This is a genomic window from Vibrio mangrovi (genome assembly GCF_024346955.1).
GTDB classification, from domain to species: domain Bacteria; phylum Pseudomonadota; class Gammaproteobacteria; order Enterobacterales; family Vibrionaceae; genus Vibrio; species Vibrio mangrovi.
In genome coordinates, this window is record NZ_AP024883.1 from 2,076,173 (window position 1) to 2,133,843 (window position 57,671).

Below are 57,671 nucleotides of genomic sequence, written 5' to 3' on the forward strand. Positions count from 1 at the left end.
TTTCCTGTTCCACTGTCATATTGTAGGTTGATTCCATCAAATCAGCCGTTTTCAGCAAGACTGCCAGACTACGCTGATGCCCGATGGAATAAGCGTAATAGAACAATCGGGCATCTTCGGCAAAGCGCCGGGCAATCTCATCCATGTCATCCGTCTGAAATACAATAATGCCACCACCATGAGCCATCTGTTGACCCGCAAGCTGATACTGGGGGTGAGAAGCCAGTCCCGGATAATTCACCTGCTTTACCCGGGGATGCTTTTCAAGCCATCGGGCAATCTGGAGTGCCGACTCACTCATGGTTTTCATCCGTGGATATAACGTCTCGATCCCACGCATGATCAGCCATGCATTATGGGCGTTGATCGTTGCGCCGAGATAAACCCCTGCCCTTGAACGAATCTGAGCTATCAGCGCTTTTCTGCCGACAACACACCCACCCAGAGCATCCCCGTGACCATTCATGAATTTGGTCAGGGAATGAACCACAATATCAACACCCAGAGTTACCGGTCGGGTAATCACCGGCGTTGCAAATGTTGAATCAACCGAAAGAAGTATATTGTGTTGTCTGGCTAAATCAGCCAGTTGTTTCAGGTCGGTCAGACGTAATAGCGGATTACAGGGACTCTCAGCATGAATAAGTCTGGTATTGGGACGAATCGCCTTCGCGACAGCTTCCAGATCCGTCAGATTCACCGTACTCACTTCAATCCCGTAATCCGGCAATATCTCTCTTGCCATTTCATAAACCGCTGCGTAACAGACATCACTGATGATCAAATGATCGCCGACTCGCAAGAATGAGAAAAATACTGCCGACAATGCCGCCATTCCTGTTGTCGTCGCATAAGCATCATCGGTACATTCCAGTGCAGCGATTCGCTGTTCCAGTTGCCGGACTGTCGGGTTAGTCCAGCCGGCATAGAGAAACGGTGCTTCCGTCAGATCATCGATCCCATGTGCTGAAAATGAACCATCCTCCGGGATAAAACAGTGATTCACAGACATCGCAATAGGCGGTGTCATTGCTTGTGTTTCCCGGTCAGGTACAAATCCGGCAGAAAGCGCCAGCGTTTCAGGACTGTATTGCGAAGGCTGAGTAGACATAAACGATAAACTTCCATTAGTTTCAGGATGGGTGCGCCAGAATAGTATCTGGTAAAAAATGGGCAGTTAAACGGCAGAATTACCTATTCTCGACGTGTTTTTCTGCATTATTTATGACAATATGCAGAAAATCCGCGTTCAAGAACACTTAATCACATGCCACTCGACCTATTTGATAAAAAGATACTTGATATCATGCAACGAAACTGTCGGCTCCAGACAGAAAAAATTGCCGAACAGATTGGGCTATCCGCCTCAGCAGTGCAGCGGCGTATCAAGAAGTTACGTCAGGAAGGTGTCATTCAACAGGAAGTAGCCATCATTGATCCGCAATATCTGATGAATCATATGAGTTTTATAGCGGGTTTGGAGATTGAGCGGGATAACTACCAGACTTTATCCCACTTCAAAAGCTGGGCCGAACACAAAGAAAATATCCAGCAAATCTATTATGTCACCGGCCAGTTTGATCTGATGGTACTGGTGACTGCCGCAAGTGCACTGGAATATGATGCCTTTATTGAAAAGCTAATGCAGGCAAACCCCAGAATCCGGCGTGTCACGACTCATGTCGTTCTGGATAGTCCCAAACGTACTTTCTATACACCAATACCAGATGAGCTCTAGACTGGATAAGATGGATAGAAAAAAGCCGGGAGAATACATTCCCCCCGGCGGCTGTCCGACACGCTTTAGTGCTCAGCTTTAAATTGATTTGTTAGCGGATCATACTGATAGCCCAGATGACCTAACTTATCGACAACCACCTGAGAATCAAGTTCATAAGTGACAGTCAATTCCTCAAAACTTTCACATTCCAGCCGCAATTTCTCATTGACAATACCAAGCAGAATAGAACTGTCTAAACGACCAACGTTTGAAAAATCCATAACCACACTCCTTTGGGTTGTTCCAAATCCCGTAAGACACAGAGACTGATCGCCTCTGAATAATCTCAAATATAAGTGTAGTTCTAAATTTGACTAACTAAAATAAAGCTGATGGAATCCGCTCACTGAGGTTAATAGCACCAGACAGGAAATTGCCAGTTGAATTCTATCAACACTCTTCGTCGTCAGCAGATGCCATGACCAGATAATCACTGCGGTCACCAGCAGAGAGAAACAGACCAGAATCAACTGGAGTGTATCTTGTAACTGAGAAGATGCCATACCAGAAGTAAACGGAACGATACAGAGAGTCAGCAGCATTGCTGCCAGAATCCCTGCGACCGGCAGCAGTCGGTGAAAAGCTTGCAAACGGGTTCTGGCAACCGTTAGCAATAAATGTGCAGCCATTGTACCCAGCAACAGGCATGACAGTACCATCATCACGGCCGCAATCCAGTTCGGTGCAGTCAGCACATCATGTAATAAAGTTATCCCAGCCAGCACATTCGCCAGATAAAGAATCTTGAGAGGTCCTTCTTGCCGGGTCTTTCCGGTTTTGACCTGAGAGTAAAAATATCCCGTCAGGGCAACTACCAGCAGGACATACAGATGCTGGGTAGCAACCAACAGCCATAACACCAGCAAAACCGGGAGAAGACGGTGAATTCTTCCTCGCTGTCCGGGACAAATCTCTCCTTTTGCTAATACCAGCGTAAGTATCAATTGAGCACCGGCAGCCATCGGGACCAGTACGGAAATAAGTGCATTCAGCATAACAACATCTGACGATAGAATGGGATAGCGGGATCATACCAAAAACCCCCACAGAAGAAAGCCGGATTATGCAGATTTACCAGTCTGAACCATCTGGCCGGTATCATCAGAGATAAAATCAATATCCCTGTTTATTTTGTGGACGGATGATGCTGGCGACGCCCTTCACTTGCCGCTATAATGCCCGCCGCACATTCATGAGGTCAAAATATGCACAGCAACATCACGCCGATTCATCACTATGAGAAATACTGGGCCGAGTGCTTCGGCAATGCGCCATTTCTGCCGACCAGCAGAAAAGAAATGGACCAGTTAGGCTGGGATAGCTGTGATGTCATCATCGTCACCGGTGATGCCTATGTTGACCATCCAAGCTTTGGTATGGCGATTATTGGCCGCCTTCTGGAATCCCAGGGATTCCGGGTCGGCATCATTCCGCAGCCGGACTGGCATAATAAGCAAGACTTTATGGCTCTGGGCCGTCCGAACCTGTTTTTCGGGATCACTGCCGGAAACATGGATTCGATGATCAATCGCTACACTGCGGATAAAAAGCTTCGCCACGATGATGCCTATACACCCGGCAATGAAGGCGGCAAGCGTCCTGACCGGGCGACACTGGTCTATTCTCAGCGCTGTCGCGAAGCATATAAGGATACGCCCATTGTTTTAGGCGGTATTGAAGCCAGCCTGCGGCGGGTTGCCCATTATGACTACTGGTCTGATAAAATCCGCCGTTCGGTTCTGTTCGATGCGAAAGCCGATATCCTGCTCTTCGGTAATGCAGAGCGGGCGCTAATCGAAGTAGCCCACCGGCTCGCCAAAGGAGAATCAATCCAGTCAATGACCCGAATTCGCGGCACCGCCGTGATCTGCTCAGAAGCACCGGAAAATTACCGAATTATTGATTCTTCCCGGATAGAAAAACCAGGAAAACCGTTTGTACCGACCAATCCTTATCAGGCTGAGCCTGCCTGCGAATCCAACGCAGAAAATGAGTCGGCAGCACAACCGATTACTGTTCGCCCTTCCCGGCATGATGCGGAAACAACGGCGGTACGTCTGCCATCTTATGAGAAACTGGTCAATGACCGTATTCTCTACGCACACGCCAGCCGTGTTCTCCATCTGGAGACTAACCCGTATTCCGGCAGAGCATTAATTCAAAAACATGGCGACCGGGAGCTATGGGTTAATCAGGCTCCAATTCCGCTTTCCACAGAAGAGATGGACTTCGTGTTTGGCCTGCCTTATGCCCGAGTTCCTCATCCACGTTACGGAAAAGCTAAAATTCCGGCTTATGATATGATCAAAACCTCGGTCAATATCATGCGTGGATGCTTCGGTGGCTGCTCCTTCTGCTCCATCACAGAACATGAAGGCAGAATTATTCAGAATCGCTCGAAAGAATCCATTCTGGATGAACTTCAGGAGATTCGGGACAAAGTTCCCGGCTTCACCGGTACTATCTCAGACTTAGGCGGACCGACAGCCAACATGTACCGTCTGGGCTGTTCCGATCCGAAAGCTGAGGCCAATTGCCGCCGCCCTTCCTGTGTCTTTCCGGGAATCTGCCATAAATTAAATACGGATCATAAACATACGATTGATCTATACCGGGCAGCCCGTCAGGTCGAAGGTGTCAAAAAAGTACTGATTGCTTCCGGCGTCCGTTACGACCTGGCCATTGAATCACCGGAATATGTCAAAGAGCTGGTCACCCACCATGTGGGTGGCTATCTGAAAATTGCACCGGAACATACAGAAAAAGGCCCATTGGATCTAATGATGAAACCCGGCATGGGAACTTACGAACAATTCAAATCTATGTTCGAAAAATACAGTGCTGAAGCCGGAAAAAAACAATACCTGATTCCCTACTTTATTTCGGCCCACCCCGGAACTGAAGATGAGGACATGCTCAATCTCGCGTTATGGCTGAAGAAAAACAATTTTGAATGCGATCAGGTACAGAATTTCTATCCTTCTCCTATGTGTAATGCAACCGCGATGTACCATGCTGAGACCAATCCACTGAAGCGGGTCAAATATAAGAAACGGGAAGTCGTTCCGGTCGCAAAAGGCGAGCGTCAACGCCGTTTGCACAAAGCGTTACTACGTTATCACGACCCGAAAAACTGGCCTTTGCTACGACAGGCACTCACCGAAATGGGGAAAAAACATCTGATTGGTGACGGACCTCATTGTCTGATTCCGGCAGAAGATCAACAAAAACAGACACCGGCACAACGGAGAAAATCCGGCAGACATGGTGCCAACCGCTTTGCCACGAAACACTCCAAATCCCAGCCGGGATTTGCCCCGCTACGGGAAGGTAACGGAAATAATCATCATGGAAAGCCCTCCCGGCCCCCCAAATCACAACAACGGGGGAAAAATGCCGGAAAATCGAAGCCCGTAGCATAATTCCATAAAAAAACGCAGCCAGTCCGCTGCGTTTTTTAACAATGATTCAGGCCTTGATTTATGCGTATTCAGCTTCAAATTCTTGCATAAATGCAACGAGAGCCTGAACACCTTCAAGTGACATCGCATTATAAATCGATGCCCGCATACCACCGACAGCGCGGTGGCCTTTCAGTGCAACCAAACCTCTTTCTTTTGCCAGCTCAAGAAACTTCGCGTCAAGTTCCGGTTTTGCCAGCTGGAACGGAACATTCATCCGGGAACGGTTATCCGGGTGAATCGTATTCCGATAGAATGGTGACTGATCAATATAACCATAAAGCGCATCGGCTTTCTCACGGTTGATCTGTTCAATTGCTTTCACGCCGCCCTGACTCTTCAACCATTTGAAGACCAGACCAGAGAGATACCAGGCATAGGTTGGTGGCGTATTGAACATCGAATCTTTTTCCGCCAGCACTTTATAGTTCAGCACACTTGGCAGAGCATTCTGAGCCAGTTCCAGCAAATCATCGCGCACAATCACAATTGTAATACCTGCCGGACCAATATTCTTCTGTGCTCCGGCATAAATCACACCATACTTACTGACATCTATTTCCCGGGACAGAATGTTAGAAGACATATCCGCAACAATAGGTTTATCCGTCACAGGTAAATCGTTGATTTCAATTCCGTCAATTGTTTCATTTGGGCAGAAATGGACATATGCCGAATCTGCATCGACTTGCCATTCGCTGGCAGGCTTCACCGCTGTCTGCCCATCAATGTTGGTTTTTGCATCAAAGACATCAATTTCACAGTATTTTTCTGCTTCATCAATAGCACTTTCTGCCCAGTATCCAGCGTCAATATAGGTCGCTTTAGTCGCCTGTCCCAATAAATTCAGCGGAACCGCGGCAAACTGAGCTCTGGCGCCTCCCTGACAGAACAGTACTTTATAATTATCAGGAATATTCAACAGATCCCGAAGATCCTGCTCCGCCTCCTGGGCGACCTGAATAAACTCTTTACTGCGATGGCTGATTTCCATCACGGATGTGCCCAGTTGATTCCAGTTGATAAACTCGGCTTGCGCCTTTTCCATCACGGCTTTCGGTAAAGCTGCAGGGCCTGCACTGAAGTTATACACGGTGTCAGACTTTAACTCCATGGGTTCGTTGCTCCTACGGTCAATCATACGGTTATTATAGTGACTTTGATTAATATCACTTTTTATGCGACAAAAAAAGCAGAAAAGAGGCGAATTGCCTCTTTTCGGATATTAGAACTTCAATCACCCTGAATAAGGGGATTGAAAGACACAAAACGTTTACATTTTCATCATCAACGACATCAGTAAAACCGTCAGCGGCACTTCTTTCCCGCTATCAAAAACAAGGTTACCATCTTTTACCACGGCATCCATCTGATAAACATCTCCGCTTTCCTTCATCATCTCCATCGCAACCAATTCGTCAACTCCCTGACGAAGTACCGGAAATGCTTCTGCAACTGTCCGGGGAACATGGCTCTCAACATGGCCCGTCAGTTTTTTGACAATAGCAAACGGATCCTGTGCCATCCCTTCAGTTGCTTCCGGTAATTTCAGGTCCACTTTTGATTCAATCTGTCCCTGAGGCAAACCGATATCCAGCTGTTCCAGAGACATTGAAAATCCTTTTGATACCAGTTGATCCAACGCTTTCTGTAAATCCTGGGTATCTTCCTGACTCATCTCCGTATAATGTTCCACGACCCGGGCTATCTCAGCCAGACTATCGGCATCAAGCTGCCCCATGGAGAAAATCACATTCAGGTGCTCAATCACACCATCCTGAGCTGAAATGTTAGCAATATTGAACTGTTGACGGGTGTCATACCGTTCACGGTTAGCATCCAGAGATGATGTATTCTGATAACCTACTTTCTCTAAAGTAAACTGCTCCAAATCAGCAGAATCAGACATCTCCGCTTTCTCAACCTGCAAAGTCTGGGAACCGACCCAGAATCCCTTCTCTTTCTTTCCCTGTCCGTTACCACGAATATTGTCCAGCTTCACCTGAAAATCTGTGTCACTAAACTGGACCGATGGCATATCAAGCTGATAATCAACTTCTCCCAATGTCGTCACAGAACCGGAAAGTGATGCCGGAGTTAAAGACAACGACCACGCATTTCCCTGATAATGAATGACCTGACTATCCATCTCAAACTGAGTATTTCCATTGAGTTGTGTCCGGGTTGTGATTTGCACCGGAATATCCTGATGATCTTTGAGCCGGGTCATCGCATCAATCGAAAAAAGACCATGTTTCACCTCAGTGCTAAAAACCCATGAGGTCGGGAAACCATCATCCTGCATCTGTTCTTTTAACCCCGGATCAATCACCTGAATTTCTGTTTCAACATGAGATGAAAAATACCCGCGATCGTAAGTCAGAATTTTTCCGCTAACTAACCGATTATTAATCGTTGCTATATTGTCATTAAATACACTTTGCGCAATCTGTCCGACAACCAGCGGCCAGGAAGCGACCAGACAAACCGCACCACCAACCGCAGCTATTTTTTTAAGTTGATTCATAACAAAGGATCTCTTTTGTTTATTGTCTTATTCTACTGTGTATATCTAAGTAACCATTGTATATCTAAGTAACCATCAAACCAGATGGGCAGAAGGTCACTTGGGTATATCATTAAATTTCACCGGCAAACCGTTCATTATAGAACTTAGCTCTCATCCTGATTTGTAAAACCTTGGTAAAGTTTAAGAAAAACATCCCTGCCAGTGAGAGCATTGTGAACGACTATGCGATTATCTGTTTAGATAACAATCCGATTAGTGTGGAACAGTATCAAAGTGAGCTGACACCTTTTACCGGTCTGTTTGATCTCTACTGTGTAGATTCTATCAGTGACGCTCAGTATACACTGGATTTTATTCACGAACGTTCACAAATTGTCGCTTTAGTGATTGCCTGCCATCATGATGCACTCAACGGCGCAGACTTTCTAATCCAGCTGGATAAACTTCCCCATACAAAGAATGCCCGAAAAGTACTCATCAGTGCGGGAAAAGATATTCAGGCGATTCTTTCAGCCGTTAACGAAGGCAGACTGGACCACGCTCTCACCAAACCCCTTCCCAACCGGATGCTGTATAAAACGGCCTACAAAGAGCTGACTCATTTTATTCTCAATGCAGAATCTGACAACTTACTGGACTACAGTCAAGTTCTTGATCAGAAACAACTACTGCGGGCTCATGTAGATAATTCGATGAGAAACTTCCGGCAGGGTTTCATCAATGATTACCACCAGATGAGCGATACCGAACTGGCTGAAAACGTCATAATTTCGCTGTATTCATTCTTTGAGAAAAAAGATGAAACACGCGCCTGCCGAACCTATTCCCCCAATCATCTGCTGACAAGAGAAGGGGAAGAAAATCAGTTTTTGTGGTTTATCACCAAAGGTGAAGTTGCCCTGTTTAAACAAGATGAATTAGGACATGAGCGTGAAGTTGTCCGCCATCAGAAAGGCAATCTGGTTGGCGGCATGTCCTTCGTTACCGGCGAACCTTCTTTTTCTACAGCAATTACGCTGACGAAAACCCACGTAATCAAGCTTGACAGAGATGTTTTTGCTAAAGTCATGCATTCCAATAGCCAGTTACTACCACTGTTTACTAACCTGCTTTTACGTCACTTTAACCGACGCCTGCAACGCAGTATTACCACAAAGCTGGAGTTACAGAAAACACTCGAATCTCTGGAAACAACTCAGCAACAATTAGTGGAGCGGGAAAAACTTGCCGTTCTCGGTCAATTGGTAGCAGGTGTAGCTCATGAACTGAATAATCCTGTTGCAGCTATTCTCCGGGGAGCAGAAACGCTGGCAGAGCAGATACAATGGATTTTCAACACACATACAACTGCTTTTACCGAGCAGGCGGCCACACTGCTGCACCACTCGATGACTGTCTCACCTATTTCTACCTCAGAAGAAAGACAGCGGATTAAGGAACTGGAAACAAAATTACCAGACCGGAGTCTGGCGAAAAAACTGGTCAAATTAAACCTGGACAATGATGACGATCTGATAGAACAACTGAATACGGATAAGACACAGGCAACAGCTTATGTCCATCAACTGGAGCATTACATGAGGACCGGAACCTCTTTGCGTTCTGTTCTTATCTGTGCTCAGCGGATTGCCGATATGGTCAAGGGGTTGAAAAGTTATGCCCGGACCGACGATGAACGGTATCTCACGGTCAATATTCATGAAGGTCTCGAAGATACACTGGTTATTTTTGAAAACCGGCTCAAAAGGCACCACCTGATTAAAGAATATGCGGACACATCTTTGGTCTACGGCCAGCCGACAGCCCTGCAACAAGTCTGGGTTAATCTGCTTTCAAATGCGATTGATGCCCTTCCCGAACAAAATGGGCAAATTGAGATACAAACCCGTATCACAGAACATGAGCAACGCCCTTATCTCTGCGTCACCGTCGCAGATAACGGCATCGGAATTCCGGATGAGCTGAAAGAGAAAATTTTTGAACTAAACTTTACCACCAAAAAGGAAGGAAACTTCGGTTTGGGGATCGGACTTTCAGTCTGTCAGCAGATTATTCAACAACATCAGGGCTGGATCGAGCTCGACTCCCGGGTTGGTGAAGGAACTGCGATTCATGTTTATCTGCCTCTGGAGAATTCAGAGTCAGATAAACACACGCAATCATGAATAAGGAGCACACATTATGAATCAACGCTATTTGATCCTCTGTGTTGACGACGAGCGGGAGATTCTGGACAGCGTGGCACAGGATCTGGATTGCTTTGAAGAATATTTTGTCGTTGAGGCTGCTCAGTCGGTCCCGGAAGCACGAGAAGTCATTGCCGACTGTCAGCAACAGGAAATACCGCTGGCTCTGATTTTGTGTGATCACATTATGCCGGAACAAACCGGGATTCAATTTCTGATAGAACTTAATACTGATCCTCAGACGGAGGCTGCCAGAAAAATTCTGCTGACGGGTCAGGCAGGGCTCGACGATACTGTTGAAGCAATTAATCATGCATGCCTGGATTTTTACATCAGTAAACCCTGGCAGGGAGATGAACTTCGCCAGGTCGTCAAACACCAACTCACCCAGTATATGATTCAAAATGAATCAGATCTTTCTCCCTGGGTCAAAGTACTGGATGCTGCCGAGATATTATCGGCACTCTCACAACGACGAAGTGAATTTGGTGAATAACCAAAGTCAGAAGCATCATTTGTACAAAAAATTCTCGCCTATGCCATAAAGATGTTTAATTTGTCATTTATGGCATTGTATTTGCAATTTATTTACTCACACGACAAAAGCATGACACTCTTACGGTAGCATTATGCCTCCTATTCGGTTTATGATGCGATAAAGGGTTGATTGAAAGCAGAAATACTGTCATTTTTACAGGGATCATGAATAAGATAGGTTTAGTTATGCGTAAAATTATTAGTGCAACAGTGTTGTTACTAGCATCTGGATACACATTTGCAGCGGTAGATCCAAACAGCCCATCAGTGATGAGCAATTTCAGTTATGACTACTACGAAGCCCGAATCGGTATCAGTCCAAACACCTATGGTGCCGGTCTCAGCATGTCTGTTCACCCTAATGCACATGTAATTGGGCGAGTGGATTCAAAGCTTGAAGGCGATTACGACTTATCTGGCGGCTTAGGCTTCCATGCCCCCATCAATAACTGGGCCGATTTTACCGGTGAGATGTTGGTTCGTATGGTCGATTACGATGATTCCCGAGGCAGCGATACTGGCATGGAACTGAACCTGGGAGTTCGCCAATGGCTTGGTCCACAACTCGAAGTGGGTGGTAAAATCGGTTATCTGACTATTGACAGTAATGATGACTGGCTGGGTTCAGCATATGCCCGTTTCCATTCAACAGAGCTGTTCTCTGTTGCTGCTGAAGCCCGTTTCAACGACACATATGATGATCAAATCATGCTGAGTGCCCGATTCAAATACTAATGTACCGGCATAGTTGATAGTGACACTAACACAGCCAAGTTAAATGACTTGGCTGTTGTTCGTTATCCCTCCTCTTCTTCTGCAAGCGAGCAGCACTCATTCAATACCTGTTGCTTACGTTTCTCCGGAATTAATTTCCAGTGAACTTCTTCAATTGCCCCAACAAATTTCCATAGCAGCTTAACATCGGCTGTCGCACCGTATAATTGCCTGACTTTCAGAAATGCTCTCGTAGCTCCCAGTTTAAAGAATGCGGCCACATCGGGGATTCCCGATTTCTTCAACATTCGTTCTATGGTCAGATGCAAATTGGGCAGATCTCTCAATCGTCGATTCGACAATGAATATTTCTGCCTTTTCTGACAGATAGCCAACGCTTTAGCACGACTGATGATATCTCCGAGATACGGATACCCGGATCGAAACAATTCAGTAATATCGTAATAATTTACTTTAGAAATACTTTGTTTTTTAACAAAGACATACTTTGAGCAATTCAACGATACTAGCTTCTCGTCCAGTACACCCCCGCCCCGGATATAAATATGATTCGCACAGACCAAAGCAAACATGGCATCCTGACAAAATAATCCTACATCCCCAAATATTGACTTAGTGTCAAAATTTTCTCTTTCCATTAAGTAATCAAAAAATTTTGTTGCTATCATTTACCTAGCCTCAGTAATCATTATGTGTACATTTCAGGCTGACTTGTTGTTAGCGATAACTTGGGAATTCATTGTGGGAACGTCCGGGATATCGCCTTTATTGTCGGCTAAAAAGATATAACGAATTGATTTCTAAAATCTCGGCATGCGGTGTGAAATGAGTCCCATCAAATCTATACCAACCATATGGGGATAATAAATATGCGTGTGTATTCTCAATTTGAGCGTATCGCCAATAATTTCTCGCGATCACCGATATTTCATTGCGGGGCTATCAGTGCGACTGGTAAAATAATGTAAATAACAACGAATCTGATGAATATGAATCACGTCTCTTTTTTTTGGCTTCCGAGCGATCAGCAAGCCTTGTTTCAGGCAATAGAAACCGAATTCGCCCAAATGGTTGAATTGTCTATACAAAATGGGAAAATTGAACTCCCGCCGATCCCTCAGGTCGTGTTGGAAATTCAGAAGCTCTGTCTGGATGAAAGCACGACGGTAACGGATGTGGCAGAGTGTTTAATCAATGACCCCGGCCTGACGGCCGTCGTCTTACGAATTGCTAATTCTGTCATTTTCAACTCAAGAAATATCGCCTACAGTGATATCAATACGGCAGTGGCCAGACTTGGAATTTTCCGGGTCAGGGATATCGTTACGGCACAAGCAGTTAAGCAACTGAAATATTCAGTCAACCTTCGCGATGACTGCAATCAAATTCTGCGGCAAAGTGCGAACAATTCGAGAAAGCTCTGCGCAACCATGGTCTTGGTGACCAATACATTTAAAGAACTGGATCCTCAGGAGTATGCCTATCTGGAACCAGATAAGGCATTGTTGGTCGGTCTGTTGGCAGATATCGGGTTATTCTGTCTGCTCAATGAATATCATATCTATCTTGAGCAGGGTAACTATCTCGACCACGATCTGGCCATGCGCATTTTCGAATCACGCTGTGACCGAACCAGTTATCATGTGCTGAAGACCTGGGGTTTCGACCAAGACTTTCTTTCTGTTGCAACAAACAAAGAAATTCCGAACAAGTCTGGGGACGTTTCCTACCTCGACATCGCAAAAATTGCATATCACCTGCTGCTCTTCCGTCAGCAAGATGCCAGCATTGAAGACCATGAAGTGGAGATCAATGCGACCGGTGCCGAAGTTTTATATGAATTGAGTAACTTATCTGATTCGGACTTTAACACCAAAATCCGTTCAATTATCCATTCATCAGGATTTTGAGCACATTCATTCTTTCTGCACATAAACAGCCGTCACTTTCCCGGGGGCTGTTTACGGCTGATTCCGGCTGGTCTGCGAATTAATTCGGGACATTCGTTCCGTTTTCGTTTAGATTGTCCCGCCAGAATAGGCAATGACACGATATGACAGCTTTATGGTTTTAAAAAGCAAAACAGCGGAAGCCAATTTTGACAGCCTGCTTCGAATTTTCACTGTGCCGGAAGGTCCGGGTTCTACACTGACGAAAATTGAAGAAGAGATTTCGCAAAACCTCAATCAGTTTCTACGGGAACATATTGTTTCCGAAGAAAAACCGCTAAAAGCAATTGAGCAAGACTTCCTGTCATCCCAAATTCCGGAACTCCCGGAGTTTGTTTCTGATCATACCCAGCATTTACTGGATAAGGTTGTTGCCCAGTCTGTCCATACATCAGCCCCCAGTTTTATCGGTCATATGACTTCGGCATTACCCTACTTTCTGATGCCTCTGTCAAAAATCATGATTGCCCTGAACCAGAATCTGGTCAAAATTGAAACGTCCAAAGCTTTTACACCACTGGAACGTCAGGTTGTCGGTATGTTACACCGGTTAATCTATTCCGGAACCGATGATTTCTATTCTCAGTGGATGCACAGTGCGAATCATTCGTTAGGCGCATTCTGCTCCGGTGGAACTATTGCGAATATTACCGCATTATGGGTTGCCCGAAATAATGCCCTGAAGGCTCAGGGAACATTTCAGGGAGTCGAAAAAGAAGGCCTGTTCCGGGCCATGAAATATTATGGTTATGAAGGACTGGCAATTCTGGTTTCAGAAAGAGGTCACTATTCTCTGAAAAAAGCCGCGGATTTACTGGGAATAGGTCAGGAAGGACTGGTTGCCGTCCCGACAGATGAACACCATAAGGTCAAACCAGAAGCCCTGAAAAAAACGATTCAACGTTTGAAGCAACAACGAATTCTGCCATTTGCCGTTGTTGGCGTCGCCGGTACTACCGAAACCGGAAATATTGATCCTCTTGCCGAGATTGCCGACATCTGTCAACAGGAGAACTGCCACTTTCATGTAGATGCAGCCTGGGGCGGAGCAACACTGATGTCGAATCAGTACCGTCATCTGCTGCACGGTATCGAAAAAGCAGACTCGGTGACAATCGATGCCCATAAGCAGCTCTATCTTCCGATGGGTGCTGGAATGGTCCTGTTTAAATCGCCCACATCGACGCATGCGATCGAACATCATGCCCAATATATCTTGCGTGAGGGCTCCAAAGATCTGGGCAGCAGGACACTGGAAGGTTCCCGTTCGGGAATGGCAATGCTGGTTTATGCTTGTATGCATATCATTAGTCGTGCCGGATATGAGCTGTTAGTGAATGAAAGTATTCAGAAAGCAGCCTATTTTGCAGACCTCATCCAACAGCAAAGTGACTTTGAACTGGTTTCCGAACCTGAGCTATGTTTGCTCACTTATCGTTACGTCCCTGAGCAGACACGCCTTGCTCTACAACAGAGCTCCGGTGATACGCTGGCCCGGCTCAACCAACAGTTGAATGAACTGACAAAATTCATTCAGAAAAAACAAAGAGAATCAGGAAAATCATTCGTTTCCAGAACCCGGCTGAACCCAGACCGGTGGCAACATCTGGATACAGTCGTTTTCCGGGTTGTTCTGGCCAATCCTCTGACAACGAAGGATATCTTACATGCCGTACTGGAAGAACAGCGGCATATTGCAACATTAGCCCCGCTGCTACTCAGTCAGATACAACATACTACCGAGAGTATTCTGTCTGTAGGCAACAGTCACGAACCATCCATAACACCGTAAATAGATCACATGAAATGAAATTTTATTTCCACCTGGTGTAAGAAATGAATCATTTTGCATGGGTGAAATACTATTTTTTCCGATTTACCGGTAAAATTAAGGAATGGTATGAAATTTAGTTTGAGGCCTGTCATATTCTTATCATCCGATAACCTGAAATGTTACAGGATTATCGGTGCATACGTTTATACTCTTTTCTCATGCCCGCTTCGTGATGAATGTTAAATTCTTTGAACATCATGATTCGATATCGCCGGTGGTCAGGTCGAATCCCTGATATGTTCTCTTTTTCCGTGTGAACACTATGAATACATTAGAAAAAATTCAAAAAAATCTGGAAAATTTTAGCAAGTCTGAACGAAAGGTTGCAGAAGTAATTATGGCGTCGCCACAAACTGCAATCCATTCCAGTATCGCAACACTTGCCAAAATGGCTGATGTGAGTGAGCCCACGGTGAACCGTTTCTGTCGCCGTTTAGATACCAAAGGCTTTCCTGACTTCAAGCTTCATCTGGCCCAAAGTCTGGCAAATGGTACACCTTATGTGAACCGTAACGTCGAAGAAGACGATGGCCCTGATGCATACACACATAAAATTTTCGAATCGACAATGGCTTGTCTTGATGTTGCTAAAAACAGCATTGATTCAGCTCAGATCAATCGTGCGGTTGATCTACTGACTCAGGCCAAGAGAATCTCGTTTTTTGGTTTAGGAGCATCCTCTGCCGTAGCTCGTGACGCACAGAATAAATTTATCCGTTTCAATATTCCGATTTCCTGTTTTGAAGATATTGTCATGCAGCGAATGAGCTGTATCAACTGTACCGATAATGATGTTGTTGTGCTAATTTCTCACACCGGCCGGACCAAAAGTCAGGTTGAAATCGCCCATCTGGCAAAACAAAACGGTGCGACCGTCATTTCGATCACCGCAAAAGACTCACCTTTGGATAAAGCCAGTTCCCTATCGATCTGTCTTGATGTACCGGAAGATACCGATGTCTATATGCCAATGGCGAGTCGGGTGGTACAGATGACCGTGATTGATGTACTTGCAACCGGCTTTACATTACGTCGCGGTTCCGGCTTCCGGGAAAATCTCAAACGGGTTAAAGATGCATTGAAAGACTCCCGCTACGATAAACTCTCTCAGTTCTGAGATTTTGATAAAATGACACATTGATGTGTTTCCAAACGAAACGGGCCGGTGATGGGCCCGTTTCGTTTTGACTGTTCATCGTTAAAACGATAGATTTAATCTATTAAAACAAGAGGCAGATGTAACTTTATTTCCTAGGTGACTTCAGGCATAGTTACGCCAACAACACATGAAGGAGAAAGTTATGTTTGTAGTGATTTTTGGTCGTCCTGGCTGCCCATTCTGTGTCCGGGCAAAAGAACATGCAGAAACATTAAAAGAAAAACGCGACGATTTTAATTTCCGCTACGTTGATATCCAGGCAGAAGGCATCAGCAAAGCCGACCTGGAAAAAACCGTAGGAAAACCAGTCGAAACTGTTCCTCAAATCTTCATCGACCAAAACCATATTGGCGGCTGCACAGAATTTGAAGCTTATGCCAAAGAAAATCTGGGTCTTTTCGACGAATAATCCCCGTCATGAATATCACTAACCTGCCAATAATCTGGCAGGTTTTGTTTTTCTGACTATTTATAGTGTTTCCTCTCTACTGAATCGCCCTCTCCAAGAAGAAAATTCTTTCCCATATAAAAAACCACCAAAAATTCACTTATTTTTTCTTGCAATTCAGATACAATTCACTTGCTTATCTTCCTTTCCACCCCACTGAGTTGAGTTGTGAATATAAACGTTGTATTGCTGTTAAAAGAAAACCCTATTCTACTTATTTTTGTTGTTCTGGCGTGTGGTCTGGCTCTGGGGAAAATTCGCTTCGGTAGCCTGCAAGTCGGCAATTCTATCGGTGTCCTGATGACCTCACTGCTCATGGGACATCTTGGCTTCTCACTGAATTCAGAGGCACTGACCATTGGTTTTATGCTCTTTATTTATTGTGTCGGAATTGAAGCCGGTCCGAACTTCTTTGGTATATTTTTCCGGGATGGTAAACACTACCTTATTCTGAGCCTCACTGTACTGATAATTGCCAATCTGATTACCTATTTCGGCGGGCAGATACTGCATCTGGATTATGGATTGTCTGCCGGGATGATGGCCGGAGCGCTCACATCCACACCGATACTTGTAGGGGCACAGGATGCGCTCAACTCCGGGCTGGCAGAAATCCCACACAACATGGACATGTCCCGGGTTCTGGAAAATGTCTCTGTCGGCTATGCCATGGCCTATCTTATCGGCTTAATCAGTATGATCATGTTCGCAAAACTCCTGCCCCGACTACAAAAACAGAATTTATCAGATTCAGCCCAGCAGATTGCCCGTGAACGGGGTCTGGGCCACAACGGGCAACGTAAGGTTTACTTACCGATCATCCGGGCATACCGGGTTGGAAAAGAGTTAACCAACTGGATTGACGGACGTAATCTTCGGGAATTGGGGATCTACCGTCAGACGGGATGCTACATCGAACGTATCCGACGCAACGGCATTTTAGCGCACCCTGATGGAGATGCCATTTTGCAGGAAGGCGATGAAATTGCGCTGGTTGGTTTTCCTGACAGTCATGCCAGGCTGGATCCCAGCTTCAGAAATGGTAAAGAAGTCTTTGACCGGAATCTGCTCGACTTACGTATTTCGGAAGAAGAGATTGTCGTCAAAAGCGACAGTATGGTCGGTAAACGGCTGTCAGATCTTAACCTTTCTGAGTATGGATGCTTTCTGAACCGGGTTGTCCGGGCACAAATTGAAATGCCGATGGACTCAGATATTGTTCTGACTAAAGGCGATCTCCTTCAGGTGAGTGGAGAAAAGAGCCGGGTTCAGGGGCTGGCCGATAAAATCGGCTTTATCTCGATACACAGTCAAATGGCTGACCTGCTGGCTTTCTGTGCTTTCTTCATTTTCGGAATTACGCTGGGCTTAATTACCATGACCTTCGGTCAGGTTTCTTTTGGCCTGGGAAATGCCGTCGGGCTCTTACTATCCGGCATTACTTTAGGATTTTTACGGGCCAATCACCCAACTTTTGGTTATGTCCCGCAAGGTGCATTAAATATGACTAAAGATCTGGGATTGATGATTTTCATGGTCGGTATCGGCTTAAGTGCCGGGGGAAGCATGTTTGAACATTTATCTGAAGTCGGAATTCAGGTGATTGGTCTGGCCTTTCTGGTCAGTGTTGTCCCGGTCGTGTTTGCCTATCTGATCGGTGCTTATATTTTAAAAATGAACCGGGCATTACTTTTCGGTGCGATCATCGGAGCAAGAACCTGTGCCCCGGCTATGGACATTGTCAATGAATATGCGAAATCAACAATTCCCGCGCTAGGTTATGCCGGTACTTATACCATTGCCAACATCCTGATGACACTGACCGGCACCATCATTATTCTACTCAGTTAACGGCTAACTGATGATATAAAAAAAGCGCCCTTACGGCGCTTTTTTTATATTCTACTGGCTTAAAGATCGACAACATCAAAATCAACTGCCGGGTTTACATCAGCATCATAATCAACACTATCAACCCCAAAACCGAACAATTTCAGAAACTCATCTTTATAGGCTTCATAATCGGTCAGTTCTTTCAGATTCTCAGTTGTAATCTGTGGCCACAAGTCACGACAGTGCTGTTGAATGTCTTCTCTCAGCTCCCAGTCATCAAGACGCAGACGGTTCTTCTCGTCAACTTCAGGTGCATTGCCATCAGCCCGGTACAGACGCTCACTGAACAAGCGATAGATTTGCTCCATACACCCTTCATGAACGCCTTCTTCACGCATCTTTTTAAAGACCATTGAAATATAAAGCGGCATCACCGGAATCGCAGAACTTGCCTGTGTTACAACTGATTTCAGGACCGCAACATTGGCCGAACCCTGTTTTGAACCTAACTTCTCATTCAGTGCTGTTGCTGCACGATCCAAATCCATTTTTGCCCGGCCTAGAGCACCATCCCAATAAATAGGCCAGGTCAGCTCAGTACCGATATAACTGTAAGCAACTGTTTTGCAACCTTCTGCAAGAACGCCCGCTTCATCCAGCGCATTCATCCAGAGTTCCCAGTCCTGTCCGCCCATGACCGTAACAGTATCTTCAATTTCCTGTTCTGTCGCGGGTTCAAGGCTGGCTTCAATGATGACATCCCGGTTGGTATCAACCGCTGTTGAGGTGTAAGTCTCCCCAATCGGCTTCAGAGATGAACGGATCAATTCGCCGCTATCCGGCATTTTTCTCACTGGCGACGCCAGAGAGTAAACCACCAGATCAACCTGACCGAGATCTTGCTGAATCAATTCAACCGCTTTCTGTTTTGCTTCGTGTGAAAAAGCATCACCGTTAATGCTTTTCGCATACAGACCGGCTTCGTGAGCACATTTGTCAAAAGCAGCAGCATTATAAAATCCTGCCGTTCCCGGCTTTTTCTCTGTTCCCGGTTTTTCAAAGAAAACACCGATTGTTGCCGCACCACCGCCAAAAGCCGCAGCAATGCGTGAGGAAAGCCCATAGCCACTGGAAGAACCGACAACCAGTACACGCTTAGGTGCATTTTCAATGCTTCCCTGTGATTTTGTATAAGCGATTTGCTCTCTGACATTCGCTTCACATCCAACAGGATGTGTTGTCGTACAGATAAATCCACGAATTTTAGGTTTGATGATCATATTCAACTTCCTTTAAAAAACCCCGTTAGGATAAAAGTTTCGCCTGAAAATCTCACCTTATTTCTTAATATTTACCCCTAAAATACGAGTGGTTGGATCTCTTTTCATCAATTTCATCCGGCCAGACCAGCAGCCCTGACTGAAATCGTCCCGGATTTGCTCAGGCATATTTCCATCATTGAGGAATATCAGCACAAAAAATCAGAAAAAAATTGAACCATCTTTTATTTCGTCAGTCTGATTTAACAAGATTGACAGAGATGTTGGATTTCTTTTCTGTTGATACTGCTTTTTCTTGTTAACTCCTATTTAGTGCCCAGTACGTGTTGTACTGGGTTTTTTCTTGGCTGATAATCTTGTCATAGTTGATCAACCCAAGCTATTCTTGCCTGCATGAATGTTTTTACTCATAGTCCGGTAACCGAGCACACTTTTCGTGGAAAAGATTTCTATCTTAAACGGGATGATTTGCTGCATCCTCAGTTTTCAGGAAATAAAGCCCGGAAACTGATGCCACTGCTTGATGCCCCTCTTCCCCAAATCAAAACCCTGATTAGCTATGGTTCACCGCAGGCGAATTCTCTTTATTCTTTTGCCGCACTGGCACAGTTAAGAGGCTGGCAGTTTGAGTTTTATGTCGATCATATCCCTCACTGGCTGGCTACACACCCTATCGGTAATTACAAAGCTGCGCTGGCATTGGGAGCTAAAATCTATCCCACCGGGCAAATACCGGCCTCTGAAATGCATCCTTGTGAATATATCCGACAGGTTCGTTGCCCGGATGAAACCTGTCTGGTGATTCCCGAAGGAGGACGCTGTGATATCGCACAGCCGGGCGTTGCTGCACTCGGCGATGAAATTATTGACTGGATTGGCAGAAACCATATTACTCATCCGGTAATAGCTCTTCCTTCAGGAACAGGGACAACTGCTCTTTATCTGCATCAACACCTGACATCACATCATATTCAGGTACTTACCTGTGCCTGTGTCGGCGGCGAATCCTATTTACAGCAACAGTGGGATACGCTGGGTGCAACTTCATACCCGACCGTGCTGTCTTTACCGCACAAACATAACTTTGGCAAACTGTACCGGGAAGACTACGCAATCTGGCTGCATCTCTGCCGTGAAACCAGAGTCGAGTTTGATTTACTGTATGATCCGATGATGTGGCGTTGCTTAGAACTCTGGCTACCCAACCATCCCGACACGCCCCTGATATATATTCATCAGGGTGGCCTGCTAGGAAATACAAGTATGCAGGCCAGATATCAGCGTAAATATCCTGAACTCCCCAAAAACAGATACCACGGGTAATATTCACAACTTGTAAGATAAGCTGACACAGACATAACCTTTCAGTTAATTCCTCCTCTGAGGGAACGAACTTCCCGCTAAAGACAACCTATATGTTAGGGCACGTTGACCTTTCATGATGTTTTTTACAGCAATTTGTCGTGTATTTAGCCAAGACAGGTCAACACCCCCTGGACAAGTACAGTAAATGAGGTGAATTATGGACATGGCAATTGAACAAATATCTTCCCGGGTGATCAAAAAACTGCGTCAAAACGGATGTGAGGTTGTCATGGCAACCAAAACGCCCCGACGTGTCATGATTAATATTGAACAACCTACGACGGAGATGATGTACCGGGCAATGGAAATCCGGCAACAACAACATGGAACACGCTCCACGATATACACGTTGCCCATAGATGGATGCATGGTGCACTGGAAACATCCGTACGCCAGCTAATGCCGACACAACCAGCTTCTGTTTCCATCATGTCATATCGCTGTGACAGCTCGTTCACCCCCGAATAAGCTCACCGAAACGAGTCTGTCACATGAATCCCATCTGATACTCATTCCTATAGAACAGCCAGAACCAAACAAATTAAAAATAAAATTTATTTATTTTTCAAATAACTGCATTAAATTTATTCACTTTTTCATCACACCTTACCCTAAAATGGTATTTACATATAGTAAGTAATGCTTATTATATGCAGAACTTATTGTAATAGTGATGAACACTTCGGAACTACGATGAATCAATCGATCGGTTATTTACTGTGGGATGTCACACGGCTGATGCGGCAACAGTTTCAGAACGATCCGCGCCTGTCATGCATCACCCTGTCTCAGGCAAAAGCGTTAACTCAGATCTACTACCACGAAGGAATCAAGCAGGTTGAACTGGCAGAAATGCTGGAAATTAAACCGATGACTCTGGTCAGAGTGATCGACTCTCTGGTGGAAGAAGAACTGATTGAGCGGCGCCCGGATCCGAATGACCGCAGAGCTCACAGGATTTATCTGCAACCCAAGGCTGAAGAGCAACTGAAACTGGTCCGGCTTATCAGTCAGGATGTCTGGAGCAGTGCTCTGGCCGGATTACCCGATGAAGACATCGAACAATTTATCCGCACACTGAAGCATATTCATCACAATGTGTCACACACCTGATTTGGAGAAGGGCTGATATGAGTGAAGTAAAGAAAGAACCAAATCAAGTACGTTCCTCAAAAACATCTGCACGTAAAATCAAACGTATCCTGCTACTATTTGTCGTTCCGCTATTGGTCATAGCGGCAAGTCTGTTGATCTACCTGCATGGCGGACGTTATGTCGAAACGGACAACGCATACGTCAAAGCAGATAAGACTTTGATTGCGCCGGTTGTTTCCGGCCGGATTATTGATGTTGCTGTTGAAGAGAATCAGCATGTATCAGAAGGTGATTTATTGCTGAAAATTGATCCGAAACCTTTTGCCATTGCCGTCGAACAGGCTCAGGCCAACTTAAATGATGTCAAAACGAGCCTGACGACATTAAAAGCAGAATATCAGAGTAAGCAGGCTAACATCGCAGTCGCTCACAGCCAGTTCGAGTACCTGAAAAAAGAACAGAAGCGTCAATACGATCTTCTGAAGCAAAATTACATCTCACAGTCGGAATACGATGCAGCCCAACAGAAAACCGAAGTCCAGAAACTGGAAATCAATGCATTAAACAAAGAGTTACATCAGATTGCCGAAACACTTGGCGGACGGGTTGATCTTCCTGTGGAACAGCACCCTAAATACCAAAGTGCACTGGCTGCTCTGGATAAAGCAGAAAACGACCTGCAACATGTTAATGTATATGCACCAAGTAGTGGCATCGTTACTAAAGTCGCAGAGAAAGGACAGTATCTTGCTCCCGGAGCTTCAGCAATGTTATTGGTCTCGGATGATAATCTCTGGATCGAAGCGAATTTTACTGAGACCGAAGCCAGCTACATGAAACCAGGCCAAAGTGCAACGATTACCGTTGACTATGTACCGGGATACACCTGGCAGGGAACTATCGAAAGCCTCAGCCCGGCAACCGGTGCAGAGTTTTCTGTCATTCCGGCTCAGAATGCAACCGGAAACTGGGTCAAAATCACCCAACGTCTTCCGGTACGTATTCAATTGAAAAAGGTAGCAAATGCGCCACAGCTGAGAGCTGGTTTAAGTGCAATCGTTACGGTAGATACCAACCACCATCGTCAGCTTCCAATGTAAATGGCAGGTAGCGTGATGACAACACAGACTTATGATGTGACAGATGATACGTCCAAACGTGGACTCATCACCCTCTCGGTCATGCTGGCAACGATTATGCAGGCACTGGATACCACCATTGCCAATGTTGCTCTTCCACATATGCAGGGAGCGATGAGTGCGACTCAGGATCAGATATCCTGGGTTCTGACCTCTTACATTGTTGCCTCTGCCATTGCCATGCCTCTTACCGGCTTTGTATCGTCCCGTATCGGCAGAAAGCAGCTGTTCTTATATTCCGTGGTCGGTTTTACGGTGACATCCGCTTTATGCGGGGCCGCACAGTCACTGGAGCAAATGATCATCTTTCGTTTGCTACAGGGTATCTTTGGTGCCAGTCTGGTTCCCTTATCTCAGTCCGTCCTGCTGGATACTTATCCACCGAAACAGCACGGTTCAGCGATGGCAATGTGGGGAATCGGCGTGATGGTCGGGCCTATTCTCGGCCCTTCCCTCGGGGGCTGGCTGACCGAATACTACAACTGGCGCTGGGTATTCTACATCAATGTTCCCTTCGGGGTACTTGCCTGGCTGGGAATAGCCTCTTCTGTAAAGGAGACCAGACTCGACCCTTCCCGACGTTTTGATATCTTCGGTTTTTCTCTGCTTGGAATCTGTATCGGTTGTCTGCAACTGTTTTTAGACCGTGGCGAATCACAAAACTGGTTTGCCAGCATGGAGATCATCATCGAAGCATCTTTATCGGCACTGACACTCTACATGTTCATTGTCCATATGTTTACGTCAAAGATGCCTTTCCTGGACCCGCATATGTTTCGGGATCGCAACTTTGTCGTCGGGCTGCTTTTTGCGTTTATGATGGGCGTCATTCTGCTTGCTACTCTGGCTTTGCTGCCTCCGTATCTGCAAAATCTGATGGGTTATCCGGTACTGGATGTCGGTCTGCTTCTGAGTCCACGGGGATTCGGTACCATGGTTGGCATGATGATCGTCGGAAAGCTATCCGGTAAAGTTGATTTGCGCTATCTGATCGGTATCGGTCTGGTTCTGATGACTTTTGCACTATGGGAGATGACACAATTTTCAGTCGATATTACCAACTGGAATATTATTCAGACCGGCATTGTGCAGGGATTCGGGTTAGGACTGGTATTTGTCCCATTATCGACACTGACATTCTCGACACTGTCCCCACATTACCGGAATGAAGGAACTTCACTATATAACCTCATCCGTAGTATTGGCAGTAGTATCGGTATTTCGATGGTGGTCACTTATCTGGCGCACCGGGTACAGATCAACCATGCGGCGTTCTCAACCTTCATTACACCATTTAACCGGGCACTGCAGGATGCCATCAGTCAGGGAACCTATAACATTCAGTCCACGACCGGATTGGTGACACTCAACCGGGAAGTAACCATACAGGCTTCCATGCTGGGATACCTGCAGGATTTCCGTTTCATGATGTTCGTCTGTATCGCGATGTTTCCGCTCCTGTTACTACTACGGAAGCCGGAATACTAATAAATACTCCTCCGGAGGTTAACCAATAGCCAGTTTGGTTTCCGGGTAACGTAAGCGGTGTGTTCTGGGACTGGCAAGAAAATACGCCATTGTCAATGGTCCCAGCCGTCCGATAAACATCATCAGCATAATAATCACTTCACCGGATTCCGATAATGACGCGGTCAGCCCCCGGGAAAGTCCAACCGTTCCCAGCGCAGAAACCGCTTCAAAAATAATATCAACCATCGGTGCATTTTCACTGAGTAGTAAGCCGAAAATTGCAATCCAGGTAACGCCGATAGAAATGACCGTAAGTGCCAGCGCTTTATTGATCGTTTCTTTCGGAATTTCCCGTTGAAACACATGAATGGCAGCATCACGCCGCAGATACCCATAGGTTGCCAGAATCAGCACAATAAATGTCACCACTTTGATACCACTGGCTGTACTCATCGAACCACCGCCAATAAACATCAGAACCAGCATCACGGAAGTCGTAGCATCTTTGAGCTGATCAATCGCCAGTGTATTAAAGCCGGCCGTTCTCGGAGTGACAGCCTGAAACCATGACGCCAGCCACTTCCCTTCCTGACTCAGCGGTGCCAGCGTATTCGGATTATCGTATTCAATACAATAAATCAGGATAACTGCAACGGCATTAATGAGAATCGTACCGGAAATCATGAGCTTGCTATAGGGTGTCAACAGAGACCAGCGCCGGTGGCGCAGTAAATCCCGCCAGACAGAAAAACCCAGTCCTCCGGTAATAAACAACCCGGTAATCGTCAGATTCACCACCGGATCCGCAACGTAAGGCATCAGATTACGACTATCAAGAGCAAATCCTGCATTGTTGAACGCACTGATGGTATAGAAGAAACCATGAAACAAACTGGTTTGCCAGCCCAGTTCCGGCCACCAGTAGAGGGACAGAATAATCATACCGATCGATTCAACGAGCAGTGAAAAATACAAAACCGATTTTGCTGTGGAAGCCAGTGTTGAAGCATCAGTCTGATTGAATGCTTCTCTGATGACGGTCCGCTGTAGGAAATTGATTTTACCGCCCAATGCAATCAACGTCACCACAGCGAACGTCATCAGGCCCAGTCCACCAAACTGGATAAGTAATGCAATGATGACCTGCCCAAAGCGTGTAAACTCTGTTCCGGTATCTACAACCGATAATCCAGTGACCGTCACTGCCGATGTAGCAGTAAACAGACTATGAGCCCAGCTTATCGGAGCTTCAGTCGCCAGAGGCAATTTTAGCAAACAGGTGCCTAACAAAATCAGCAAAAGAAAACTGGCACACAGGACAACCGGTGGTGCTGCCGCAATCTTCCGGGCTGCTTGGGGTTTTCGTGTGACAGGTGAAGTCGAAGGATGCCACAAAGCCATCTCACACCAGCCTTGGTGCTATCAGTTTTAAAGCTTCTCTGGAGCCACAAAGCAAAAATGTATCGTGTTCCTGCAATACAAAATCATGGGATAACTGAGTGAAAGTCTGTCGCCCGCGTTTTACCAGAATTGCATCGACAACACCTTGAGTATCATGAAGTAATGCCGAAACCGGCTGATTATGTAACGCAGATTTCACCTGAATATCCACTACATATAAACCATGCCCGATCGACAAATAGTTATGCACCATCGGATAATTCAGTGCTTGTGCTATCCGGATACCCATTTCCTCTTCCGGATGAATAATCCGTGTAACACCCAGTTTTGATACGATTGTATGATGTGCTTTGGAACTTGCTTTCACCCAAATCTCTTTCACTCCGAGATTTTTCAATGCCAGAATGCATAGCAAACTGGATTCCAGATCTTCTCCAATCGCAACCAGAACCGCGTCACTCGCAGCCAGGTCCAGTTCTCTGAGAGAGTGTTCATCGGTTGCATCGCATATCACAGACTGAGTCAGGTCTTCCACATACTGCTCGGCAATTTTCGAGTCCCGGTCCACGCCGGTAACAGTGTGCCCCAGGTAGATCAGTTCCAGGCTCGCTGCAACTCCAAACCGTCCTAAACCTATCACTGTAAAATGTGCCATTCCTTCAACCTCTTCAGTCGGGTTACCCTGTGTTTTTAACCTGTTACCGTTATTGTGACAATCTGTTTGTGCAAACATTCACTTTTAATCAGCATCAGATACCGCAGAGCATTGAAGACACTCTGAATCCTGCATCTTGAGGTTACTTGGGTATAAATATAAACGAACAGAAGCAAAAATGCGGAACCAACTTATCGTTGACTCCGCATCTGTACAAAATAATGACAAAGGCGAACTGTCCCGGCTATACCGATACATTCACCACATTTCTTCGTCCGGCAAGCATCTGTATCACATCTGCCACTTTCATCTTCTTGACCGGGTTTCCTGTCTCTGCATCGGTCAGCGCTATGTAAGCCTGACCACCATCATGATGAAGCTCGGCCTGCAAACCGATATTCTGAAATTTCATCAGATTATTCACATACTCGACCGTCATTTTCTGCACGGTATGATCTTCCGGGTCAATCTGCGACAACAGTGACATATCCACATCCAGTTTCGGCTCACTCAGCTCCGGCGATGTATCCGAATGCTGAGATTTAGACCGGTAACGTGAATCGGATAGATTCATACCGACAAGTTGCTCCAGATTTTGAATATTCATCTTTCAGGCTCCTCATCCACAGACGGGTGGCATTATTATTTCCAGTCTATCCCTAAGCCCGGTTCCCGATTATGCCGACAGGTGCAACTATTTATCTTTTTGGAGAAAAACCATTCCCTGCATTCAGGGAATATCCTCATCACTGTTGGTTAAACTGAACCCGTTTAGAATTTTCCAGGGCTGCACTTTTCCGGTCAATCAGCTGGCCGTTGTCCGAACGAATAAAGAACACTTCCAGATTTTCCTGTTGAGCCATCTGATAACCGGCTTCCGGTCCAAGACATAACATCGCGGTAGCCCACGCATCACTTTCTGCCGGGATTTGGCCGAATACAGAAGCAGACACCAAATCATGCGTCACGGATGCCCCGGTCCGGGGATCAAGAATATGTGAATACGACCGGCCATTCGCATCAAAGGAACGACGATAAGTCCCTGACGTATCCAGTGTGATTCCCTGCTCCTCCTGAATCGTTACAATCTTATATGGCTCAATATCCCCGTTCTTTGGAACAGGACGTTCAATTGCAATCCGCCATTTCGCCCCATCGGGTTTATGCCCTCTGATTTTCATATCTCCGCCAAATTCAACCAGATAGTTCACAATGCCATGAGATTCAAGTACGGAGCTGAGCTTTCCTATCGTATAACCTTCTCCCATAGAAGAGAAATCCACCTGCACCTGAGGAAGTGTTTTACGAATCCGTTTTCCCTGTTTATCAACCTGGATTTTATCCAGTCCCAGTTCAGCTTTCACCACAGCGATTTGCTGACTGTCCGGCACCTGAAACTCCCCTTTTCTGAAACCCCACAAATTAAACAGCGGTCCGATCGTCGGATCGTAACAACCCTGAGTTTTTTGATTAATCGTCTTGGCGATATCGAGCAGTTGCAGAAAATCATCCGATGCAGATTGCCACTGCGTTGAAGTACTATGGTTGAATTCCGATATATAAGAATCGTCCCGGTAAGTCGAGAATTCCTTGTCGATGTCAGCCAGTAGCTGATCAAACTGAGGACGGATTTCATCTGTTGTCACGCCAGACTGAGACCACCAGCTAATATGATAAGTCGTTCCCTGAGCATAACCTTCCAGTCTTTTTATCTCAGGAGTCCGGCTACATGCGGCTACAGTGACCAGAAAAGACAGAGTTACAACACCACGAAAACAGTTCAGCAAAGTTCTTTGGGTAAACATAAAGCAACCTGATTCATTAAAAAATTGGGGAAATTTTAACGGCAGGAGGAACAGATTACTATCACTCATGCAACAGAACACAGCAGTATTTATTGAATACCAGTCAATAAAGATAAAAGCTCTGCAACAAACGGAGTAAAGACGAACGTATATCAGTCTGACAGATTCAGGCGGTCTGACTGGACAAAGTGATTCGGATCACGTAAAAAGAACTTTCACAGTATGCAACATCCCCTATAACTTCCTGGAAAAGGTGAGCATTCACCCTCTTATCTGGATAAAAATTACATGCAATTATTTCAACATCTGGGGTGGTTCTTCCGCCGCTATTGGTTTACTTATTCGCTTGCGCTGTTAATGCTTTTTACCGTTGCCATGATCAATATGGCAATCCCATGGTTTATCGGTCAGGCGATTGACCGCTTACTTGAAACCCGCGAAATGGCTCAGGTGGAATACTACCTGCTCGGATTATTACTCGCCAGTATTACTGTATACCTCTTACGCTACGGCTGGCGGCGTATGCTGTTTGGTACATCATATAAACTCGGAAATATTCTGCGTCGGCGCTTTTATCAACGCCTGACCCGTCAGGGACAGGCCTTCTATAACAGCCACTCGACCGGAGATCTGATGGCTCGGGCCACCAATGACATCGATGCGGTTGAAGTCGCCGCAGGCGAAGGTATTTTATCCGGTTTTGACGGGCTGCTGACCTTTATTCTGGTCCTGATCATGATGTTTGTTTTCATCGACTGGCGGCTGGCAGCTCTGGCGATTCTGCCGTTTCCATTTATGGGTATCGGGTTCTACCACTTGTCCAGCCGAATTCATCATCAGTTTAAAGAAACGCTGGATCGGTTCTCATCCCTGAATGAGCAAACCCAGCAGGCAATGACCGGTATCCGGATGATCAAATCGATGGGACGTGAATCCATTGAAGCCGGACAATTCGACCAAATAGCAGAACAGGCAGCCAACAGCACTTATAAAGTGCAGCGCTCGGAAGCAATGTTCAGTCCTATTATCCATATGAGCCTGGGCTCTGCTCTGCTCATCGTTCTGTTGGCCGGTGGCTGGCAAATCCATGAAGGTCACTTAACCGTTGGTCAGTTAACCAGCTTCACCATGTACCTGTCGGAACTCATCTGGCCGATGTACGCTTTTGGCTGGCTAATGAATATCTTACAGCGTGGTAATGCCGCGATTGAACGTTTAGATGAATTACTCAATCTGGAAGATACAATCGAAGACAAAGGTCAGGCATCTCCTGAAGGCTACAGTATTACCGTCGATCAACTCACATTCCGCTATCCGGAGACCAGTCATCCAAACCTGAAGGATATCTCATTTCATCTGGGAGAAAATCGTGTATTTGGTATTGCCGGAGCCACAGGAGCAGGAAAATCAACACTTCTGCAATTACTGATGCGCTACTGGGAGTCTGACGAAACAGCCATTCAGATATCAGCGGCATCCATCCAGCAGATTCCGCTGGCACAGCTCCGTTCCCTCTATGCCTACGTTCCTCAGGATGCATTTCTATTCAGTACCAGTATTATGGAAAACATTCGTATGGGCCGCCCTGCTGCAACTGATGAGGATGTCTATCAGGCTGCCCGACTCGCTGCAATTCATGATGACATCCGGCAGTTTCCCGATGGTTATCAGACCATGGTCGGAGAACGGGGTGTCACTTTGTCCGGCGGACAACGCCAACGTATTTCAATCGCCCGGGCGTTGATCAGTAATGCACCAATCCTGATTCTGGATGATGCACTTTCCGCAGTTGATATCCAAACGGAAAAAGTCATTATCGGACACCTGCGACAACGGCAGGCTCAAACCTTAATCATTGTCAGTCACCGACTATCGGCTATTGAACATGCCGATGAAATTATTGTGATGTCTCACGGTGAAATCATTGAAAGAGGCCACCATCATCAATTGATCTCAGGAGATGGCTGGTATTCACGTATGGCCGCTTATCAACAGATGGAACAGGCAATGGAGAATGCGTCCTGATGAGCAACGAGAAACAAAAGATGCATGAGAAAAATTCCGGTTCATTACGCCTGCTGATGAGCTATGTTTTTGCAGATAAAACCTTATTTATCAAAACACTGATACTGGTAGTAATCGCCACCGGGTTTGATGTACTGGGCCCGATGCTGAGTAAAGTCTTTATCGATGACTTCATTGTCCCGGATCATTATCCGTTCTGGCCGATCATTGGCATTATAAGTCTGTTTATTCTATCAACACTGCTAGGGACCTATCTTAAGTATCAGCAAACCCTGCGGTTTCTGGATATGGCGTTAAATGCTGTCCTAGATATCCGCAAACGGGTCTTTAAGCATGTGCTGACCTTACCGATGTCCTACTTCGATTACGCCCGTACCGGGCAACTGGTCAGCCGGATTACCAATGACACAGAGTCAATCAAAGACATTTACGTTCAGTTTCTGTCAAATGTGCTGGCCAATATGATTCTGCTGGCGGGAATTCTGACTGCAATGGCGATTTTAGACCTTCAGCTCATGCTGGTCGCCCTGCTCCTGATTCCCACAGTCGTGGCTCTCATTTACCTATATCAGCGTTTCAGTGTCAAAGTTGTCACAGAAAGTCGTCGTCTGCGCTCAGATATTAATGCAACCATTAACGAATCGATCAGTGGTATGGCTGTCATTCAGGCGACAAATCAACAACAGGCGAAACTTTCCCAGTTTGACCAAATCAATGGTCATTACTATGACACCCGTCTGAGAACGATCACGATTTCGTCTCTGCTGCTACGTCCGGCCATCAACTTATTAAGCATTCTCGTATTAGGTGGCGTTGTGTGGTTTTTTGGTCTGAAAGTGGTTCAGGGTGTTGCTGAAATCGGGGTCTTATATGCTTACCTGAATTATCTGGGCCGGTTTTCCGAACCTCTGATTGAAATCACTCAGCGCTTTAGCCTGTACCAGCAGGCGATTGTGGCCGGTAACCGGGTCTATGAATTACTTCAGGAACCCTCAGCACAGACAGAAAAAGGGAAATATTCCCATATTGATTCCGGTCGGCTGACGATCAAAAACCTGAATTTTGCTTACCAGAGCAACCATCCGGTTTTGCAGGATATCAACGTCGAAGTGAATTCCGGACAATTCTTTGCGGTCGTCGGACACACCGGCAGTGGTAAAAGTACCTTATTGAGCTTGTTGCTGAACTTCTATCAACCCCAGTCAGGCAGCATCTGTATTGATGATCATACTCTGGATGATTTTAGTCATGACACTTTACGTCAGGGTGTCGGTTTTATTCCACAGGATCCCTTTATTCTCGCTACGACCATTTTTGATAACATCGATATGGGACGGAATCTCAGTGAGGAAGCCGTACACCGGGCAGCCCGGCAGGCCCATCTTCATGATGTGATCATCGATATGAGTGACGGTTATCAGACACAATTGGGTGAAGGTGGTTTACGCCTCTCAACAGGGCAACGCCAGCAGTTGATTATTGCCCGGGCGTTAGCCGGATCACCTAAAGTTCTGTTGCTTGACGAAGCAACAGCTAACGTCGACAGTGAGACTGAACAGGTCGTACAACGGGCACTGAACGATCTGCAAGGCAAAGTGACCCTGATTGTTGTCGCTCACAGACTGTCCACCATCCACCATGCCGATCAGATTCTGGTTCTTGATCAGGGGCATTTAGTCGAACAAGGCAATCACCATCACCTAATGACCATACCGAAAGGACGGTATCGCGCTATGTATGAGTTACAACAACAGGAACAGAAAGTGGCTCAGGCCGCAATGTAATTTGAAGGAAAATCCCAAGATAACCGTGTGATTCTTTAATGACATGTTGAGGTCGAATAACAATGTGATTTTAAGTGACAATGTCACTTAGCAAATGACTGACGGGAACAATAATGTTCCCGTCTGCGTTTGAACTTCAGCTTCTTTTAGTGGCAGCAACGCCCTTTACCATGACCATGTCGCTGCCGCGAATGTGAATGGTTTTCATGATTAAGGCCCTCACAGCAACGGTTTCCCCGGCAACCGTGATGATGAACGGTATCATGGTTGTCATGCTGATTGTGCTCACAACAGCCTCCCCGTTCTTGTTTCGTTTGATAATTTACCGATAGACGTCCCTGCTCTGTATTGGTCAGAGGAATCAATCCGGAATCAGCCTGAATCATACTTTGAATATCCTGACGACCGGCGTGGGTCTGAAAGACAGCAAAACGGTTTTCAAGTAGTTTTCCCAGCATTCTCTGACCGATATTACGGACAATGACCCGGGCTGTCTGTTCGCTTTGTAGCAGAGCCAACAGTGCAGATTTTCCAGCACAACCGGTATTCAGGGCGGGATTTTCTTTCTGCGACAGAACTTTACCGGACTCATTGATAAAGATAAAGCTGTCTGCCTTGGTAAAATGGTTAGCAATGCGTGCTTCTTTCATTGGAATAGCAATAATCATCAGAAATAGCTCCTGTAGTGAGTGTTGATCAGGCTCAGGCTCAATCTGCAAATGAACCCGGTCAAAACGATAAACTGTCATCACTTTCCACTATAAGAGGAATCCACCATAAGAGAGAATTTCACATGACAGTTAATTGGCATATGCTATTTATAGCTCTATTTTTTGGCATATGCAATATATAAAAACAGAAATACACACAACGGAGTATTGGAGCAATCCCCTCAGATAACAAAGCACATCAACGGAATCATCATTGTCTATGGTTGGACAAATCCCCGAGCCCAGAATTGATTGTGAGCCCGGTCGCTGCCGGAAGAAAATGAGGAGGTTATTCTGCGTGGTGTAGCATCATCAATGCCTTACCATTGACTAAACAGTCGACAACTTTAAAACGGGCTGCTTTGACCAGATTGGCCAGTGTCTGACGGGAAACTCCCATTTCTACCGCTGCGTCCTGCTGAAGCATTCCCTGTAAATCAACCAAACGGAGTGCTTCAAATTCATCCGGTGCCAAATCAATATTCTCAAGCTGACTCATAGGAATTCCATTCGGTTTGAAACAACTATCAGCAGGTTTACCACAGATAATCCGGGGAATTTTGTTACGGCCCATCAATCACTCCTTCATGTATAGATAAATCACCAGCCATACTAATCGACTAATGCTAAAGTCGGTAGTTTTTAGCAAAAAATTCCTTAGCAGAAAGTAACACATCATCCATAGTACTTGACAAAACGAACCATCAAACGACTAAAAGCTCTAATGACTCAATGCTTAGTTATGCTTCTTCCTGAATTCTAATATAACCAATGAAGTATAAAACAATGTAGTCACATCTTCTTTTCACACAAAAGGTTGGCATATAAATAACTTCGCTATTAAAGAATCATTCTGATATGATCAAGGCAGTTATCTGTACATTCACTGAAACATACAGATATAGTATAAAAAATATACTAACGCTTCACTAGCATATACCTCCTTTTCCTATATGTTATATACTTAGAAAGAATGGAGAAGCACAAATCTGAAGCAAAAATAATTTAAGCATGTTCTTTTTGATGGTGATATTTCATGAGTAAAGGCTTGATATCAAAGTTACAGTTGTTTAGAGATGATTTTAGATTCTGGTTGGGGAAAATACTTTTCGATGTTCACAAAAAAGAATTCGATCATAACGGAATAAAGGTTTTCCTATTTATCCGGAATGACTCTAAATATGGAGATTCGATCATATCATCATTTGCGCTCAAAGCCATCAAAGAAAATATACCAAACTCAGTAGTTAAAGTTATCTCATCACATAATACACGTGAATTTTATCAGAAAATGGATTTTGTCGATGAAGTCTATTCTTTAAATAAACGGCCTTCATATTCTGAAATAATCAAACTAGTCAGAGAAGTAGGAAAAGTTGATATTGCGATTAATGCTCAAGATATAATGAAGATGAAAGATCTATTTCTTCTGAGAAAAATATCTGCTGAAGCTAATGCCGGCATATTATCTGATGTAAAAATGTACAACCTTCTCCTCAAAAATGATGGGCACTATGTTGAAAGATTTAATAGCCTGCTATCATCATTTAATATATCAGAATATGATAAATCATATATTGTTCCACTATCATCGAGTTGTCGGGAAAGAATAAGTCATCAATTCAAAAATAGGAAAGTTGTTTTTTTCAACCCATTTGGCAGTAATAAGTCAAAGAGTATGAATGAGGAAACCATTTGTAAAATGATTCCCAAATTAGCTAGTCATGGACTCTCTGTATTTTTATCTTCATCACCTAACACATCTGATTTAGTGGGCAGAATATGTGCTAAATTTGATAATAATGTTTTTTATGACGAAAAATGTGCGTCAATTGATGATGTAGCAACACATATTAGTCTGAGCGACTTTGTTGTTTCTGTAGATACGGCAACTGTTCACATTGCTACCGGGTTGAAAAAGAAAACACTTGCCATATATCACCCCGACATGTCATCTTACACAAGATGGCATCCGAACAATCCTCAATCTCGTACTTTATTTTCCAAAGAATTACACAATGTAAATGTATTTGATGAGGAAGAACTACAACATTTATTGTCTATGACAATAGATTAAAATAATGTAAATATAACCAGTTAATCTATATTTAACTGGTTTTTTAGTAAACATAATAAAAGAATATAATTTTATTTATAGAAAATAAGAGGAATAAATCCGCTCACTCTTTGCAAGTTTTGATATTGGGTTACTGCAATCTCAAAGATCACGTCATCAACATATCTACTCCCACTCTCACATGGCTCTACAGCAATCCAAACAATAAGCTATTCATTTTCTGATAGGAAATTTGCGCACAGCATCTGATTTTTCAACAACTACCTGTGTCCATACGTGACTCACTACATATTTTTTCGAACAATAACTCATCATATTGCATATTGGCATACACTATTCGTATCCAGAGTATTCTCTGAAAAAATCCTTAACTTGACTCATAAAGAATCATTCCCTGACTCAGGAGAAATGAAATGATCACAATAAACAGAATGAGAAACACGTTGGTTGGCTTATCCGCTGGATTATTCACTCTGACGGGTCTGCTATCCTCTGCCAGTGCGGAAGTTTTCCGTACCAAGTTCGAATCCGGCTCAGACTATCTGGTCGTCGAAATACTGGATAATGACTTAGTTCATTTTGAGCTGTCTGCTGTGGGCAATAGTCCATCCACCGATTCCCCCATATACACCTCTCCGATGGTCCTGAAGACAGACTATCCGGGAGCAACTAATGTGGTGCAGAATGACAATATCATTGAAACGTCAGACATGCGCCTTGAAATCAATAAAACAAACCTGTGTATCACCCTCATTGATAAAACCAAAAGTAACGCCCAACTGACAACCGTTTGCCCGGTTAACCTTTCCCAGCCCCTGAAAGGGCTCAATATCGATCCGGGGCAGATGCAAAATGTCTATGGCCTTGGGCAGAAATTCAAACAGTTGGGTTCAGCAGACGGAGACTGGACCACACTCGGCGTCCGTGAAGGAAAAGATAACTGGGGGAATGGATTTGAGGTCTTCCAGAATGCCATGGTCGGTAACGTACAAATCCCGGTGTACTACGCTTTAGGCTCCGATCAGCGCAATTATGCACTGTTCATGGATAATGTTTACTGGCAAAAATGGGATTTCACCCAAAACTGGTGGGAAGCCCGGATGTACGGAGACCAGTTACGATTTTATCTGATGACCGGTCCTGACCTGCCTGATTTGCGTTCTGACTTTATGGAATTAACCGGCCGGCCACCAGTACCGCCACGTAATGCATTTGGCCTGTGGGTTTCTGAGTTCGGCTATGATAACTGGGGTCAGATCGACCTTCTGAAAAATGAAATGAGAGACCACCACTTCCCATTGGATGGTTTTGTTCTGGACTTAACCTGGTTCGGAGGTATCAGCCCGGAGACCAATATGGGCCGCCTGAACTGGGATCAGAATCAGGACTCACTGGTTCAGAACAATCCTTATTATTTCCCGAATCCCGGCGACAAAATCAAGCAGTATGCACAAGATCATATTCATCTTGCTGCAATCGAGGAATCTTATCTGGCTGAAACCGTTCCACCTCTGGATACGCAAACAGAAATCCCACATGATTTGATGAGTTATCTGCGTGATGGTAACAATCAATGTGACCCGTCAGTACAGAATCCTGCCGAAACCAATGGCTTCTGGGGGAATGGCTGGATGTTTGACTGGTCTGATCCTGAGCTCGATCAGTGGATACATAACCATCGTCGTTATCCCAACTTAGTCCAGCTCGGAATCAACACCCACTGGACCGATTTAGGCGAACCGGAAACTTTCAATCAGTCAGCCTGTTATGAAGGTGTAGAAACAACATCAAGCGGCATCAAAAATAAGCATGCCGATATGCACAACCTACACAATCTGTTGTGGAACAAATCGATTTGGGACGGATACGTTGATAAACAGGGACAAACAGACAATCTGGGAGTCACTAATCCCCGCCCGCTCATTCTGACCCGTTCAGGTGCCGCCGGAACGCAACGCTTCGGTGCAGCAATGTGGTCGGGTGATATCGCCTCGAATCTGCAATCACTGGCAAGTCATGCCAATGCGCAGATGCATATGTCATTCTCTGGCATTGACTATTACGGTGCAGATATTGGCGGTTTCCGCCGAGAGGTCATGCCGGGTAACAGTAGCAACGGGCCTTTTAATACCAGCTATCAGGATGAAATGTATACCCAATGGTTTGCCAACGGAAGCTGGTTTGATATTCCTATCCGTCCGCATACTGATAATGAATTCGGAACCGGCCGGGACAGTTGTCAGGATAACTTTGGTCACCGCACTCCGCCCTGCTATGAAACAGCACCGGACCGGATCGGCAAGACAGCGAGTAATCTAGCCAATATCCGTCAACGGTACGAACTTATTCCTTACTATTACTCATTGGCGTACAGAGCTTACCTGTACGGAGAACCCATGGTTCCACCACCTGTATTTTACGATCAGAACGATGTCAATCTGAGAGAAATGGGTAACGAAAAAATGATTGGCAAAGATATTCTTGTCGGTGTCGTCGCCAGCCATGGAGAATATCAGCGCGATATCTATCTTCCTCAGGGAAAATGGATCAATTATCACTCGAACGAATGGGTAAACAGCAGCGGTGAAAAATTGAATAACGTTCCGGTCTACCGTAATGGTCTGTTCCGGTTACCTGCTTTCGTCCGGGCCGGGGCAATTCTGCCACAAATGTTTGTCGATCAAAACACGCTGGATGCCTGGGGACACGAACGTGCAGGTACAAGCACACATAACGAACTGATTCTCCGGGTTTATGCCAGCGAAACACCTTCTGACTTCACGCTCTATGAAGATGATGGACTGACGCTTGATTATACGCCGGCAGGTCGCCCGCTGTATCAGTACCGGACAACCAAACTCAGACAGCAGCAAAGCAATCGTACGGTTCAGGTGACAATTGAACCCACTGTCAACTGGAAAGGGACAAACAACGTTAGTGAGTCTTATCCCAATGCTATCAATAACCGGACAAATGTTATCAAACTGATCGTGAATCAGAGTGCGGCAACGAAAGTCACTCTCAACGGAACGGTACTCACGCAATATTCAACCCAGCAAGCTCTGGATTCGGCAAACAGTGGCTGGTACAACGCGGGGCATCAACTCATCGTGGCAAAATCGGGAGCTCTCGATGTGAATACCAGCAAAACGTTCGTTTTTGAGCTCGAAGCCACACAACCGGTTACATCAGTAAATTTTGTGTGTGATAACGGTGTGACTACCTTAGGGCAAAGTATCTACGTGACCGGTAATACAGAACAACTGGGCAACTGGGATCCGGCCCGGGCAGTAAAACTCTCACCCAATATCTATTACGATTATATTCAACGGACTGATCTGACTCTACCGGGGCCAACCAACCCCGTCTGGACAGGAGTAATTCGCGATTTGCCGCCAGGAACAGATATCGAATGGAAATGTATCAAACGGGATGAAACCGATCCGGCGCAGGTACAGTGGCAACCGGGTAATAATAATCAGAAAACAACTGCGGCATCAGGCTATGCCGGAAATAGCTATGGTAGTTTCTGAATATTCGACAAAAAATAATTTATTCTTACAAGGATCTTAATCTTACTGTCTGGGGCTTCGTAAAATGGACGAAGCCCCAAAACCATGAATTTCCAGACACTCAAGCATATAAAACAGCTCCTGTGTCAATTGGTTTTACTCAACAGAGTATTCTTACTCACTCTAAAATCGTAGCTGTACCTGATTACTTTGCGTAACTATCTGTGTATTCTAAAATGCGTAGCCAACTGTACACCATCCCATTTGCAGTCCCTTTGTGTTTCGTCATAAACAACAGATACATCCTTTTGGGACATCAAGGCTGCCAAAGCTAACGACAACATATCTTTTGCATCATCATCAGATACAGGCCAATAAAATTTCCCGCTAATACCACAAGGATTATCTGCAATGGTGGTATCAATAACATTATAACCATTGTGAGAATAAACATTGACAACCTTACCCAACCCCGACCATTTGGCCAAAGCACTTTGAGAAACACACAAAGCAGCAATCAAAAATACTAATTTTTTCATTTATATACGCCTACATTATAAAGTTAATATCTATAACAACACAGATAAGCTACAGCACAGAGCTTTAGCTATTCAATACTCAAAAACACCATGGAAACTTATTTCTGTGCTTATGCTTTGTTATGTGTGTAAAAACAGCCTAATTGAAAGAGGTTGTATAGATGTAAACACTGTAACAAACACAATTGATAGAATTACATAATAACGGAAACAAATGGCAAAATACAATAGTGAACAGCTCTGTAATAGCAGATAACTATCCATTACAGAATAAAATTGTGTATATATTTTTTAAATCAATGACTCACACGACTTAACTTCAGTATAAAAGATGAAGAAAAACAATTAGGTATATTTTCGCTTCAGGAATTATATAAAACTGATTGAATGATTAAAAAATATTCCGAAGAAAATAAATATTATCAGTTCAGCTAAAGATCACCCAAGCATAAGAATACGACATATCACCTCAACTATCAGAAAATCATAGAGATTTATATTCACTAACAATAGTGTTAAAATAATTTAATTTTGGAATCCACTCTTCCCCAAAAACTTCACTTCTATCAATTAATTCTCTGGACCTCGTGACTGCAAAATAATTCTTGCTGACAAAACCATCTTTAAAACTCACCCAGCTCTCACACACTTTTCTAAGAATTTACTAATGACATAAGAATAAATATTTAAATTTTATTTTCATCTCAGTCAATATATAGCATTAAGAATAAACATAATTATATGAACATTACAAAAGTAACACTCACATAATAGATATATAACCACCATTAGAGCCATGCCACTAGTCATTGATTTAAAAAACAAAAATAAACATCAACAACAAAATATCAGGATATTACCCCAACTCTAACTTTACATAAAAACACAAATACAACATAATAAAACCCAATCATTATTAAACTATAAAAACAAACATATCAGTATATTTAAAGCAAATGATAGTTTACTTTAAATAACTTGACGCGTCCTAATTTAAGCAATTTCATCAATAACGGGAATGCTTATAAAGGATCTATTACACAACAAAATGGAGTTCACTTAATGAATAACAAGACAAGTTTATTAATTAGTGCAGTATTAGGAAGTATGTCATCTCTGGCTTATGCTCACTCTCTGGATGTTACTGTAACCCCTTTAAATCAATCTTATGCAGAAGGAAATGATGTAAAAGTCGAGTTAACCATTACCAACACAGGACAAGAGAGTGTTGATGTCTTAAATTGGTACCTGATCAATAACAATAAACTGCAGAAAAATGCATTTACAGTCACCGTAGATGGCGAAGCCGTGACGTACACAGGACCGATCATTAAGCGCTCAGCACCAACATCCAAAGATTATATGACATTGTCTTCAGGTCAGACTGTTACCCAAACTGTCGATCTGTCTTCCTTCTATGATATGACGCAGAAAGGCACATATAACGTGCAATTCAATGTCAGCGCATTAGATTTAGTCAAATCGGAAGGAAAAGCGAAGCTTCAGAGCGAAGACAAAGTACAGACATTAAGCTCAAATGATGTGAGCTTCTGGGTCGAGGGTGTTAGCCCAAAGGTCGCAACCATCAATAACTCAGCGTTGTTTGATACAGCGACTCTGGCAGGCAGAATTGACTATGTCGGCAGTTGCTCGAACAGCCAGAAAAGTCAAATCAATTCAGCTGTCAGTGCAGCCCGGAATATGTCCGAATCAGCTTATGATTACTATCGTGCAGGTCAACGAACCAGCCGCTATACAACTTGGTTTGGCTCATATTCAAGCAGCCGTTACAACACCGTATCGAGTCACTTCCAGAAAATTTCAGATGCTCTGGTAAACCGGACAGTAACAGCGGACTGTTACTGTGAAGGTGATCTTTCAAGCGCATATGCTTACGTCTACCCGAATCAGCCATACCACATCCACTTATGTAATGCATTCTGGTCTGCACCGGTCACAGGGACAGATTCAAAAGCGGGAACACTGATTCATGAAATGAGTCACTTTAGTGTCAATGGTGGCACAGATGATGTGGCTTACGGACAGTACAATGCTCGTCGCCTGGCGCAATCATCACCAAGTCAGGCTGTAAACAACGCAGACTCTCACGAATACTTTGCTGAGAACAATCCAAGATTGTAATAACTTTACCTCTGCTGACCGAAAGCATCGAAGCGATGCTTTCGGTTTTTCTCGGTCCGCTCTCTCGATATATTCAGCTTAAATTCTGGTGCAGCGAATAAGACATCATGCCAAGAAAAGCCACCAAGCCTAAATACAATACTGCGTAATTCACTCTGTCATTAATATCTGCCCGGTAATATTCCTCAGGAAGAGAATTATCAGGCCAGATAGCCCGTTTGATTTGCGGGTAAGCGAGCACAGCGATCAGGATTAACATCGGGCTGTGATTATAAAAAAATAGCCCGACCAGTAATGGTAATCCCAGCAACCAGACTTTAGGTGAGATAATGGCTGTAATTCGGCCACCGTCCAGTGGCGATACAGGAATCAGGTTAAACAGATTGAGCATACAACCAACGTAGGACAACACCATCAGCAGTTGACTGCCATATTCTCGTCCCAACCAATAACAGCCCATGGCCGCAGCTGTTCCGGTAACCGGTCCGGCCAGAGCAACATAGGCTTCTGTCTCCACATTCATTGGCTGCTCTTTGAGTTGAATCCAGGCACCAACAAATGGAATAAATGTTGGTACTCCAACATTCAGTCCACGCTGACGCGCAGCAACATAGTGACCCAGCTCGTGTACCAGCAGAAGCAGAACAAATCCCACCGCATAAGGCCAGCCAAAAATCCATGAATAAGCCAGCATAGACAGCAACATGGTGCCACCTGTAGTCAGCAATTTTCCAAATTTCAGGCCACTAAAAATAGCCAGCAGGATTTTCATTCAATACTCACTTATAAATCGGATTACTTTGATTTTTTGCCGAACAGTTTTGCCAACAGGCCACCCACCGCAAGCACACCTATGATAATTATTTTCTTAAAGGCGATCAGCAAGGCTAGCAACTTCGCAAATAGTCCCATTTTAGCAGCGACACCACCGGCAACCAACGCAGCAAGGCCATACTCAGCAACATGGTCCGTATTGCTGTCAAAATCATCATAACGGTTGCCCTGAGTAAATTCTGTCAGTGACAACAACTCCGGAGTTTCCTGTTTGATAGTGTCAAGCTGCTCCATTCCTGCAACGGCATTCAATACCAGAACACCTTTACGACCAAGAACGCGAATATTGTAATTCAGCGAATTTTCTTCAGTGTTATCTGTTTTATATTCTTTGGCCCAGTAAAATTTGTGAGTTGCTTTATCATATCTGGGAGACTCAGCCCAACCAACCAGAACCATAGAACCATAACCCGCTTCAATCCGGGCTTTGTTCGCAGCTTTATTTTCATCCTTCATATCATCCAGCAGATCATCATAATCAATATCGTCTGCATCAGAATCCTGAACATGTCCATCTTCCTGATAAGTGATAATCACACCCCAGCCTTCGCGACTCAGTGGGCTGGTTGTTGCGGGAATGATCATTCCCAGAGTCTCATTGCCCGGAGGATTTCCCCATGCATCCACGAGTAGACGTTCCGTGCTTTCCGGTGTCAGATATTGAAACCTATCAGACAAATTCAGTTCAGCAACACCACCCGGTAATTGAATGTAGCCAGATTGTGGGGCCAGTGAAGCCATAAACTGCTCAGCAGTCATTTGTGCTTCTGTTGTATCTGCTTCCTGATTATCTGCATAAGTATTAACGGCAAAGCAGGCCAACAATAGCCATAAGAGTTTTTTCATTGAAATAGCCCTGAATAAAGGAAATACAATTGATAATTGACGTAATAAAAGTCGGGGAATTTTAACTGATTTTCGAAAAATAAACAGGTCAAAGTAAAAAAATCAGCCGATTAATATAACAGAATGATTTTAATCAAAATTATCAGCCACATTTTCCAGGGTATATTTATTACATAAGTTTAACACTACAACTTCGCAACAAAAATCACATATAATATATGACCTTATCTATTTTTTGGTAATAGTATCTAATCCCCTACCCGAGACACCATCCATCAAAGAAAAGAATGTTATTCGTCAATAAACCAAAGCTGCAATCGGTTTTATAAATCAAAAAATATTCCAGTTCTGGTCTGTTTTCTGCTCAAGATCACTCCTGAAAATTCAACCATTGACAGAAACCTGATAGAATCATGACATTATTATTACGAAGGCTGATAGGTGTATGAAAGAAAACGTTGTTATATCAGTGTCTTCTATAAACGGAACTCGTCATTTCCATATCGGACGATGGTACCAGAAATGTATAAAAAGTGCTGGCTATCTTCTGATTGTTGCTGTGGTTGGAACTGCAGCCGTCATTTATTACCTGATGAATGAAGTTGATTTTGCTAAATCGAAGCAAAAAGAACTTGAAAGCCAGTCAATGTCTTTGTCTGAAGATGTTGCCTCGCTTAAAAAACTAAAAATCGGTTTACAAAGTGAGCTGTTAGACCGTGAAGAGAAGATGCAGACGGTATCGGATCGGCTTGGCGATCTGGAAAAGGTGTTGGGTGTAGAAGATTCGGATGACGCGACTCTTGAATCACGGTTGGACACTGCAACGATTACATCTTCAGTGCGAATGGTACTACTGAGTCAGATACCAAACGGCACACCGGTTAAGCAAACCAGAATGTCTTCTGATTATGGGCGCCGGATTAACCCGGTAACAGGAAAGACTGAATTCCACCGCGGTCAGGATTTTTCAGCCCCGAAAGGGACAGAAATTTACGCCCCCGCAGATGGAGTTGTTGAAGTTGTTCGCCCCAGTACGGTAAAAGGCTCAGGAAACTACCTGAGATTAAGACACTCGTTCGGCTTTTCCAGTTCATATTCTCATATGAATAAGTTTGCTGTTAAGATGGGCGAGTTTGTGAAGAAAGGTGATCTCATTGGTTATGTGGGAAATTCGGGGCTGAGCACCGGCCCTCATCTGCATTATGAGATTCGCTTTGTTGGACGGTCGTTAAATCCGAAACCCTTTGTTGAATGGGGGATTAATAATTTTGATACGATCTTTACGAAAGTCGGAGGAGTAAGATGGGAATCTTTGGTAAACAACGTAGAGCAAAGAGTCAGTGCTCAGTTACAACTCTCATCGCTGAAGGCTGTACCATTAACGGTCAGTTCAAAGTAGAGAACAACATGCAGGTTGATGGCCGGATTGAAGGTCATATTCATACGGACAAGACTCTGATCATTAGTGAATCCGGCTCTGCAAGTGGCGAGATCTATGCGGATCACCTGATTATCAACGGCACTTTTGAAGGCACCTGCTACGCCAGCCGGATTGAAATCTTAAGTAAAGGGCAAGTGGACGGCACACTCTATACAGAAGATCTCAGTATTGAACAGGGCGGACGCTTTAACGGTGTGGCTCAACCAGCACCGGAACAGCAAATTGTCGATTTTCAGGAAGCGAAAACAGCAGATAGTCTGGCTTCATCTCAGAAAACCGAGCCTCAGGCCAAAAAGGCACCACAGGGGCAAAAATCGTAGTCATTCGAACGCTGAACTGATCTGGCAGTTATCTGACTCACTTTGGTGTTGGTGTCTGTCAGGGTCAGTTAGCCTTAAATGACTATATCACCTAGGGTAAGAAAAACCTGTCGTTTTCCCAAGGTTTTGGCTGACCTAAAAAGGCTAGTCACTAGAGCGGAAGTCTAATTACCTTGTCAGGCATTTTGGGGCGCGGCTACAACAGTAATTCTTCGTCTATGGATATAAAATGACTCGCAGATTTCTTTAGAGAATCAGAACTCAAGCTAGCCACACCATAAACCTCAACACTCTTTCCGCGATCTTGGCGCAATTTGTCGACGAGAATATCGAAATCACCATCCCCAGAGACCAAAACAATGGTGTCCACAATATCAGAATATTCCATAGCGTCGATAGCAATGCCTACATCCCAGTCACCTTTTGCAGAACCATCTGAACGTTGTATAAATGGCTTCAGCTTCACATCAAAACCGATCGCGCGCAGTATATTTTGAAATTCCCGTTGCTTCTGATCACCCCGATCGATCGCATATGCTATTGCTTTTACTACTTTCGCATCGGCTGTCACAACTGACCAGAATTTGTTGTAATCAAATCTGCGATTATATTTTTGTCTGGTTGTGTAATATACATTTTGTACATCAACCAGAATCAAGACTCTTTTCACTATGTTTTCCCAATTTTAATATAAACCAATCTCATTAAGACCGTTCTAATAGTGTGAAGGTATAAATATGTAATCATACACAACATCACCCTTGGCTTATTTGTGCCGCCTTGCAGTGTCAAATACAGTTATATCCCTCCCTTGGTGGCGATGGTTTTTAAATTCTGACTATCCATGATAATTGGGCCTGTTCTTCGATAAAAGATATAGCGTTTCCGATACCATCTTCCTTTCTGATCTTTTCACCGATGTCTTTGGCGGTTTTGATGATAGCCTGGTTGGTTGTGGCTTCGTGCATAGCCTCCGACAGTGATGCCACATCCAGCTTTTTTTGAGGGATAGATTTTGGCCCTGCACCAATTTCATGTACACGTTGACCCCAAAATGGCTGATCACCGAAAAATGGAACAATAACAGACGGCTTTCCGGCACGTAAACCCGCGGCGGTTGTTCCTGCCCCGCCGTGATGAACGACGGCTGCCATTTTTGGGAAGAGCCAATCATGAGGAGCCTGCTCAATTTTGAAAATTGTATCGGGTAAGTCTTCGGTCTTTAACCCACCCCAACCGGTAGCAATGATCCCGCGCAGATTTGCTTTTTGTAGAGCCTCAATGACAATTTTAGCAAGTCTCTCAGGATCGCGTCCCGACATAGAGCCGAAGCCGATATAAATGGGTGGTTCTCCGGCTTCTAGAAAATCGACCAAATTCTGAGGTGGTGTCCAGTCTACGGCGTCATCCAAAAAACAGTAACCAGTGACCTGTGCACAATCCGGCCAGTCATCAGGGCGTCGCACAACGGCTTCACTATAAATATGCAGGATCGGGATATCACCACCATTTGCAGTTTTGATGGAATCAAATTTGTTAACAGGCTTTAAGCCAATCTCTTTGCGGAAATCCTGAATATATTCCTTTACAACCATGTTTGTGAGAATTCTGATTGCATGAAATGTGAAACGATTATACCAACCGCCCAGATTAAGATTAGGGAAGGCCGGAAAACGAAATGCGTCGGTTGGCACAAACATCGGTATGGGCGTTGCCAAAGTACAACCAATGCCAAGTTTTTCTGCAATAGGGACGGCAGCAAGGGCTTTGGGGTGATAAATGATAAAATCCGGATCGGCTTGCTGCGCGGCTTCCCAACTTTCTCGGAGCAAGGCTTGGTTGGCGGGTTTGACTTGTTTTTTTAATTTTATGCCCTGTTTAATGATCTCGAAGACATTATCAGCTTTTTCCATTAAATCTTTGCCGTCATCGGTATCAACAATAGAGAGCAAATCATCATTCATATAGGCGTAATTCAGATCGTGAGTTTCCACAAAGTCCTGAAAACGTACGCTGGTCGCCAGTGTTACTTGATTCCCTGTTTGTTGCAGTCCTTTGCCTAATGCTATGTATGGCTGTACATCACCACGCGATCCATATGTGAGAATGAGAATATTCATGGCGTGCCTGCTTTTTTAATCTGTTCAATTGTTAGGTCTCCAACAACCATTAATATAGCGTAACCCTCGTGAAGTAATAGATGGTGGAGATGACATATGATTTTCATCGGGCATAGTGTTAGTTTTTCACAAAACTGCTGACAAATTTATTATAGATATCAAACATTCTGTCACTACCCGGTTTTATCCAAGAGTCAGTTTTACTCATGTCATAGCCAACAGATATCGATAGAACACGATCTCCATATAGAATTGAGGTGCTTTTTAACATGAGCTGCTCCTTTCCTGTTTTTGTCTTCACGATAAAAACAATGGCGGGCTTACCGTTTATTCGCTCTCTTGAGGAGCTCACCAAAACACCTTCATCAATTGGATTAAATATGTCTTTAGCAAAACGTGGAATGAATGATCTTTCAGTTTTTTCATAGAATGCATCTTCACTCATAGTTTCAACTTTGTACCAAGTTAAGCCATAGTGTTCAGCAATATATCCATGACATTCGCGAAACCCTACTGTTTCTGAGTTATCCGAGAGGCTATCCTCAACTTTTAGGCAGAAGCCGGAATCTATAGGATTCTCCACCTGAAATTCACCGGACTCACTTACATATACACCATTATTTAGTCTTGCCTTCCAGCCTTCCACATTGGTGCAAGATGCCAATAGTACAGAAACGGTCAAAATATAAATGTACTTCACTATTCCTCCGAAAACTAAACGCCACGTTAAACGACAGAGTAATGCTTGCAAAAATGTGGAGCCGAGCAAGCAAAATGCACTAAACTCCAAACTACAACTACCAAATGTAACGTATCACCTTGATTGCTTCGTTATATTGCCATGTCATCAGATATTGCTAACTGAACAGCCTGAACAGCCTGAGCAGCATGAATTCCAGTCGTATCGTACAGTGGTACTCGTGTATGCTCTTGTTGAATAAGTAGAGCAATTTCAGTACACCCAAGTATCGCCGCTTCAGCACCTTGTTCATGCAATCCGTTTACAATATTCAAATACTGTTCTCTTGACTCAGAGCGAATAACACCCCGACACAATTCATCATAAATGATGTGAACAACTGTCTGATCACTGGTATTAGGAACAACTACATCAATACCAAATTTATCAACTAAACGACTTTTATAAAAATCTTGTTCCATTGTGAAGCGAGTACCAAGTAACCCAACTTTTTTAACTCCGTCAGCAACCAATTTATTGGCTGTTGCATCGGCAATATGCGCCCGGTTTAGTTGCTGCCAACACAATAACCAACTTTCTGCAATGCGCCGTAACCACAAAACCGTTTGGAACTACAAATGCCCCGCGTTGACAGTCGGCTTAAACCGATTGCTATAAGTGTGTTTCAGATTACCATGTTTTGTCTAAATCGTTGGCATAGAGTGATATTGTTTGTTGATACCTTTTTATTTCATCATTATCCGTTGCTGAAACCAACAGCTTTAATAATAGAGATACCGCTTCTTTATGCCGACCCACATTGTATAAACACATTGCATAGAATGGCTGAACCTCCGCCGAATCGGGAAACTCAGCCAATGTTTGCTCGAAGCATTTCAGAGCCTTAGGATAATCACCAAGGCTACGTAAAGTACAGGATAAGCCAAAGAGTGAATCAAAACGCTCAACTGCGGACAAGCTACCCGATAATGCCAACTCGTAGTATTTGATAGCTTCTTGTTCCTTCCCCTCATTGTCGTAAGACCAAGCTATTTGTAAACTCGCTTTCGCTTTGTACTCGGCAATATTTAATAAAGGAAACAATAAATTTCTGGATTCATCATACTTCCCTGCTTTTCTCGCTTCTATCGCTTTCTCAATGACTGAATCCATTATCCACCTCAGCGTTTAATCGCGGTAGAGCCCCACTACTGAGACGGCCCCGCACAGATCCGGACATGCGGAATTACCAATTACCGCATCCGACTCTTCAGTTATACAAAATGACCTCAAGATGCAGTTTCAGCGAGAATCACTGGGCTCAGAGGCAAGGCAGAGATTGAAGACACTCTGAATCCTGCATCTTGAGGTTACTTGGGTATATATATTCACTCTGACCTGCACCCTTGAAGTCATCGAAACCCAAACGGCGGAGGATGAAGTTCATTTTCCGTATATTCCGGGTTTATTCTCGTTCAGGGAACTCCCGCCACTACTCAAAGCCTTTGAAAAAGTACAACAAACACCGGACCTGATACGAAACCGCCTGTAAATGGGTCCTGAAAGCGGCACCAAAATATTGTCTGCCGGAAACAACCCGGCAGGCCGATCATCTGGTCAATACCTTAAGAAAAGCACTGGGAAATAAATAAAACCCGGATTGAACCGGGTTTTATACCAATGTAATCACAAGAAGGAGGCGGGAAAACCGCCTTCTTTTTTATCAGTCAGAACGGATGATTAAAAGCCGATTTCATCCACAATGAAGCTGCTGCCACATTGGTTAGAAAACTTCGGATCAGCATCCATCATTAAGCTTTCAAGGGAAGCATTTTCATCCAGTTGTTTCGGCAAATTAATATAGACATCCACTAATTTACTGTTCTTACATGAAATCTGTAACCGTTTATACGCTCCGTCGAAAAACGCCTGATCCACAACATCAAAAAAGTCCTGTGTGGAGACAGATTCACCGAGATGCTCCTGCATGAAATAAGCGACATTCTGGTTAAATTCTTTTTGCAGACGAATCGCAGTTTTAAAATATTCATCCGCGTTTCTTTGCGTCTGGCAGGTACCGTGCTTGTACCATTCATGACGTTGTAAACAAGAACCATAGGCTGCACTTGGCATATATTGTCCCAGTAATGCCAGCGTCGATGATGACATCGGAACCGCATCATAGCTGCAGAAAGGACTCACCGAGTGAGAATAACTGCCACAGAATCCGTAACTTGTGCCACAAGAGGCTTTATTCGGCCATAAACCATGCAGGGTAAAGTTTCCGGCCTGATAAGCGCTGGAATCCGTGACCTTACATTCAGGCTTTGATGTGTGTGTTTCACAGAAAGCTGGCTGCCAGCTGAGAGCAAAGACATAACTGTCTTCCTGACCCGCCGTTGAACAGCTGCCAGAACCCGAGCTGCCAGATGAACCAGAGCTGCCAGATGAAGAAGAATCATCACCTTTTACCTCACCACAACTGACAGAGACCCAACGCAACTGCGGATTAGCATTTTCAACCACCACCCGGTACCAGGTGGCGTCATTTTTATTCGCCTCACGAATTTGGTAAGACTGCCCGGAAACCAGATAGATGTTATCAGGATTGGTTTTCTTGTTTTTTGATTGATAAGCCGGACATGACTGGCTGGCATAAAAAGTACCAGAGAAAGTCACCGCGGAACTCTGCCCGACAACACCGAACAACAGTGCCAGGGCAGAAAAAACAGCCAACAGAGTTTTTAGTTTCATTTAACAAATTTCCTGTATAAGTATGTGTAAGCGTCACAATATTAAACATATCAAATTAAATAAGAAAGTAGTTAAATAAAACTTAGTGTCATATTATTTTTGCGAAATAATAATGACACTGTTTTTTCACCGGACATGCCGCAATAACCGGGTCAATCCCGGTTTAGTCTTCCAGTTCATGGGGTAAAAATCATTGGAAGGACTGCCCCTTAAAGCTCCCAGCCGGAGCGGATAATTCAGACCTGATGCCATCTCTTTTATCCGGTTTAGATACAAGTGTTATAGAAAGGTAATACGGACACAAAAAAGAGATATAGTGATTTCTGGTGTATGTGTTGAAGGGATTGCGGTATCTCCTGTTGATTGAGCGAGATCCCGGTCAAAGTGCCGAAGGTCAGGGATCGTACTGGCAACGGGATTAAATTCAACAATTTCACGGCGTTCCTCATCAGTCAGATTGCCCGGCTCGGCCAGTTCTTTCGGTGTCGCGGCGAAGATTTCAATCCCTTCTTCGCGAATATCCTTAAAGAAATAGTGCCCCTGACGGAGCTGGTCGTTGACTTCCTTCCAGGTAGTATGCTTTTGACAAAAAGTCTTTTATTCCAAGTAGTCAGAGAGAAGTTCAGGCATACACAAAATTAAGAAATGTATGCCGGATTGCGAGTTTTTATTGCCATAAAATGTATGCTGATTTTTCAGTCTGCATAAAAGCATACATAACGGCATACATCAAATCTGTGGAAGTTGACGAACATCAACGGACGATAATGGAAGATAACTAATTGATTTATAAGAACTTCAGAAACGAAAAAGGCCGCAGACGAACATCTACGGCCTTGAATGTGGCGGTGAGTGAGAGATTCGAACTCTCGATACGTTGCCGTATACACACTTTCCAGGCGTGCTCCTTCAGCCACTCGGACAACTCACCGAATCGTTGAAATTATTGCTTCAACGGGGCGCTAATTTAATGATTCTTCGGGATAAGGTCAAGGAGAAAAACAGTAAAAATCGCGCTTTTGCAGTTAAGTGGTCATAATTTAGCTCATTGGCCGTTTATCTATACAGTTCCATAGCCAATCCCTGCTTCAGGCATAATAACCCGGCACCCGGAACCAACGGCGACAGCAATCCAGAAAATAACCATAAACAACGCCCATACCACAAGAAATCACGGCATTACTGGTAACAGCTGTCACAATCTGTTCAGACGTAGCCCCGACAGCAAGTAAGATCCCAACATACACTGGCGACTGAAATGCCACATAGGCGATCAAGTCACAACCATTTTTCATCCATGCACTGGGAGAAAAACGTCGCCCGGTACGCAGGACAAAATCACGGAAAAGCCCATATGGCAATGCAATCGCGATATTCACCGGAATGGAAAGCAGTCTTGAAGACAAAGACTGTTCCAGTGTCATACCGGAGATGAATACCTCAATTCCCATCCCGGTGATGAAACAGAACACCACCATCGCGAACGTATCGGCAGCTGCATGACGAACACAAAAAGGCGCACTATTTTTCATACTGTCTCACACCAAAAAAGCAACATTATTTGCGCGCATTAAAACACAATATTTAAGAAATTAATCACCAATTATTTGTGTATTTTTCTATTAATTGACTAGTTTAATAGCAAAAATATAGAATTAAAAACTACAAAAATTGAAAGTTAAATACATGTAAAAAAACCAACAAAATCAGATCAACATTTCGATACAAAAGAGATTCACCAAAGAAACAGTAGTGACGTCTCGCAACTTTGTGCAATTTCAAATACCATGTCATTCCACCCACACAATTGATTTGATCAGGCATGAATTTGACACTTACTGAAATTATTGCGTCGGTAGAACAATCCGAACAACTGCTCAACGAAGAACAGATGCAGGGATTCATTGTCTCTCTGGCTGCTTCTCCCTATTTGATTTCACCGGAGGAATGGCTTCCCTACCTTTGGGGAGGAAGTGAGGTTTCTCCTTTCTCTGAACCAGCCTATCTCGAAGCTTATTGCCAGCAAGTGGTCCAGCTATGGAATGAATCGCGGGAAGCATTACTCGCTGGCTCATGGAGCTGGCCGAAACAGTGTCTGCTTGATGAAGAGGAAATCGTCAATCAGGCTACCCGGGATTTTTGTGAGGGAATGTTGCAGGGCTGGCAGTTCACCAAAGATGACTGGGAGTCACTGATGCCATCTGAGACTGAAAATGGAGCGTTACTCGGAGGCGTTTTACTCTCGATGACAATGCTGTACGATCCGGAAACCGCACTAGCTACGTTAAATGAAGCGGGTGCCGATGCCATGGCACAATTTGAAGAAATCTATCAGGCTATGCCAATGATGCTATCAGGATTGAGTCAACGGGCTCAGATGCTCGCAGAATCTGACGGCTAGGTTAATTAAATTACAAGCATCAAAAAAGGGAAGGTCAATTACCTTCCCTTTGTCCATTACTCTGTATGCTTTAATTATGCGTTGCCCTTCACTGAAAGGTTAAGCTGCTCTGCAAAGTCCAGCATACGATTCAACGGGATTAGTGATTTAACCCGGATGGATTCATCAACAAAGATCTCGTGTTCTTCACCACCATTTCTGAGCGCTTTTTCAATGGCCTGGAGGCCATTCATCGCCATCCAGGGACAATGAGCACAGCTCCGGCATGTTGCACCAGCTCCGGCTGTTGGTGCTTCAATCAGCTCTTTTTCAGGCACAAGCTGCTGCATCTTAAAGAAGATGCCTCTATCAGTCGCCACAATCATCTGTGGATGAGGCAAAGCCTTGGCTGCTTTAATCAACTGGCTCGTCGAGCCAACAGCATCGGCCAAATCAACCACACTTGAAGGTGATTCAGGATGCACCAATACTGCCGCTTCCGGATACAACGCTTTCATTTTTTTCAGTGCATCAGCAGAGAATTCATCATGAACAATACACTCACCATGCCATAGCAGCATGTCTGCACCGGTTTTTTTGGCAATGTACGAACCCAGATGGCGATCTGGCCCCCAGATGATTTTCTTATCTTCAGCATCCAGATGTTCGACAATGTCCAATGCAATACTGGACGTCACAACCCAGTCAGCTCTAGCTTTCACTGCCGCTGAAGTATTCGCATAGACAACAACCGTATGATCCGGGTGTGCATCGCAAAAGGCAGAAAACTCATCCACAGGGCAACCAAGATCCAAAGAACACTCTGCTTCCAGTGTTGGCATCAGAATGCATTTTTCCGGTGTCAGAATTTTAGCGGATTCCCCCATAAACCGAACGCCGCAGATCAACAATGTTTTAGCCGGGTGTTTGTTGCCAAATTTGGCCATTTCCAGAGAATCACCCACAAATCCGCCAGTCGCTTCAGCGAGAGCCTGAATTTCTGGATCCGTATAATAGTGGGCAATCAGAACGGCTTCTTTCTCAATCAGGAGTCGCTTAATTTCTTCAGTATAAAATGTTTTTTGTTCTTCTGAGAGTTGTACCGGTTTCGGTGGAAATGGGTACACGGTATCAATTTGTTCTGTTATATGGCTCATTGCTCTTGCTCTACGCAATTTCCAGTAATCAGCGCATTTTACACGCTCTCAGGAGCGTGTCAAAAGCAGCTCAGGGAATTATTGATATAATGATTGGCTGAGGTTGGTAACGGAAGGAAACAGAAAATATAAAGGAGAACTGCAGTTCTCCCTTTGTATATATCGCTATTACTGAGCTATAGCCTGTTTGGCTGACTCAGCAGAAGCACTGTCAGGATATTCATCAATCACTTGCTGATAATACTGTTTCGCCAGCTCCGAGTTTTTGCGACGTTTCTCAATATCACCCAACTTTACCAGCGCATCGGCGCGCTTGTTCGATTTAGGAAAAGCTAAAACAGCTTTAAAGCTCTCAACTGCTTTGTCATCCTGTTTTTTCGCATAGTAGAGCTGACCTAACCAATAATGCGCATTCGGCGCAAAATTAGACTTGGGAAAATCACGCTGAAACTTCGTAAAAGCATTGATAGCACCAGCATAGTCTCTTTTCTTCAGAATCAGATCAACAGCATTCTGATAAGCAGTCTGCTCATCGACATTTTCACTATATGTTCCAGTGGAAGCTGCCTGTCCTGATGTCTCTGAATCTGCCAGAACTTCATGACCGCTCTTTGACTTGAGCTCTTCTCTGAGGCGGTCAATTTCAACAAATAACTCCCGTTGTCGCGTGAGCATTTGTCCCATATCATGGGAGTTCTTCTCCACCTGACCACGCAAATGCTGAATTTCAGTCGCCATTTCATCGAGCTGCTGCTGCATTTCCAGCTGCAGTTGATTACGACTTTGGAGCAGACGCTCCAGGCGCTCAACTCTTGTTTCCGGACTCGCCGATGATGTTGAAGACACTTGCTCAACATCACCTGTCAAATCGGATACCGGAGCTGGTGTAGCAAGCACACTGCCTGCTACACTGGCCAGTAACATAAGCACAACTTGTCGCTGTAGGTTACCGAACATGTTTAGTCAATCTCTTCAGATTAGTAAACAATAACTGCACGACGGTTTTTGGCATATGCAGCTTCATTGTGTCCACGAACTAATGGTTTCTCTTCACCATAGCTCACAATAGACATTTGACTGGTTTGTACGCCCAGAGCCTGAAGATATTTGTATACTGCTTCTGCACGACGTTCACCCAGAGCAATATTGTATTCCGGTGTACCACGTTCATCCGCATGACCTTCAATTTTAACATTGATTGCCGGATGCTGACTCAGATAAGTCGCATGTGCTGCCAGCATATCTTCATAATCCGATGAAATTGCTGAATTATCAAAAGCAAAGAATACAGTTTGCTCCTGAAGAACCTTCTCTTTCAGTTCCTGCTCAGAAAGCTTACCGCTATCAGAAACTGGTGATACAACAGTGGTATCAGTGCTATTTGCAGAACCAGTTGAAGATTGGTTAGTTGTCGTCTCATTGCCTGAGGCACTCACTGCATCATCGCTTGAGCTACACGCAGTAACCGCGAGTACTGGTAGTGCAATCAATAGCCCTTTAAGAACTTTATTCAGTTGCATCTTCGTTTTCCTTATTTTTTAATCATGACTCATTACAGAAACGGTGACCACGCTGGCGCCCTTACGCGTCCGTTTGTCTCTGGTAACCTGGCTTTAAATCGTCCGTCAATAGAGACCATAGATAGAACATTGGTTTTATTGTAGATCGAACTATAAATAACCATACCACCGTTAGGAGCAATACTTGGAGACTCGTCGAGCAAAGTTCTTGTAAGAATTTGCACACTGCCTGTTTCCAAATCCTGCTTTGCCAAGTTAAATCCTGATTGGTTTTTATTCACCATGATCAAGAATTTCCCATCAGGCGTAATCTGCCCACCTAAATTTTGTGAGCCCTGCCAAGTAAGACGATTTGTCACGCCAGTAGACAAATCTACTTTATATATCTGTGGTTTACCACCCCGATCTGAGGTAAATATCAGAGATTTTCCGTTTGGATACCAAAAAGGCTCTGTATTATTTGATCTACCCCGCGTTATTTGGTGAATTTTTTTCGTAGTCAGATCCATTATATAGACCTGTAAGCTTCCTGATTTCGATAAAACCAGAGCCAATGACTGGCCATCCGGCGAAAATACTGGCGCACCATTATGACGAGGAAATGACGAAATTTTTTCACGTTGCCCCGTATAGATATTCATAATATAGATTTCTGCGTGGCCATTCTGAAAGCTCACATAGGCCAGTCTTTTCCCATCGGGCGACCAGGACGGCGACATTAGTGGCTGTTTCGAACTCAAAACTAAACGTTCATTATGTCCATCATAGTCCGAAATTCTCAGTTGATAAGGATATCTTTCACCATCATTAACGACCACATACGCAATTCTGGTCAGGAAAGCGCCTCTCTCTCCGGTCAACTTTTCATAGACCAAATCGGAAATTCGGTGGGCATATTCCCGGAGACGTTTTGGAGAAACTGTTGCAATATTATTCAGCAATACATAATCTTTTGACTCAACCAACTGACCATCCTGTGTCAGAGACTGTCTCTTGCCTTTTAACAGTTGCGCCTGAACAATATCGACCAACTGATAATGAATCACGTAGTTTCCGGCTGCATTCTGCTTGATCGTGCCGGTCAGCAACGAATCAACACCCAACCGGGTCCAGGCATCTACATTGACGTCTGATTCATCATAGGGAGTCTGTGGCATATTACTGGTTGCAACCGGGCTGAATTTCCCACTCCGCTGTAAATCCGAAGATACAACACCTGAAACATCTTCAGGTAATTTGGCACTTCCCTCCCATTGAAACGGAACAATTGCGACTGGCCTCGCTGAATTAATCCCGTCAGTGATGACGAGTTCTAATGCTGCATTTGCGGTTTGTATGCCTGACATCACGAGAAGCATACAAGTCAAAATCAATCGCTGTAACACAAGCTTTTCCTTTTCTCTGGTACTTCAGTCAAAATTAAATATTCGGTTTAACCGTTAGATTAATATTTTTCAGCCTATTAACAACATCTGGATCATCTTTCGGTAAAGGGAAAGATGGTACCTGAGCAACCGCCCGCTGTGTTGCGGCACACACAGCCGAATCTCCACTTAAGACTTTCAGGCTCCCGACAATTGCACCACTTCCCGTAGGAATGAAATGCAAGTTGACCCGGCAATTTTTACCTTTAAAAGTGTCTTCCAGCCTTAGATTCTGTTCAATTAGCTGTCTATATATCTGACCGTAACGATTCGCTTCACTTTCAATATACTGACTCCGGGCACTACTGTTCTGTTGTTCTTCAGTCTGCAAACCGGAAAAAATATCATTCAGGGCCGCTTCCTGCTGTTTTCTTTCTTTCTCTAATTTTTCCAGACGCGCTTTCTCTTTACGTGCTTTCTCAGCAGCCTGTTTCGCTGCTTTCTCTTTCGCCAAACGTTCCTGTTCCGCTTTCTGAGCTGCTTCCCGCTCTTTTCTGGCTTTTTCTGCTGCCAGTTTAGCGGCTTTTTCACGGGCAACCCGTTCCTGCTCTGCTTTCGCTATCGCGGCTTCTTTTGCTTTTCTGGCAGCCTCAGCTTTTGCAGCACGCTGTTCCTCAGCGATTCGCTCCTGCTCTTTTTTCTTACGTTGCTGTTCGGCTTCTCTGGCAGCTTTTGCATCTCTCGCCTGTTGCTCTTTCAACTGCCGGATTCGTTCTTCCTCATCCCTGCGACTCTGTTCAAGGCG

General features: G+C 44.5%; 51 protein-coding genes, 1 tRNA gene and 1 pseudogene (2 of these 53 running past the window's edge). 24 read left to right on the forward strand and 29 right to left on the reverse strand.

Features of this window, described 5'->3' with window-relative positions; genetic code table 11:
- Nucleotides 1–1,111, reverse strand: the 5' portion of a protein-coding gene (locus OCU74_RS09305) for a trans-sulfuration enzyme family protein (protein WP_087479463.1). Its footprint begins 101 nt before the window's first position; the window shows 1,111 of its 1,212 coding nt (coding positions 1–1,111); its start codon is at nt 1,109–1,111; the stop codon falls past the left edge of the window.
- 156 nt (nt 1,112–1,267) lie between these two features.
- Between OCU74_RS09305 and OCU74_RS09310 the strand changes: the two genes are divergently transcribed.
- Nucleotides 1,268–1,738 (forward strand): Lrp/AsnC family transcriptional regulator, encoded by a 471-nt coding sequence (locus OCU74_RS09310; protein WP_087479464.1) that lies wholly within the window; start codon nt 1,268–1,270, stop codon nt 1,736–1,738.
- Between the two features lie 65 nt (nt 1,739–1,803).
- On the opposite strand, the gene OCU74_RS09315 is transcribed toward OCU74_RS09310, so the two are convergent.
- Both OCU74_RS09315 and OCU74_RS09320 read right to left on the reverse strand, forming a co-directional pair.
- Nucleotides 1,804–2,001 carry a DUF4250 domain-containing protein gene (locus OCU74_RS09315; protein ID WP_087479465.1) on the reverse strand — a complete coding sequence of 66 codons (198 nt, stop codon included), beginning with the start codon at nt 1,999–2,001 and terminating at the stop codon, nt 1,804–1,806.
- Between the two features lie 93 nt (nt 2,002–2,094).
- A complete protein-coding gene (locus OCU74_RS09320) occupies nt 2,095–2,775 on the reverse strand; it encodes a hypothetical protein (protein WP_087479466.1) in 681 nt (226 codons plus the stop codon).
- A gap of 210 nt (nt 2,776–2,985) precedes the next feature.
- Between OCU74_RS09320 and OCU74_RS09325 the strand changes: the two genes are divergently transcribed.
- Nucleotides 2,986–5,202 carry a YgiQ family radical SAM protein gene (locus OCU74_RS09325; protein ID WP_087479467.1) on the forward strand — a complete coding sequence of 739 codons (2,217 nt, stop codon included), beginning with the start codon at nt 2,986–2,988 and terminating at the stop codon, nt 5,200–5,202.
- Between the two features lie 58 nt (nt 5,203–5,260).
- On the opposite strand, the gene serC is transcribed toward OCU74_RS09325, so the two are convergent.
- Both serC and OCU74_RS09335 read right to left on the reverse strand, forming a co-directional pair.
- Nucleotides 5,261–6,355: a 3-phosphoserine/phosphohydroxythreonine transaminase gene (gene serC / locus OCU74_RS09330; RefSeq protein WP_087479468.1), complete on the reverse strand. Its 1,095-nt coding sequence runs from the start codon at nt 6,353–6,355 to the stop codon at nt 5,261–5,263.
- A 159-nt stretch (nt 6,356–6,514) separates the two neighbouring features.
- Nucleotides 6,515–7,768, reverse strand: a complete 1,254-nt coding sequence (locus OCU74_RS09335; protein WP_087479469.1) for a DUF945 family protein — start codon at nt 7,766–7,768, stop codon at nt 6,515–6,517.
- Nucleotides 7,769–7,983: 215 nt separating this feature from the next.
- Between OCU74_RS09335 and OCU74_RS09340 the strand changes: the two genes are divergently transcribed.
- From OCU74_RS09340 to OCU74_RS09350, 3 genes are all read left to right on the forward strand, one after another.
- On the forward strand, nt 7,984–9,936 hold the full coding sequence (locus OCU74_RS09340; RefSeq protein ID WP_087479470.1) for an ATP-binding protein: 1,953 nt from the start codon (nt 7,984–7,986) through the stop codon (nt 9,934–9,936).
- Nucleotides 9,937–9,952: 16 nt separating this feature from the next.
- Complete coding sequence (locus OCU74_RS09345; RefSeq protein WP_087479471.1) at nt 9,953–10,453, forward strand: response regulator; 501 nt, start codon at nt 9,953–9,955, stop codon at nt 10,451–10,453.
- Between the two features lie 227 nt (nt 10,454–10,680).
- Nucleotides 10,681–11,229 carry a hypothetical protein gene (locus OCU74_RS09350; protein ID WP_087479472.1) on the forward strand — a complete coding sequence of 183 codons (549 nt, stop codon included), beginning with the start codon at nt 10,681–10,683 and terminating at the stop codon, nt 11,227–11,229.
- A 62-nt stretch (nt 11,230–11,291) separates the two neighbouring features.
- Here OCU74_RS09350 and OCU74_RS09355 read toward each other — a convergent pair whose 3' ends face one another.
- A complete protein-coding gene (locus OCU74_RS09355; RefSeq protein ID WP_087479473.1) occupies nt 11,292–11,897 on the reverse strand; it encodes a TfoX/Sxy family DNA transformation protein in 606 nt (201 codons plus the stop codon).
- A gap of 321 nt (nt 11,898–12,218) precedes the next feature.
- Here OCU74_RS09355 and OCU74_RS09360 point away from each other — a divergent pair, with 321 nt between their 5' ends.
- The 5 genes from OCU74_RS09360 to OCU74_RS09380 all read left to right on the forward strand — a co-directional run bounded on the left by OCU74_RS09360 (nt 12,219) and on the right by OCU74_RS09380 (nt 18,470).
- Nucleotides 12,219–13,139, forward strand: coding sequence for an HDOD domain-containing protein (locus OCU74_RS09360; RefSeq protein WP_087480092.1), 921 nt, complete (start codon nt 12,219–12,221; stop codon nt 13,137–13,139).
- 154 nt (nt 13,140–13,293) lie between these two features.
- Nucleotides 13,294–14,970 carry a pyridoxal-dependent aspartate 1-decarboxylase PanP gene (gene panP, locus OCU74_RS09365; protein WP_087480093.1) on the forward strand — a complete coding sequence of 559 codons (1,677 nt, stop codon included), beginning with the start codon at nt 13,294–13,296 and terminating at the stop codon, nt 14,968–14,970.
- Nucleotides 14,971–15,274: 304 nt separating this feature from the next.
- Nucleotides 15,275–16,129 carry a MurR/RpiR family transcriptional regulator gene (locus tag OCU74_RS09370; RefSeq protein WP_087479474.1) on the forward strand — a complete coding sequence of 285 codons (855 nt, stop codon included), beginning with the start codon at nt 15,275–15,277 and terminating at the stop codon, nt 16,127–16,129.
- Between the two features lie 184 nt (nt 16,130–16,313).
- Nucleotides 16,314–16,580, forward strand: a complete 267-nt coding sequence (locus OCU74_RS09375; protein WP_087479475.1) for a GrxA family glutaredoxin — start codon at nt 16,314–16,316, stop codon at nt 16,578–16,580.
- 207 nt (nt 16,581–16,787) lie between these two features.
- The gene (locus OCU74_RS09380; protein ID WP_087479476.1) at nt 16,788–18,470 is read left to right on the forward strand and encodes an aspartate:alanine antiporter; all 1,683 of its coding nucleotides are present in this window, start codon (nt 16,788–16,790) and stop codon (nt 18,468–18,470) included.
- Nucleotides 18,471–18,529: 59 nt separating this feature from the next.
- On the opposite strand, the gene fabV is transcribed toward OCU74_RS09380, so the two are convergent.
- The gene (gene fabV, locus OCU74_RS09385) at nt 18,530–19,732 is read right to left on the reverse strand and encodes an enoyl-ACP reductase FabV (RefSeq protein ID WP_087479477.1); all 1,203 of its coding nucleotides are present in this window, start codon (nt 19,730–19,732) and stop codon (nt 18,530–18,532) included.
- A gap of 393 nt (nt 19,733–20,125) precedes the next feature.
- On the opposite strand from fabV, the gene OCU74_RS09390 reads away from it, so the two are divergent.
- The 5 genes from OCU74_RS09390 to OCU74_RS09410 all read left to right on the forward strand — a co-directional run bounded on the left by OCU74_RS09390 (nt 20,126) and on the right by OCU74_RS09410 (nt 24,819).
- Nucleotides 20,126–21,055: a 1-aminocyclopropane-1-carboxylate deaminase/D-cysteine desulfhydrase gene (locus OCU74_RS09390; protein ID WP_087479478.1), complete on the forward strand. Its 930-nt coding sequence runs from the start codon at nt 20,126–20,128 to the stop codon at nt 21,053–21,055.
- 205 nt (nt 21,056–21,260) lie between these two features.
- Nucleotides 21,261–21,497 carry a hypothetical protein gene (locus OCU74_RS09395; RefSeq protein WP_143693103.1) on the forward strand — a complete coding sequence of 79 codons (237 nt, stop codon included), beginning with the start codon at nt 21,261–21,263 and terminating at the stop codon, nt 21,495–21,497.
- A gap of 293 nt (nt 21,498–21,790) precedes the next feature.
- On the forward strand, nt 21,791–22,210 hold the full coding sequence (locus OCU74_RS09400) for a MarR family winged helix-turn-helix transcriptional regulator (RefSeq protein ID WP_087479480.1): 420 nt from the start codon (nt 21,791–21,793) through the stop codon (nt 22,208–22,210).
- A 17-nt stretch (nt 22,211–22,227) separates the two neighbouring features.
- Nucleotides 22,228–23,292 carry an HlyD family secretion protein gene (locus OCU74_RS09405; RefSeq protein WP_087479481.1) on the forward strand — a complete coding sequence of 355 codons (1,065 nt, stop codon included), beginning with the start codon at nt 22,228–22,230 and terminating at the stop codon, nt 23,290–23,292.
- A 15-nt stretch (nt 23,293–23,307) separates the two neighbouring features.
- Nucleotides 23,308–24,819 (forward strand): DHA2 family efflux MFS transporter permease subunit, encoded by a 1,512-nt coding sequence (locus OCU74_RS09410; RefSeq protein WP_087479482.1) that lies wholly within the window; start codon nt 23,308–23,310, stop codon nt 24,817–24,819.
- An 18-nt stretch (nt 24,820–24,837) separates the two neighbouring features.
- Here OCU74_RS09410 and OCU74_RS09415 read toward each other — a convergent pair whose 3' ends face one another.
- From OCU74_RS09415 to OCU74_RS09430, 4 genes are all read right to left on the reverse strand, one after another.
- On the reverse strand, nt 24,838–26,202 hold the full coding sequence (locus OCU74_RS09415; protein WP_087479483.1) for a TrkH family potassium uptake protein: 1,365 nt from the start codon (nt 26,200–26,202) through the stop codon (nt 24,838–24,840).
- Between the two features lies 1 nt (nt 26,203).
- Complete coding sequence (locus OCU74_RS09420) at nt 26,204–26,857, reverse strand: potassium channel family protein (RefSeq protein ID WP_087480094.1); 654 nt, start codon at nt 26,855–26,857, stop codon at nt 26,204–26,206.
- Nucleotides 26,858–27,101: 244 nt separating this feature from the next.
- Nucleotides 27,102–27,464: a hypothetical protein gene (locus OCU74_RS09425; RefSeq protein WP_087479484.1), complete on the reverse strand. Its 363-nt coding sequence runs from the start codon at nt 27,462–27,464 to the stop codon at nt 27,102–27,104.
- 139 nt (nt 27,465–27,603) lie between these two features.
- The gene (locus OCU74_RS09430) at nt 27,604–28,662 is read right to left on the reverse strand and encodes an FAD:protein FMN transferase (RefSeq protein ID WP_087479485.1); all 1,059 of its coding nucleotides are present in this window, start codon (nt 28,660–28,662) and stop codon (nt 27,604–27,606) included.
- 288 nt (nt 28,663–28,950) lie between these two features.
- Between OCU74_RS09430 and OCU74_RS09435 the strand changes: the two genes are divergently transcribed.
- Together OCU74_RS09435 and OCU74_RS09440 are read left to right on the forward strand one after the other, a co-directional pair.
- Nucleotides 28,951–30,687, forward strand: coding sequence for an ABC transporter ATP-binding protein (locus OCU74_RS09435; RefSeq protein WP_087479486.1), 1,737 nt, complete (start codon nt 28,951–28,953; stop codon nt 30,685–30,687).
- Nucleotides 30,687–32,471: an ABC transporter ATP-binding protein gene (locus OCU74_RS09440; RefSeq protein ID WP_234993523.1), complete on the forward strand. Its 1,785-nt coding sequence runs from the start codon at nt 30,687–30,689 to the stop codon at nt 32,469–32,471. Before OCU74_RS09435 ends, OCU74_RS09440 begins: the two co-directional genes overlap by 1 nt.
- Nucleotides 32,472–32,617: 146 nt before the next feature.
- Here the strand turns inward: OCU74_RS09440 and OCU74_RS09445 are convergent, their stop codons facing one another.
- Complete coding sequence (locus OCU74_RS09445) at nt 32,618–33,220, reverse strand: NifB/NifX family molybdenum-iron cluster-binding protein (protein ID WP_200807655.1); 603 nt, start codon at nt 33,218–33,220, stop codon at nt 32,618–32,620.
- 250 nt (nt 33,221–33,470) lie between these two features.
- The gene (locus OCU74_RS09450) at nt 33,471–33,755 is read right to left on the reverse strand and encodes a DUF134 domain-containing protein (protein WP_087479487.1); all 285 of its coding nucleotides are present in this window, start codon (nt 33,753–33,755) and stop codon (nt 33,471–33,473) included.
- 462 nt (nt 33,756–34,217) lie between these two features.
- On the opposite strand from OCU74_RS09450, the gene OCU74_RS09455 reads away from it, so the two are divergent.
- Together OCU74_RS09455 and OCU74_RS09460 are read left to right on the forward strand one after the other, a co-directional pair.
- Nucleotides 34,218–35,258, forward strand: coding sequence for a glycosyltransferase family 9 protein (locus OCU74_RS09455; RefSeq protein ID WP_087479488.1), 1,041 nt, complete (start codon nt 34,218–34,220; stop codon nt 35,256–35,258).
- A gap of 413 nt (nt 35,259–35,671) precedes the next feature.
- Nucleotides 35,672–38,791 carry a TIM-barrel domain-containing protein gene (locus OCU74_RS09460; protein WP_087479489.1) on the forward strand — a complete coding sequence of 1,040 codons (3,120 nt, stop codon included), beginning with the start codon at nt 35,672–35,674 and terminating at the stop codon, nt 38,789–38,791.
- A gap of 197 nt (nt 38,792–38,988) precedes the next feature.
- On the opposite strand, the gene OCU74_RS09465 is transcribed toward OCU74_RS09460, so the two are convergent.
- Nucleotides 38,989–39,309 (reverse strand): trifunctional transcriptional regulator/proline dehydrogenase/L-glutamate gamma-semialdehyde dehydrogenase, encoded by a 321-nt coding sequence (locus tag OCU74_RS09465; protein ID WP_087479490.1) that lies wholly within the window; start codon nt 39,307–39,309, stop codon nt 38,989–38,991.
- Between the two features lie 1,062 nt (nt 39,310–40,371).
- Here OCU74_RS09465 and OCU74_RS09470 point away from each other — a divergent pair.
- Entirely contained in the window at nt 40,372–41,451 is a 1,080-nt protein-coding gene (locus OCU74_RS09470) for a M35 family metallo-endopeptidase (protein WP_087479491.1), read from the forward strand.
- Nucleotides 41,452–41,524: 73 nt separating this feature from the next.
- On the opposite strand, the gene OCU74_RS09475 is transcribed toward OCU74_RS09470, so the two are convergent.
- Complete coding sequence (locus OCU74_RS09475) at nt 41,525–42,223, reverse strand: site-2 protease family protein (RefSeq protein ID WP_087479492.1); 699 nt, start codon at nt 42,221–42,223, stop codon at nt 41,525–41,527.
- Between the two features lie 23 nt (nt 42,224–42,246).
- Nucleotides 42,247–43,131, reverse strand: a complete 885-nt coding sequence (locus OCU74_RS09480) for a DUF2167 domain-containing protein (RefSeq protein ID WP_087479493.1) — start codon at nt 43,129–43,131, stop codon at nt 42,247–42,249.
- 445 nt (nt 43,132–43,576) lie between these two features.
- Here OCU74_RS09480 and OCU74_RS09485 point away from each other — a divergent pair, with 445 nt between their 5' ends.
- Both OCU74_RS09485 and OCU74_RS09490 read left to right on the forward strand, forming a co-directional pair.
- Nucleotides 43,577–44,530 (forward strand): M23 family metallopeptidase, encoded by a 954-nt coding sequence (locus OCU74_RS09485; RefSeq protein WP_087479494.1) that lies wholly within the window; start codon nt 43,577–43,579, stop codon nt 44,528–44,530.
- Between the two features lie 8 nt (nt 44,531–44,538).
- Complete coding sequence (locus tag OCU74_RS09490) at nt 44,539–44,892, forward strand: bactofilin family protein (RefSeq protein WP_234993524.1); 354 nt, start codon at nt 44,539–44,541, stop codon at nt 44,890–44,892.
- Nucleotides 44,893–45,088: 196 nt separating this feature from the next.
- On the opposite strand, the gene OCU74_RS09495 is transcribed toward OCU74_RS09490, so the two are convergent.
- The 5 genes and pseudogenes from OCU74_RS09495 to OCU74_RS09515 form a co-directional block, all read right to left on the reverse strand.
- The gene (locus tag OCU74_RS09495) at nt 45,089–45,562 is read right to left on the reverse strand and encodes an NYN domain-containing protein (RefSeq protein WP_087479496.1); all 474 of its coding nucleotides are present in this window, start codon (nt 45,560–45,562) and stop codon (nt 45,089–45,091) included.
- A gap of 157 nt (nt 45,563–45,719) precedes the next feature.
- Nucleotides 45,720–47,012 carry a glycosyltransferase gene (locus OCU74_RS09500; RefSeq protein ID WP_087479497.1) on the reverse strand — a complete coding sequence of 431 codons (1,293 nt, stop codon included), beginning with the start codon at nt 47,010–47,012 and terminating at the stop codon, nt 45,720–45,722.
- 118 nt (nt 47,013–47,130) lie between these two features.
- The gene (locus OCU74_RS09505; protein WP_087479498.1) at nt 47,131–47,712 is read right to left on the reverse strand and encodes a hypothetical protein; all 582 of its coding nucleotides are present in this window, start codon (nt 47,710–47,712) and stop codon (nt 47,131–47,133) included.
- A gap of 131 nt (nt 47,713–47,843) precedes the next feature.
- Nucleotides 47,844–48,251: pseudogene (locus OCU74_RS09510) on the reverse strand (aspartate/glutamate racemase family protein); the annotation flags it as partial.
- 130 nt (nt 48,252–48,381) lie between these two features.
- Nucleotides 48,382–48,864 carry a tetratricopeptide repeat protein gene (locus OCU74_RS09515; protein WP_087479499.1) on the reverse strand — a complete coding sequence of 161 codons (483 nt, stop codon included), beginning with the start codon at nt 48,862–48,864 and terminating at the stop codon, nt 48,382–48,384.
- Nucleotides 48,865–49,084: 220 nt separating this feature from the next.
- On the opposite strand from OCU74_RS09515, the gene OCU74_RS22100 reads away from it, so the two are divergent.
- Nucleotides 49,085–49,243, forward strand: coding sequence for an endonuclease V (locus OCU74_RS22100; RefSeq protein WP_390623649.1), 159 nt, complete (start codon nt 49,085–49,087; stop codon nt 49,241–49,243).
- Between the two features lie 188 nt (nt 49,244–49,431).
- Here the strand turns inward: OCU74_RS22100 and OCU74_RS09520 are convergent, their stop codons facing one another.
- From OCU74_RS09520 to OCU74_RS09530, 3 genes are all read right to left on the reverse strand, one after another.
- The gene (locus tag OCU74_RS09520) at nt 49,432–50,445 is read right to left on the reverse strand and encodes a ribonuclease T2 family protein (protein WP_087479500.1); all 1,014 of its coding nucleotides are present in this window, start codon (nt 50,443–50,445) and stop codon (nt 49,432–49,434) included.
- 843 nt (nt 50,446–51,288) lie between these two features.
- Nucleotides 51,289–51,376: transfer RNA gene (locus OCU74_RS09525), tRNA-Ser, on the reverse strand.
- 157 nt (nt 51,377–51,533) lie between these two features.
- Entirely contained in the window at nt 51,534–51,977 is a 444-nt protein-coding gene (locus tag OCU74_RS09530; protein WP_087479502.1) for an L-alanine exporter AlaE, read from the reverse strand.
- 290 nt (nt 51,978–52,267) lie between these two features.
- On the opposite strand from OCU74_RS09530, the gene OCU74_RS09535 reads away from it, so the two are divergent.
- Nucleotides 52,268–52,846, forward strand: a complete 579-nt coding sequence (locus OCU74_RS09535) for a UPF0149 family protein (RefSeq protein WP_087479503.1) — start codon at nt 52,268–52,270, stop codon at nt 52,844–52,846.
- A gap of 74 nt (nt 52,847–52,920) precedes the next feature.
- Here OCU74_RS09535 and nadA read toward each other — a convergent pair whose 3' ends face one another.
- The 5 genes from nadA to tolA form a co-directional block, all read right to left on the reverse strand.
- Nucleotides 52,921–53,982, reverse strand: coding sequence for a quinolinate synthase NadA (nadA, locus tag OCU74_RS09540; RefSeq protein WP_087479504.1), 1,062 nt, complete (start codon nt 53,980–53,982; stop codon nt 52,921–52,923).
- A gap of 168 nt (nt 53,983–54,150) precedes the next feature.
- Nucleotides 54,151–54,939: a tol-pal system protein YbgF gene (ybgF, locus tag OCU74_RS09545; protein ID WP_087479505.1), complete on the reverse strand. Its 789-nt coding sequence runs from the start codon at nt 54,937–54,939 to the stop codon at nt 54,151–54,153.
- Nucleotides 54,940–54,959: 20 nt separating this feature from the next.
- Nucleotides 54,960–55,502: a peptidoglycan-associated lipoprotein Pal gene (gene pal, locus OCU74_RS09550; protein WP_087479506.1), complete on the reverse strand. Its 543-nt coding sequence runs from the start codon at nt 55,500–55,502 to the stop codon at nt 54,960–54,962.
- Nucleotides 55,503–55,534: 32 nt separating this feature from the next.
- Nucleotides 55,535–56,860, reverse strand: coding sequence for a Tol-Pal system beta propeller repeat protein TolB (gene tolB / locus OCU74_RS09555; protein ID WP_412556306.1), 1,326 nt, complete (start codon nt 56,858–56,860; stop codon nt 55,535–55,537).
- 61 nt (nt 56,861–56,921) lie between these two features.
- On the reverse strand, nt 56,922–57,671 hold the 3' portion of the coding sequence (tolA, locus tag OCU74_RS09560; protein WP_087479508.1) for a cell envelope integrity protein TolA. The gene runs 261 nt beyond the window's last position; only the last 750 of its 1,011 coding nucleotides appear in the window; the start codon falls outside the window, past its right edge; its stop codon occupies nt 56,922–56,924.

What these genes read in the sequence shown, in the direction of transcription:
- OCU74_RS09355 (WP_087479473.1), bottom strand. Translation starts at nt 11,897, where the DNA reads ATGATAGCAACAAAATTTTTTGATTACTTAATGGAAAGAGAAAATTTT.
- OCU74_RS09335 (WP_087479469.1), bottom strand. Translation starts at nt 7,768, where the DNA reads ATGAATCAACTTAAAAAAATAGCTGCGGTTGGTGGTGCGGTTTGTCTG.
- serC (WP_087479468.1), bottom strand. Translation starts at nt 6,355, where the DNA reads ATGGAGTTAAAGTCTGACACCGTGTATAACTTCAGTGCAGGCCCTGCA.
- OCU74_RS09325 (WP_087479467.1), top strand. Translation starts at nt 2,986, where the DNA reads ATGCACAGCAACATCACGCCGATTCATCACTATGAGAAATACTGGGCC.
- OCU74_RS09440 (WP_234993523.1), top strand. Translation starts at nt 30,687, where the DNA reads ATGAGCAACGAGAAACAAAAGATGCATGAGAAAAATTCCGGTTCATTA.
- OCU74_RS09455 (WP_087479488.1), top strand. Translation starts at nt 34,218, where the DNA reads ATGAGTAAAGGCTTGATATCAAAGTTACAGTTGTTTAGAGATGATTTT.
- ybgF (WP_087479505.1), bottom strand. Translation starts at nt 54,939, where the DNA reads ATGTTCGGTAACCTACAGCGACAAGTTGTGCTTATGTTACTGGCCAGT.
- OCU74_RS09310 (WP_087479464.1), top strand. Translation starts at nt 1,268, where the DNA reads ATGCCACTCGACCTATTTGATAAAAAGATACTTGATATCATGCAACGA.
- OCU74_RS09515 (WP_087479499.1), bottom strand. Translation starts at nt 48,864, where the DNA reads ATGGATTCAGTCATTGAGAAAGCGATAGAAGCGAGAAAAGCAGGGAAG.
- OCU74_RS09315 (WP_087479465.1), bottom strand. Translation starts at nt 2,001, where the DNA reads ATGGATTTTTCAAACGTTGGTCGTTTAGACAGTTCTATTCTGCTTGGT.
- OCU74_RS09375 (WP_087479475.1), top strand. Translation starts at nt 16,314, where the DNA reads ATGTTTGTAGTGATTTTTGGTCGTCCTGGCTGCCCATTCTGTGTCCGG.
- OCU74_RS09410 (WP_087479482.1), top strand. Translation starts at nt 23,308, where the DNA reads ATGACAACACAGACTTATGATGTGACAGATGATACGTCCAAACGTGGA.
- OCU74_RS09445 (WP_200807655.1), bottom strand. Translation starts at nt 33,220, where the DNA reads ATGACAGTTTATCGTTTTGACCGGGTTCATTTGCAGATTGAGCCTGAG.
- OCU74_RS09415 (WP_087479483.1), bottom strand. Translation starts at nt 26,202, where the DNA reads ATGGCTTTGTGGCATCCTTCGACTTCACCTGTCACACGAAAACCCCAA.
- OCU74_RS09425 (WP_087479484.1), bottom strand. Translation starts at nt 27,464, where the DNA reads ATGAATATTCAAAATCTGGAGCAACTTGTCGGTATGAATCTATCCGAT.
- OCU74_RS09430 (WP_087479485.1), bottom strand. Translation starts at nt 28,662, where the DNA reads ATGTTTACCCAAAGAACTTTGCTGAACTGTTTTCGTGGTGTTGTAACT.
- OCU74_RS09450 (WP_087479487.1), bottom strand. Translation starts at nt 33,755, where the DNA reads ATGGGCCGTAACAAAATTCCCCGGATTATCTGTGGTAAACCTGCTGAT.
- OCU74_RS09360 (WP_087480092.1), top strand. Translation starts at nt 12,219, where the DNA reads ATGAATCACGTCTCTTTTTTTTGGCTTCCGAGCGATCAGCAAGCCTTG.
- OCU74_RS09405 (WP_087479481.1), top strand. Translation starts at nt 22,228, where the DNA reads ATGAGTGAAGTAAAGAAAGAACCAAATCAAGTACGTTCCTCAAAAACA.
- OCU74_RS09395 (WP_143693103.1), top strand. Translation starts at nt 21,261, where the DNA reads ATGGCAATTGAACAAATATCTTCCCGGGTGATCAAAAAACTGCGTCAA.
- fabV (WP_087479477.1), bottom strand. Translation starts at nt 19,732, where the DNA reads ATGATCATCAAACCTAAAATTCGTGGATTTATCTGTACGACAACACAT.
- tolB (WP_412556306.1), bottom strand. Translation starts at nt 56,860, where the DNA reads ATGCTTCTCGTGATGTCAGGCATACAAACCGCAAATGCAGCATTAGAA.
- OCU74_RS09460 (WP_087479489.1), top strand. Translation starts at nt 35,672, where the DNA reads ATGATCACAATAAACAGAATGAGAAACACGTTGGTTGGCTTATCCGCT.
- OCU74_RS09345 (WP_087479471.1), top strand. Translation starts at nt 9,953, where the DNA reads ATGAATCAACGCTATTTGATCCTCTGTGTTGACGACGAGCGGGAGATT.
- OCU74_RS09320 (WP_087479466.1), bottom strand. Translation starts at nt 2,775, where the DNA reads ATGCTGAATGCACTTATTTCCGTACTGGTCCCGATGGCTGCCGGTGCT.
- OCU74_RS09370 (WP_087479474.1), top strand. Translation starts at nt 15,275, where the DNA reads ATGAATACATTAGAAAAAATTCAAAAAAATCTGGAAAATTTTAGCAAG.
- OCU74_RS09470 (WP_087479491.1), top strand. Translation starts at nt 40,372, where the DNA reads ATGAATAACAAGACAAGTTTATTAATTAGTGCAGTATTAGGAAGTATG.
- pal (WP_087479506.1), bottom strand. Translation starts at nt 55,502, where the DNA reads ATGCAACTGAATAAAGTTCTTAAAGGGCTATTGATTGCACTACCAGTA.
- OCU74_RS09350 (WP_087479472.1), top strand. Translation starts at nt 10,681, where the DNA reads ATGCGTAAAATTATTAGTGCAACAGTGTTGTTACTAGCATCTGGATAC.
- OCU74_RS09500 (WP_087479497.1), bottom strand. Translation starts at nt 47,012, where the DNA reads ATGAATATTCTCATTCTCACATATGGATCGCGTGGTGATGTACAGCCA.
- OCU74_RS09420 (WP_087480094.1), bottom strand. Translation starts at nt 26,857, where the DNA reads ATGGCACATTTTACAGTGATAGGTTTAGGACGGTTTGGAGTTGCAGCG.
- OCU74_RS09475 (WP_087479492.1), bottom strand. Translation starts at nt 42,223, where the DNA reads ATGAAAATCCTGCTGGCTATTTTTAGTGGCCTGAAATTTGGAAAATTG.
- OCU74_RS09535 (WP_087479503.1), top strand. Translation starts at nt 52,268, where the DNA reads ATGAATTTGACACTTACTGAAATTATTGCGTCGGTAGAACAATCCGAA.
- OCU74_RS09520 (WP_087479500.1), bottom strand. Translation starts at nt 50,445, where the DNA reads ATGAAACTAAAAACTCTGTTGGCTGTTTTTTCTGCCCTGGCACTGTTG.
- panP (WP_087480093.1), top strand. Translation starts at nt 13,294, where the DNA reads ATGGTTTTAAAAAGCAAAACAGCGGAAGCCAATTTTGACAGCCTGCTT.
- OCU74_RS09480 (WP_087479493.1), bottom strand. Translation starts at nt 43,131, where the DNA reads ATGAAAAAACTCTTATGGCTATTGTTGGCCTGCTTTGCCGTTAATACT.
- nadA (WP_087479504.1), bottom strand. Translation starts at nt 53,982, where the DNA reads ATGAGCCATATAACAGAACAAATTGATACCGTGTACCCATTTCCACCG.
- OCU74_RS09465 (WP_087479490.1), bottom strand. Translation starts at nt 39,309, where the DNA reads ATGAAAAAATTAGTATTTTTGATTGCTGCTTTGTGTGTTTCTCAAAGT.
- OCU74_RS09490 (WP_234993524.1), top strand. Translation starts at nt 44,539, where the DNA reads ATGCAGGTTGATGGCCGGATTGAAGGTCATATTCATACGGACAAGACT.
- OCU74_RS09400 (WP_087479480.1), top strand. Translation starts at nt 21,791, where the DNA reads ATGAATCAATCGATCGGTTATTTACTGTGGGATGTCACACGGCTGATG.
- OCU74_RS09435 (WP_087479486.1), top strand. Translation starts at nt 28,951, where the DNA reads ATGCAATTATTTCAACATCTGGGGTGGTTCTTCCGCCGCTATTGGTTT.
- OCU74_RS09390 (WP_087479478.1), top strand. Translation starts at nt 20,126, where the DNA reads ATGAATGTTTTTACTCATAGTCCGGTAACCGAGCACACTTTTCGTGGA.
- OCU74_RS09530 (WP_087479502.1), bottom strand. Translation starts at nt 51,977, where the DNA reads ATGAAAAATAGTGCGCCTTTTTGTGTTCGTCATGCAGCTGCCGATACG.
- OCU74_RS09485 (WP_087479494.1), top strand. Translation starts at nt 43,577, where the DNA reads ATGAAAGAAAACGTTGTTATATCAGTGTCTTCTATAAACGGAACTCGT.